The following is a 57,136-nucleotide window of genomic DNA, read 5'->3' on the forward strand; positions in this document are numbered from 1 at the left end:
ATGAGAGATTTTAGCTCGTTAAAGCGCTTTGTTCCCTCTTTGCCTAGATGCCATAAAATCAGCATTTTCCATTTTCCGCCAATGACAGCGAGTGTTAATTCCTTTTCACAGTTAAACGTCTTATTACAAAGATGACCCATTGATTCCCCTCCCTAATCATTCATCTCAAACTAAGGTATACTTTTCGACACTATGTAAAAATAAAGTGTGTACTTACACATAAATATTATAAACAGTATACTTAATTCTAACAAGAGGAAAAAACATAGGAGGGGAAGCGAGTGAATACTTCAATTATTCCAAATGATAAGGATACTCTTGACGTCATAAAGACGATGAAATTGGATTCTATGACCTTTGTTTTGTTTGGAGCAACAGGAGATTTGGCTAAAAGAAAAATCTTTCCTGCCTTATACAATTTGTTTATTGACGACAAGATGCCTGAATCATTTTCGGTTATAGGTTTAGGAAGAAGAGTATGGTCTGACTATTCATTTCAAACCCATGTTCAACGATCAGTAAAAACATTCTCTAGGCGCTCAATCAACGATACTTCCAAAATGGAAAAGTTCCTTGATGCTTTTCGATATTGCTCCTTGGACGTAACAAAGAATGAAGATTATAAAAATTTACTTGAAATTATTGAAAGACGCGAAGGACAATTACATATCCCTGAAAACCGCATGTTTTATTTATCGGTTGCCCCGGAGTTTGTGGATGTTATTACCTCAAATATTAACGAATGTGGGTTAAGCCCTAAAAAAGGGTGGAAACGCCTCATTATAGAAAAGCCATTTGGACATGATCTACATTCAGCTTTAGAACTAAATGAAAAATTAAGCCGGGCATTTAAAGAAGAGGAGATTTATCGCATAGACCATTATCTCGGAAAACCCATGATACAAAACCTTAAGGTATTAGAATATGCTAATCCTGTGCTTCAATCATTATGGAATAATCAGCACATTGCCAACGTGCAAATTACGGCGAGTGAGACAGTCGGGGTAGAAGATAGAGCCGATTATTATGACCAGACAGGGGCCATCCGAGATATGTTTCAAAACCATTTGCTACAGCTTCTGATGATGGTCTCAATGCATCTTCCTAACAAAATCAATGCCGAAAAGATTCGTAATGAGAAGAGAAAAATTATGGAGTTTCTTAGACCTTTAGGGAAGGAAAGTGTCCTGACAAATGTTATACGCGGTCAATATTCCTCAGGAGAAATTGATGGCAAAACGGTTGTTGGATATACAGAGGAGCCTGGAATTGGCGATTATTCTACAAATGATACGTTTATTGCTGCTCGTTTATGGATTGATGATCGTTTTTGGAGCGGAGTCCCATTCTATATCCGTACAGGAAAAAGGATGAAGGAAAAGTCAACACGCATCGTAATTGAATTCAAAAATTCATCTGAAAATTCTTCTGCGTCTCAACAAAATCCAATAGCTCCTAACCTTCTAATCATCCAAATTAGTCCACACGAATGCGTTTCACTGCAATTAAATATGAAAAACCCGTTAACGAATCAAATTGAGCCTGTCACTGTAAATTTTTCAGTTAATTCTAATGATATGCCAGAGGCCTATGAACTTTTGTTGCTCGATGCTTTCCGCGGTGATTCAAGGTTCTTTGCGCATTGGAAAGAAGTTGAACTATCGTGGGAATGGGTACAGCCTCTCCTCGAATCATTTGAGGAAAATCTCCTTCCGCTTCATCCCTACCGTTCAGGCTCAATGGGTCCTGAAGCTTCACATTATTTATTGCAGGAGGATGGTTTTATTTGGCGGGACTAAACGCTTGAATGGAAATGTCTGGATGTTAAGGGCCTAGAAAAGATGAATAACAAAAAAGCCAACCATCTTTTTATAAAATGACTTAAAGGAGACGACAATATGAAGGTCGGTTTAATCGGTTTAGGAAAAATGGGATTGAATCTAGGTAAGAATTTAATTGATCATAAACATGAAGTTACGGCTTTTGATCTAAATCAACGGGCTGTAAAAGAAATGGAAAAGTACGGAGCTAAAGGTACTTCTAGTTTGTTAGAGCTTGTTCAATCATTAGAGCAGCCAAGAGTTCTTTGGTTAATGGTTCCCCATAAAATTGTTGATTCTGTGATTAATGAACTTACGCCATTTTTAAATAATGGGGACATCGTCATTGAAGCTGGGAATTCTCACTACAAGGAATCTGTTAACCGGTACAATCTGTTAAAGCAATATGGGGTTAGCTTTATGGATGTTGGAACATCCGGCGGGATGGAAGGTGCTCGTAACGGAGCATGCTATATGGTTGGTGGCGATCCTGAATCCTGGAATGTTGTAGAAACGATTTTCCGTGACACTGCAATAGAAAACGGATATTTATATGCAGGGAAAGCAGGGAGCGGTCACTTTTTAAAAATGGTTCATAATGGGATTGAGTATGGGATGATGGCCGCTATTGGCGAAGGGTTTGATGTTTTAGAGAAAAGCGAATTTGATTACGACTACGAAAAAGTGGCAAGAGTATGGAACAATGGGTCAGTGATTCGTTCATGGCTCATGGAGTTGACAGAGCGCGCCTTTTCTAAAGATGCAAAATTAGAAGAAATAAAAGGGATTATGCATTCTTCAGGTGAAGGAAAATGGACGGTTGAAACAGCTCTCGATCTACAAACAGCCACACCGGTTATTGCCTTGTCCCTATTAATGCGTTACCGCTCTTTGGAAGTTGATACCTTTACAGGAAAAGTGGTAGCTGCCCTACGTAATGAATTCGGAGGGCATGCTGTAGAAAAAGTGAAAATACGATAAACGACTGAGACAATGTTTGCCAATTCGGCCGCTTCAGCTGTAAATGCATCCTCCTCGGGTATTCCCATTTTGCTTCTCACCTCATCAGCTTGCTTTCAATGCTCGGTGGAATCAGTTGGCTAGTATTGCTGGTCATATATTATGAAGTAAATGTAAAACACAGAGTTAATAGAAATAATAAGAGTGAAAATGAAAAATGTTCCGAAGCAAAACGGGCAAATTGTCCTTTCGGGACACAGGGATACGGTTTTTCGGCGAACAGGCGAGCTCGAAATAGGCGATAGACTGAATATTGAGCTTCCGTACGGCAGCTTTGATTACCGGATTACAAACATGAAAATCGTTGACAAAGAAGATACATCGATTATCACCCTGCAGCACGAAAAAGAAGAATTGCTGCTGACGACATGCTACCCGTTTTCTTACATCGGGGATGCGCCCAAGCGCTATATTATTTATGCGAAGCCGCTTCAATGATAAGCGCTATTTCTATATGATTCCAAACAATCGTTTTGCTTCTTGTTTTAAGTCGTCAGGCAGAGGTGCAGCGATGGTTAATCGTTCATTTGTGACCGGATGGGTCATCTTGATTTCCTTGGCGTGAAGCGCCTGTCTGCTGAAAAGAGCCGGCGAACCGCCGTATATCGTATCACCTGCCAAAGGATGGCCGAGGCTTGAAAGGTGGACGCGGATTTGATGGGTTCTGCCCGTTTCAAGCTGGAGCTCGCACAATGTAAGATTGGCTGCATTGTGATATCCTTTGACGGTATAATGAGTGACCGCCGCCTGTCCGGTCGGGGAGACTCTTCTTCTGACCGGATGGTACCTGTCTCTGCCGATCGGGCTTGAAATGGTCCCTTGCCTCTTTTTAATCCTTCCCTCGGCAATGGCGAGATATGTTCTTACCAATTCTTTTCTTTGCAGCTGTTCGTCTAAACGGGCGTGGGCGAGACGGTGTTTTGCAAAAACGACAGCACCGCTTGTATCCTTGTCCAGGCGGTGAACGTGCCGGATTTTTCGTTCGTCACCGCTTGCTTGAAAATAAAACGCGACAATATTGCTGAGCGTGCCGGTCTGTCCCTCTTCGTTCGGATGGGTTGCGATTCCGGGAGGCTTATTGACGATGAGCATGTGGTCATCCTCGAACAAAACGGAAAGCTCGCCGTATTCGGGGATGATGCCGCTTTCTTCCTGTTCATGAAGATCGATCATAATTCTGTCGCCGGTTTTCAGCCGGATGTTTTGAGACGTATCTTTCTGATTGACCTTTATTTTTTGCTGTGCGGCCCAATATTGCAAGACGGGCTTAGAAGCTTTTGTTTCCCGTTTTAAAAATGTAAATAAATGTTCATTGTCATCTTGCTTGGCGACGCGAAACGTCAAGCTGTTTTTTTGGTTCATTTTTACTGCTCCTTTCTATAAAAAGCGCTGAAGACATTAGGAAACACTTACCTTCACAGCCCCGTGTTTTTGTGTGCTATTCTGTTTGAAGAGACTTGAACAAGGGACTGATCAATGTGCGTATTGTAAAAGCTGCTACCGAAGAACAGGAAATCTTCATTGAGGAGCTTGCAAATGAGCTGTATCAAGTGTTTCCGATGTATTTCAGCGAACAAAAAATGAAAGACCTGAAAGAGCAGGGAACACTTGATTTTAAAGAATATGATTACAAAGGGACGCTGGATGATGCTTTTCAGATCATTACGAGCCTGCAGCTGATTCACACACTGCTCACGAAATCAAAAAGGCAATGGGTGCTCAAAGACCGTGATCTATTCGATAAAAACTGCAAAAAGCTGAATGACTGCGGTCTGTATTTTCCCCTCAGCTCATCCGACTTTAATATATTGAATACAGAAACTGACAAGCAGGGCATTCAAATCCTGATGTAAGAGCTCATCCTTTGGATAGCTCTTTTTTCATGAGATGACTATAAAGGAAAAAAGCGAAAAACACAATGTATGGTGTCAACTTCCTTTTTAGCATTTGGCTGATTGCACATACTATCTATCGAAAGGGGGCAAACTTTTGAGCACAATCAGCAATGCCATGTCAAGACAAGTAGCTACGATTTCATCCAATCAGTCGGTTCAGGAAGCAGCAGAGCTTATGAGCCGCCACAATGTTGGAGCGATCCCTGTCGTTGATCAAGGTGTATTAAAGGGAATGATCACAGACCGCGATATCACACTCAGAACGACGGCGGCAGGGCAAGATGGACAGACGCCGGTTTCAGCGGTCATGACATCAAACATTGTAACGGGAAATCCGAACATGAGCCTGCAGGAAGCGTCACAACTTATGGCTCAGAGCCAGATCCGCCGCCTGCCGGTTGTGGAAAACAATCATTTGGTCGGCATTGTCGCGCTTGGAGACCTGGCGGTAAACGAACTGTCAAACGAATCAGCCGGACAGGCGCTGACCAACATTTCCACTCCGACAAAAACACAATAATGATGGAAGAGCTTGCCTTATAGCAGCAGGCTCTTCTTCCTTTATACATACTAAAGTGAAGGCTTCGGGCTTTTCAAGGGCGTGCAGGAAGGATACAATGAGTGTGCAAACAGTCAAAAGGAGTTGGGGTAAAGCACGATGATTAAAGCAGTGATCTTTGATTTTGACGGTCTGATTTTAGATACAGAAACACATGATTATGAAGTGCTGCAAGAAATCTTTCAGGAGCACGGCTCTGACCTGCCCATGTCGGTTTGGGGCAAGGTGATTGGTACGGCTGCCGGATTTAAGCCATTTCATTATTTAGAGGAGCAGATCCAGAAAAAGCTTGACCATGAAGAACTGACAAAGATGAGACAAGAACGCTTTGTCAAAAGAATGGAAAATGAAAAAGCGCGGCCAGGCGTCGAAGCTTATTTGTCAGCGGCCAAAGAGCTCGGCTTAAAAGTCGGCCTTGCCTCAAGCTCAGATTATAAATGGGTATCACAGCATTTAAAACACCTCGGACTTTATGACGATTTCGAGTGCATCCGGACAGCCGATGATGTCGAGGAGGTCAAACCGAATCCGGAGCTTTATTTGCAGACTGCTGAATGTCTCGGCGTAAAGCCTGAAGAATGCATGGCTTTTGAAGATTCGGTCAATGGATCGACCGCGGCGAAACGAGCCGGAATGAAGTGTGTCATCGTTCCGAACCAAGTCACGAAAACCTTGTTGTTTGAACATTTCGACCATCGCCTTGAATCGATGGCGGAAATGGAGCTGGAACAGCTGATCGAGAAACTGTCTGAACAAGCATGAAGCAGTCAGAGGAGGAATTGAGGCGTGTCGGAAAAATTGGATCTTTCCCGTTTTGAAAAAAAGATTGTGATCCGAAATATTGAAGAAAAAGACATCGAGAGCATCATCGGACTTCAAGAGCTTTGTTTTCCGGGGATGATCCCATGGAAGCGCGAGCATTTGGAAAGCCATCTCGAGCATTTTCCCGAAGGGCAGTTTTGTGCGGAGCTTGAAGGTGAAGTCATCGGTTCCTGTTCCAGCCTTTTGGTCAATTTTGACGAATATGACGACAGACATACTTGGCAGGACATCACAGATGACGGCTATATCACCAATCACAACCCTGAAGGCTTGAACATGTACGGTATTGAAGTCATGGTTCATCCCGAATACAGAAGAATGAAAATCGGCCACCGCCTTTATGAAGCCCGGAAAGATTTGGCAAGGCGCCTGAATTTGAAAAGCATCATTATCGGCGGACGGATCCCGAATTATCATAAATATGCTGCGGAAATGACGCCGAGGGAATATGTCGAACAGGTCATCCACCATCAGATTTACGATCCGGTCCTTTCCTTTCAGCTCTTGAACGGATTTACGATGATGCGGATCAATCCAAACTATCTTCCGGATGACAAAGCATCGAGCAAATATGCGACATTGATGGAGTGGAACAATGTCGACTATCTCCCGCAAACAAAGCGCTATTACAAGTCGGCCTTTCCAGTTCGGATCTGTGTGATTCAATATGAAATGAAGCAGATTCATTCATTTGAAGAGTTTGCCAATCAAGTCGAGTACTATGCTGATGTCGCTTCAGACGCCGGAGCCGATTTTGCGGTCTATCCGGAAATCTTTACGACACAGCTGATGTCGTTTCTGGAAGAGCGTTCCCCGAGCCTTGCCGTGCAGCGGATTACCGAATATACGGAGGACTATATCAGCTTGTTCACAGATCTCGCCGTCAAATACAATGTGAACATTATCGGCGGTTCCCATTTTGTCGAAGAGGAAGGGAAAATCTACAATATCGCATATCTCTTCAGAAGAGACGGGACGATCGAAAAGCAGTATAAGCTCCATATCACACCGAATGAACGGAAATGGTGGGGGATCAGCAGGGGAGACGAAGTGCGCGTGTTTGACACGGACTGCGGAAAAATCGCGATTCAGATCTGCTATGATATTGAGTTCCCTGAGCTTGGCCGAATTGCGACGGAAAAAGGCGCCAAAATTATTTTTACGCCTTTCTGTACGGAAGACCGCCAAGGCTATTTGCGCGTCAGATACTGCGCTCAGGCGCGGGCGGTGGAAAACCAGGTATACACCGTTATTTCCGGAACGGTTGGAAACCTGCCGCAAACGGAGAACATGGATATTCAATATGCGCAATCGGCGATTTTCGCGCCTTCAGACTTTGAATTTGCAAGGGACGGAATCGTCGGAGAGTGCAACCCGAACATTGAAATGGTTGTCATCGGCGACGTCGATTTGGAGATTCTCAGAAGGCAACGCCAGGACGGAACGGTCCGCCAGCTTAAAGACAGACGCCATGATATATACCGGATTCATTATAAAAAATAACAGCCGGCCGCTTTTGGCCGGTTTTTTTGGAGTTGACGAACTGGTTTATTTTTCATATATTGTAATTATCGAAAAGGAGGTGGGAAAGATGAATCAAACTGGCAAGCGCATGACGGACACACAACTTTATTTGTATATTTGTCGTGCGATTTTTTCCGAAGAATGCGGACTACGGGATCAGTCTGCCCTTTTTGACATTCAAATAGGAAAAAATGCCAGTGAGAGACATCTGCCCACAATCGGATTTTAAATCATTAGACTTGCGGCAGGGGAAGCTCTGCCGTCTTTTTTATGCTGCGGTGTCTCTTCACGGAATATGGAGGAAGAGATCAATGATCATGTGCAGTATTCAGCATGTCACGCAAACCAGCGGAGGACATGCGATTTTCAATGGTATATCGTGCGAGATTAAACAAGGCGAACGGATCGGTCTGATCGGCCGAAACGGCTCAGGGAAAACAACTTTGTTAAAGCTTATGAGCGGCCGATTGCAGCCTGATGATGGCCTTGTGACCTGGAAAAAGGGAATAACGACAGGGCTGCTTGAGCAGCACCCTTCCATGGACGCCCATAAAACAGTGAGGGAGCTGCTTTATACTGCGTTTGCTCCGTTATGGAAGATACAGCAGAAGCTTTCCCGGATGGAACGGGAGCTTGCGGATGAAAAAGATATGAAAAGACTTGAACGGCTTTTGGAGCGGTATGGAACATTGCAGGATGAATTTCAGCAAAAAGGCGGATATGAGATCAGCGCGCAAGTTGAACGCGTGGCGGCCGGTTTGAACATCAGCCGCCTTTATGAAACCGAATGGCGGAGCTTGAGCGGGGGCGAACGGACGAAGGTCGGCCTGGCCCGGCTTTTGCTGAGAGCGCCTGACTTGCTTTTACTGGATGAACCGACAAACCATTTGGATTTGACTGCGATCGAATGGCTCACCTCATTTTTAAAGCAGTACAAAGGAACGGCGGTCATCGTTTCCCATGACCGGTATGTTTTGGATGAGGCCGTTACATCGATTTTGGACATCGATGAAGGCGGGTTTCACGTATATCAAGGCGGCTACTCAAACTATGCGGTTGAACGGGAGGAGCGCCTCCTGAATGAATTCCGGCACTATCAGGATCAGCAGAAAAAAATCAAAAAAATGAAGGAAACGATTAAGCGGCTGAAAGACTGGGCAAATCGGTCCAATCCCCCAAACGATGGTCTCCATCGGCGCGCGAAAAGCATGGAAAAGGCCTTGGAACGGATCGAGGTAGTGAAAAAACCGGTGCTCGAGCGAAAAAAAATCGACCTGTCCTTCAATATGAATGACAGAAGCGGAAAAGACGTTGTCAAGCTGGACGGTGTCAGCAAAAGATTCGGGGACCGGCTTCTTTTACGGGACGTGAACATGCACGTCCGCTTTCAGGATCGGGTCGCCATTGTCGGGGAGAACGGCAGCGGAAAAACGACGCTCTTGAAGCTGATCAGCGGAATGGCTGCCCCTGACAGCGGTGAAGTGCAGCTTGGAAGCCGGTTGTCGGCTGCACATCTGAGCCAGCATGTCGCTGAAATGAATGAAGAGCTGACGGTTTTGGACGAATTCAGGGAAAAAGTCAGGCTGGCAGAAGGCGAAGCCCGCATGATGCTCGCCAAGTTTTTATTCTATGGAAACGCCGTTTTTCAAAAAGTGAAAGAGTTAAGCGGGGGAGAGCGGATGAGGCTTCGCCTCGCACAGCTCGTTCACCAGCATCACAACGTCCTGATTCTCGATGAGCCGACAAATCATCTGGACATCGAGTCAAAGGAAGTGCTCGAAGAAGCGCTAAGCCAATTTCAGGGAACCATTATTGCTGTTTCCCATGACAGGTATTTTCTCGACCGGATTTTCAATGTGACGTATTGGCTGGAAGACGGGCGTTTGACTCGATATGAAGGACACTATACGTTTGCAAGAGAAAAGAAAAAGCGGCTGTACGGCGATTAAATAGAAAAAAAGACAGAGTCAGCCGGCTCTGTCTTTTTGATGCCCATTGAAAATAAACGGAATTTTCTATATGATTGAAATTAATGCTGAATCGGTTTATACATAAAAAGAAGGTGCATCATGGAGTTTTTGCTTGTTTTATTGCCTGTATTCGGAATTTTTGCGATCGGGTTTACCGGTCAGAAACTGCTTCATTTTGACATCCAAAACTTATCTAAAATGTCGCTTTATTTAATGTCTCCTTTTTTGGCGTTTGATACCTTTTATGAAAACAAATTGACAATGGATTACGTCTATATGTCTGTCTTTTGTCTCGGTCTTTGTATCATTTTGATTCTTTTTGTTTATGTCATTTCATATTTTCATAGGTATTCCAATCAAGAGCGGTGCGCGCTTGTGCTGTCGTCGGCGTTCATGAACAACGGAAACTACGGGACTCCGGTCGTATTGCTTGTTTATGGGGCGGCAGGGCTCGATATCGCAGTTGTGCTGATGGTCCTTCAGCAGCTCGTCATGAGCACGATCGGCGTCTATTACGCGGCGAAAGGAAGTCCTGAAGCGGGCGGATTTAAAACGGTCATGGCCAGAGTCACCCGGATGCCCGTCGCATACGGTGCTTTGCTTGGCATGTGTTTTCAGCTGACTCATATTTCGATTCCCGAACAGTTAATGACGGCAATTAAATTAGTAGGCGACGCTGCGATACCGACAATCATGATTATTCTAGGCATGCAGCTTGCCGTCATCTCCTTTAAACAAATCGAATATCGGAAGGTCTCTTACTCGCTCCTGCTGAAACTGTTCGTGTCTCCGCTGATTGCATGGGGGTTTACCATGATTCTGCCTGTCGATGACCTTGTCAAAAAAATCATGATCCTGGCCGCGGCTATGCCGACAGCGGCCAATACGACGTTGATGGCCGTACAGTTTCAAACAAAGCCGGAAATTGTCTCAAGCTCAACCTTCATCAGTACGATGCTCAGCATCGCCACCCTGCCGATCGTACTGTGGATGCTGTCTTTGTGGGGCTGACCTAAAATGACCTGGGCGGCCTTTTTGCGTGGTGAGAAGAAAAGAAGGAACGGCATCTCTTCCGGAGAAATAGTTTAAGAAATGATGGGGAAACTTCACCACCGGCAGCACACAGGCGGTCAAAAAAAGCGGCGGCAAGGAACCGCCGCAGGCGAGCCGTCTTAACCATCGATTGACAGAGCAATGTTTCCGAACTGTTCGCCGTCGGCGAGCCGCTTAAAGGCAGCAGCCCCTTCTGATAATGGGAAAACCTGATCGATGACCGGTTTCAGCAAATGGTGTTCCATAAAACTGAGCATTTCCTTGAATTCTTCAAGGCTGCCCATCGATGTTCCGATGATGCTGATCTGCGGAAAGAACAGCGAACGCAGGGGAATGGTGATGCTGTCTCCCGAACTGGCTCCAAAACTGACGATACGTCCATTCGGCTTGATCACATCAAAATAGTGATCAAATGTTGCCGGACCGATGCTGTCAAGTATGAGGTCAACAAGGCTTCCATTCAGGCTTTCTTTCCAATCACTGCGGCTGTCAAAGGCTTGGTCTGCTCCGTACTTGAGCGCTTCTTCCCTTTTTTCCCCGCTCCGGGAGGTCACGGTGACATGTGCTCCCGCAGCTTTTGCCATCAAGAGCGCATATGTTGCGACACCGCTTCCGATGCCGGGAATTAAAACATGCTGGCCTTTTTTCAAGCCTCCTCTCGTAAACAGGGCTCTAGAGGCTGTCAGAGCGGCCAATGGCAAGACGCCTGCTTCCTCCCATGAAAAGGTAAGCGGGCTTTTTCACAACGTGTTTGGCCGGAGCTATGACGTATTCCGCAAAGGTTCCGTCAGAAGGGCCCCCGAGAATGTCCGGCACATCTGGAACGGAATCCGTCGATTCCCAATCGATGCTCGGATTGATGATCACCTCTGTTCCGACGGAGAGATCGTGAACGCCCCCGCCGATTTCTTCTATCACACCCGCTCCGTCCGAACCCGGTATATACGGGGCATCGCTGATTGTTCTGGATTGAAACAGAAACAGATCCCGGCGGTTTAGCCCTGCCGCTTTCAGCTTGATTTTTACTTCACCGCTCCCCGGCGATTTTGCCGGTACGTCTTCGTATGTAAGACCTGCAAGTCCGGTCGTTCCGTCATGAATGATCGCTTTCATCAAGACTCCTCCTTTGATTATTTGAAATCAATTACATCTGTTTAGTCAGAAGGAATGTAAAAGATCTGTCTGGGAATGGTATACAGCCCGAAGAGGCCAAACTTTCTAAAGGGGATTGCAATGCGCAGGAAATTCCTTTAGTGTAAAACAGTAAAAAAGTGAAGGAGATGAAACATGAGTTTTCACGATCAGCAAATTTTACCGGCCGTCCGGAACATGAAACAATTTGATACTTTTTTGGACAGTCCTTTTTCATACGGCGTCCTTCTTGATATTCATCTGGGACAGCTTGGCGGCGTCATTAGCGCGGCGAGGTCCCGCGGAAAAAAGATGCTTGTCCATGTCGACTTAATCCAGGGAATCAAGCATGATGAATACGGAGCTGAATTCATCTGCCAGGAAATGAAGCCGGCGGGCATTCTGTCCACCCGGTCAAGCGTTATCGCCAAGGCGAAGCAAAAGAAAGTATATGCGATCCAGCGCATGTTTTTAATCGATACAAGCGCCATGAGCAAAAGCATTGAGCTTGTCAAAAAACACAGGCCTGACTATATAGAAGTGCTTCCGGGAATCTCGCCGGCATTAATTAAAGAAGTAAAGGAAAAAACCGGAATTCCGATATTCGCAGGCGGATTCATCCGTTCCGAAAACGATGTCAGACAGGCATTGGCAGCCGGAGCCGCCGCTGTCACCACCTCTAATACGGAACTGTGGAAAAAATATTGGGGCTGAAAAAATGAAAGTGTGAAATTTTATTGACACCGCTTACAAAATACGATACGATCTTACTAAGTTAATACATTGTGACGGAGACGCGGAGACCACAGCAATTCTTTACTATCACTATGTAAAGAAAGTTTGCTGTGTTTTTTTATGGTCTTTTAGGCACAGTGGATAAGGTGGACGATAACGTTCATCTGGAATACACGGACTTATCAATAGATTGTTTAGGAGGGATCATCATGACAGCATTTTGGGGGGAAGTTGTAGGAACGATGCTGCTCATCGTGTTTGGAGCAGGAGTATGTGCAGGAGTGAATTTGAAGAAATCGCTTTCACATCAATCGGGATGGATTGTGATCACATTTGGCTGGGGGCTTGGCGTAGCCATGGCCGTGTATGCCGTCGGGAATATCAGCGGTGCGCATTTAAACCCCGCTGTAACATTGGGGTTGGCGTTTGTCGGTGATTTCCCTTGGGAACAGGTACCTTCCTATATTTTAGGCCAGATGATCGGCGCGTTTTTAGGAGCTGTCCTCATTTATCTTCATTATTTGCCGCATTGGAAAGAAACCGAAGATCAGGGAGCGAAGCTCGGGGTGTTTTCAACAGGTCCGGCCATTCCCAATACATTTGCCAATCTGTTCAGTGAAACACTCGGGACATTTATTCTCGTACTCGGTATTTTAGCAATTGGTGCAAATAAATTCACAGATGGTCTAAATCCGCTTGTCGTCGGATTCCTGATCGTGGCCATCGGTCTCTCGCTTGGCGGAACGACCGGATATGCGATCAACCCGGCCCGCGATTTAGGCCCGAGAATTGCCCACTTTGTTCTGCCGATTGCAGGAAAAGGCGGCTCCAATTGGGGATATGCCTGGATTCCAGTTCTCGGACCGGTTCTCGGCGGCTCTTTTGCAGGCGTATTTTACAATGCTGTTTTTAAAGGACATCTGACAAACACCTTTTGGATTGTAAGCGTTGTACTCGCTGTGATATTGTTAGGTTTCTATATTCATATGAAAAAACAGGCTGTCGATAAATCAGTCACATTTTAAGAAAGCATCTGCTTGAACAGACACAATAAGGGGGATTTAAAATGGAAAAGTATATTTTATCTCTTGATCAAGGGACGACAAGCACAAGAGCGATTATCTTCAACAAAGACGGGGAAATCGTGCATGTTGCGCAAAAAGAATTCACTCAGTATTTCCCAAATCCGGGCTGGGTTGAGCACAATGCAAATGAAATCTGGGGCTCGGTTCTGGCGGTGATCGCGTCGGCTCTTTCCGAATCAGGAATTGAAGCAGGACAAATAGCGGGAATCGGTATCACGAACCAGAGGGAAACGACAGTCGTCTGGGATAAGCATACCGGCAAGCCGGTTTACAATGCGATTGTCTGGCAGTCGCGGCAAACGGCGGATATATGCCATGAATTAAAAGCTAAAGGCTATGAAAAGACGGTCAGAGAAAAAACAGGACTCTTGATCGATCCTTACTTTTCAGGAACAAAAGTAAAGTGGATTTTGGACAATGTCGAGGGGGCGAGGGAAAAAGCCAAAAACGGCGACCTCCTCTTCGGAACGATCGACACATGGCTGATCTGGAAAATGTCTGGCGGAAAAGCCCATGTGACGGATTATTCCAACGCTTCAAGAACATTGATGTTCAACATTTATGACTTGAAGTGGGATGAGGAGCTGCTCGACATTCTCGACGTTCCGAAATCCATGCTTCCGGAAGTCAAGCCATCTTCTCACGTGTACGCTGAAACGGTCGACTACCATTTCTTCGGACAGAGTATTCCGATTGCCGGAGCGGCCGGCGACCAGCAGGCGGCATTGTTCGGCCAAGCCTGCTTTGAAGAAGGAATGGTTAAAAACACGTATGGCACAGGCTGCTTCATGCTGATGAACACCGGGGAAAAAGCGATTAAATCAGAGCACGGCCTGTTGACGACGATCGCTTGGGGAATTGACGGAAAGGTCGAGTATGCTCTGGAAGGAAGCGTGTTTGTCGCCGGTTCGGCCATCCAGTGGCTGCGCGATGGGCTGAGAATGTTTAAAGATGCGAAGGAAAGTGAAAATTACGCTGTGAGGGTGGAATCCGCAGATGGTGTCTATGTGGTTCCAGCATTTGTCGGCTTAGGTACGCCATATTGGGACAGCGATGTCCGCGGCGCGGTATTCGGCCTGACCCGCGGAACGTCGAAAGAGCATTTTATCAGAGCAACGCTTGAGTCGCTTGCATATCAAACGAAAGATGTGCTTGATGCGATGACAGAGGATTCCGGAATTGAAGTGAAAACGCTGCGTGTGGACGGCGGAGCCGTGAAGAACAACTTCTTGATGTCGTTTCAGGGGGATCTTCTCGATGTTCCGGTTGAACGTCCGGAAATCAATGAAACGACCGCGCTTGGTTCAGCCTATTTAGCAGGCCTTGCAGTCGGCTTCTGGAACGACCGTTCAGAAATCAAAGACCAATGGCATCTGGATAAACGCTTTGAGCCGAAAATGGATGAAAAAGAACGCGAGAGCCTATACAGCGGATGGAAAAAGGCCGTTCAAGCAGCTATGGCTTTTAAATAATCAATCATTATGCTACAATGAACTTAAGTTAATAGAAACGGTTGGAGAAGAGGAGAGACCACAGGCACCAAAGCACAATATTTGCTTTGGATGTTTGTGGTCTCTTTTTCTGTTATTTGCCGTGACAACAAGGGAGGACTTTTATAATGGAATCATTATTTTCAAGCCGCAAACGCGACGATATTCTGCAGGCTATGACAAAACAGACGTATGATGTGTTTATTATCGGAGGGGGAATCACGGGAGCCGGAACGGCCTTGGATGCCGCTTCACGGGGGATGAAAACAGCTCTTTGCGAAATGCAGGACTTCGCCGCAGGGACATCAAGCCGTTCAACGAAGCTCGTCCATGGAGGGCTCCGCTATTTAAAGCAGTTTGAAGTCAAAATGGTCGCCGAAGTCGGCAAAGAGCGGGCGATTGTTTATGAAAACGGACCGCATGTGACAACACCCGAATGGATGCTTCTGCCGATGCATAAAGGAGGCACATTTGGCAAGTTCTCGACATCGATCGGCCTCAGGGTGTATGACTTTTTGGCGGGCGTCAAAAAATCCGAGCGGAGAAGCATGCTGAACGCGAACGAAACGCTCGACAAAGAGCCGCTTGTGAAAAAGGACGGCCTGAAAGGCGGCGGCTATTATGTCGAATACCGCACAGATGACGCCAGACTGACAATGGAAGTATTAAAAGAAGCGGTCAATTTTGGAGCCGATGCCGTAAACTATGCGAAAGTAAGCGAATTTCTCTATGAGAACGGCAAGGTCAGAGGCGTGGTCATTGAAGATGTCCTGACAAAGAAAACGTACCGCGTCTATGCGAAAAAAGTCGTCAATGCGACAGGCCCTTGGGTCGACCGCCTGAGAGAAAAAGACCGTTCAAAAGAAGGCAAACACCTTCAGCATACAAAGGGTGTACACCTTGTCTTCGACCAATCGGTATTCCCATTAAAACAAGCGGTTTATTTCGACACACCCGACGGCCGCATGGTCTTTGCCATACCGAGGGACGGCAAGGCATATGTCGGAACAACCGATACCGTCTACACCAAAGATCTTGAACATCCGCGAATGACGACTGAAGACAGGGATTATGTCATCAACGCGATCAATTATATGTTCCCTAGTCTAGGCATCAAAGCCGATGATGTGGAATCCAGCTGGGCCGGGCTCAGACCGCTGATTCATGAAGAAGGAAAAGATCCGTCCGAGATTTCCCGAAAAGACGAAATCTGGACATCGGACTCCGGTTTGATCACGATTGCCGGGGGAAAACTGACCGGCTACAGAAAAATGGCTGAACATATCGTCGATCTTGTCAGAACGCGCTTAAAAGAGGAAGGAGACAAAGACTTCGGACCTTGCAAAACGAAAACGATGCCGATTTCAGGCGGCCACATCGGCGGTTCCAAAAACCTGCAGGCTTTTATCGAGAAAAATGCCGCCGAAGGCGCTGCAGCAGGTTTGACAGAACAAACAGCCGCTCAGCTTGCTGCAAGATACGGATCAAATACAGACCGCCTGTTTGAACGGGTGAAAACGCTCAAAGAAGAAGCAGCTAAACGACGTATTCCGGTTCACGTGCTGGCGGAGATGGACTACGCCATCGATGAAGAAATGGCCGCTTCACTAGCAGACTTCTTTGTCCGCAGAACGGGTGCATTATTCTTTGACATTGATTGGGTCCGCACTTATAAAGAGGGACTTACGGAGTATATGAGTGATAAGCTGAACTGGGACGCTGAAACAAAGGCCGAACAGGTCAAAACATTGGAACAGCTTCTCCATGACGCCGTTGTCCCGCTTGCAAGCAAATAAGCGAATTGATTCTAAAGACCTGTGTCGATTTTGCTCATAATAGAGTCTATATGACTAAAATGGAGCTGCCCCCGCAAAGGGCAGCCTCATTTTTTGAGATGAGCCGTCTAACTTTGGACAAAGCAGGCGTTTATCCGATAATATAAAAAGAAAAGCCGCGATTACATAAGCGAAACAATGGAGGTCTGTCATGAGCTGGAGAAAAAGCTATGAACGCTGGAAGAACACGGATAACCTGGATCCTGAATTAAAATCTTTGCTTCTTGCAGCAGAAGGAAATGAAAAAGAACTGGAGGATTGCTTTTATAAAAAGCTTGAATTCGGAACGGCAGGTATGCGCGGAGAAATCGGACCAGGTCCAAACCGGATGAACGTCTATACGGTCCGCAAAGCATCGGCGGGGCTTGCTTCTTATATTGCCGCAAGCGGTGAAGAAGCCAAAAAGCGGGGCGTTGTCATCGCTTATGATTCCCGCCACAAGTCGCCTGAATTTGCGATGGAAGCGGCCAAAACACTTGGCGCAAACGGTGTGCAAACATACTTGTTTGACGAACTTCGCCCGACACCTGAGCTTTCATTTGCTGTAAGAGAACTGAACGCATACGCCGGAATCGTCATTACGGCAAGCCATAATCCGCCGGAATACAACGGCTACAAAGTATACGGCGATGACGGAGCACAGCTGACGCCAGAAGCTGCTGATAAGCTCATCGGCCATGTCAATGCGATAGAAAACGAACTGGAGATCACAGAAGGCGATCAGGATGCCTTAACAGAAAAAGGGCTGATTAACATCATCGGCGAAGATATTGATCAAGCATACCTTGAGAAGCTGACAACGATCTCCGTCAATCCGGATTTGTCCAAAGAAACAGATGTAAAGGTGATTTTCACACCGCTTCACGGCACGGCTAACAAATCTGTTAGACGAGGACTGAAAGCACTCGGCTATGAACAGGTAACCGTTGTCCCTGAACAGGAGCTTCCTGATCCCGATTTTTCAACCGTTTCTTCACCGAATCCTGAAGAACACGCCGCTTTTGAGTATGCGATCAAACTCGGAGAAGAAAAAGGAGCCGATATCCTGATCGGGACCGATCCCGATGCGGACCGCCTCGGCGTCGCCGTGAAAGATCACGACGGCCGCTACGTTGTATTGACGGGCAACCAGACAGGAGCGCTACTCCTTCATTACCTGCTTTCGCAAAAACAGGAAAAAGGAATCCTCCCGGAAAACGGAGTCGTTTTAAAAACGATTGTGACAAGTGAAATGGGGCGCGATATCGCCGCTTCATTCGGGCTCGATACAATCGATGTGCTGACAGGCTTTAAATTCATCGGCGAAAAAATTAAGCAGTACCATGTTTCAGGCGAATACACTTTCCAGTTCGGCTATGAAGAAAGCTACGGCTATTTAATCGGCGACTTTGCAAGGGATAAGGACGCCGTACAAGCTGCGCTCCTTGCCGTTGAAGTCTGCGCCTTCTACAAGAAGCAGGGAAAATCCCTGTACGACGGGCTGCAGGAGCTGTATAAAACATACGGTTATTATCGTGAAGGCTTGAAATCCCTTACCCTCAAAGGGAAAGAAGGAGCTGAACAGATCGCTGCCATTCTCAGCACTTTTAGAGAGCAGCCGCCACATGTAATCGCCGGAAAAGACGTGGTATCAGCCGAAGACTATCTCGCCGGCAAACGGACGCTTTTGAAGGAAAACAAGGAAGAAATGATCGACCTTCCAAAATCGAATGTGCTGAAATATTTCCTTGAAGACGGATCGTGGTTCTGCCTAAGGCCATCCGGCACGGAGCCGAAAGTGAAGTTTTATTTCGCGGTCAAAGGCGATACGGACGAAGACAGTGAAGCCCGTCTGAACACCTTATCAGATGAAGTGATGAAAAAAATAGACGAGATTGTAGAGGCAACCTCGAAATCGTAAGCCAAAAATCCGCCGGGCAGGCGGATTTTTTCGTTTGCATTGAAAAGTTATCCTGATTGATGTAATATATAATTTGCATTAAGTAATGTATATGTTGCATATAACGAGGGGGATTAAGCTGTCATGAAGTTCTTTAAATCAGGAGACGAATATGTTAACAAGAGCATGAACCAATTTTTCAGCGAAGCCGGTATGATGATCGCAGCCCTATTGTTTCTCGATTTTCTGATCAGAGGCTTAATTTTGCAGAGGCCATCATCCGAATATTTGGTCAGCGGGATCGCTTTTGCAGTATACGCGGGCTGGATCTTGCTCCGCTATCTTTTATCAGGCCTTGAGTATCCGGAGATTGCCAGCAAAACGGCTTACCGAAAAAAAAGAAAAGAAATGCTGGCCGTCAGCATTACTTCAGGTATCATTTTTTCTATTTTAACGCTTATTTTCACTGGCATTCCGGACGGCCCGGAGGAATGGCTGGACCTGATTGTCATGTTTGTGCTTTTTACCTTTCTCTACTTCATCACCAATTTTATTTCTTTACACAAATCTTTCAAAAAAAATCAAGATCTTTTGGATGATTAAATCGACATGGCGGGTGAGGAGATGGTTAACAGAGTGAAATTGGCCCGAATCGAAAAATCGTGGACTCAGGCGCAATTGGCCGAACGGGTTCATGTGACAAGGCAGACGATCGGGCTGATTGAAAAAAACAAATACAATCCGACATTGCAGCTTTGCATCGCCATTGCAAAAGCGCTGGACAAAACGTTGGACGAATTATTTTGGGATTGAAGCCGGACGATGAATTCTTCTTTTTGTTTGGCACAGGGGATTTGCGGAATACATAGCAAGTCAAGCCGATTAGGGAATATAAGAAAATCGACCATCACAACACCTCAAAGATGACACTTCGCGTCCTAAGCCAAAAGTCTTAGAACGATTCAGCACAAATGGTGAGCCATTTCAGAACCTATGGGGGAGCCGCTTTTTAAAAAACATTTGTATAATAAAATAAGCCGTCAGTTCGAACGAATTTAAAAGAAGGGCGGATGAAGCTGTTGGGAGAAAACACCCGGTTTGAAAAGTTAAAAACACTGAAAGAAATCGCGGAAACTTTAAATGAAGGGCACTATCTACAGGAAACCCTTGATGCCGTCTTAAAAAAGCTGCTTGATCTAACAGGACTCAGGACGGCATGGCTATTTTTAATTGATGAAAAAGGCGGGTTTGAGCTGGCAGCTTCCGCTTTTTTACCCGAGGCTCTGGCTTATGACAACAGTCGTTTACTGTGTGAAGGAGGATGCTACTGCATTCAGCAGTACAGGGATGAAAACATGGACAGGGCGACAAATATCATTCACTGTCAGCGCATTGAAGCGGCGATTAAAATGAAGAGGGGCGACCCGGAAGGCATTACACACCATGCAACAGTGCCCCTTAGAGACCAGAATAAACGCTTCGGTCTTTTGAATGTGGCCGCTCCCGGCAAGAGCCATTTTGATCGGGAAGAGCTGGCTCTTTTAGAGGCCGTCGCTCTCCAAATCGGCACAGCGATTAAGCGGATCAAGCTCGCCGAACATGAACGCAGGAATCTACTGTTGACCGAGCGGAACAGGCTCGCGCAAGATTTGCATGACTCCGTCAATCAAATGATTTTTTCTTTAAGCTTGACCGCCAAAGCCGCGGGCGAGCTGACAGATAACCCTGACGTCTGTGAAATGCTTGAGTTTATCCAGCATCTGTCACATGAAGCACTGCTTGAGATGAGGGCGTTGATTTGGCAGCTCAGGCCCCAGGGACTTGAGGAAGGACTGTCGGCGGCTGTTGAAAAGTATGCCGAAGTCCTCGGGCTTGATGTCAACATGACACAGAGCGGTGTGCTCCGCTTATCGCCGGAAGAGGAAGAGCTGTTTTGGCGCCTGAGCCAGGAAGCACTCAGCAACTGTAAAAAACATGCCGAAGCGAAACTCGTCCATGTAAACATCAGTGTGTCCCCGTCATCTGCCGTACTTGAAATTGAGGATGATGGTAAAGGATTTCTATACGATCCCGATTCAAATCTTCCAACGTTCGGCTTAAAAGGGATGAAAGAGCGGACGGAAAAAGCCGGCGGTCTCTTCCAGCTTGAAACGGACATCAACAAAGGGACGAAAATCCGGGTGTTACTGCCTTTAAGGGAGAAGGGGGAGGCAAAGTGGAGAAAATAAAAATCATCATTGCCGATGATCATCATATTGTCAGAAAAGGCCTGCTGTTTTTTTTCAAAACGCAAAGAGATCTCGAAGTCGCAGGGGAAGCATCGACTGGTGTGGAAGTGTTGGAAGCGTTGAAGCGGCACGCGGCCGACATCGTCCTGATGGATCTATCGATGCCCGAAATGGACGGAATTGAAGCGACAAAACAGATCAAAAAAGCCCATCCTCGAGTAAAAGTGATCGTCTTGACAAGCTATGCCGATGAAGCGCATGTGATTCCGGCGATCCAGGCCGGCGCTGAAGCCTATCAGCTCAAAGATGCCGAGCCGGATGAGCTTGTCGAAACGATCAGGGCTGTGCACGAAGGCAGGCATACGCTTGACCCGAAGATTATGTCCCACATCTTTCACCATATGTCACAGGCTCATGAGAAAGAAAGAATCCACCAATTGACAAATAGAGAAAAAGATGTTTTATTTGAAATTGCTCAAGGCAAAAGCAATAAGGAAATTGCAGCTTCATTATTTATCAGTGAAAAAACGGTCAAAACCCACGTATCCAATCTGCTGTCAAAGCTTGAACTGTCAGATCGGACACAGGCTGCATTGTTTGCCGTGAAACATGATATATATCCAAATACCAGGAGATGATCAAATGAAAATCACCGTTATCAGCGGAACCGCAAGAAAAAAAGGCAGAACGAGGATCGCCGCATCATATATCGCCAACACATACCACACCGACCTGATCGATTTAAGCGAATTCATTCTGCCGGTTTTTAACGGAGAGGAAGAACAGTTTGCCTTGGAAAATGTGCAAAACCTGAAAAAAGCCGTAAAAGAAGCGGATGCTGTCGTGTTATTATCCCCGGAATATCACAGCGGTATGAGCGGCGCTTTAAAAAATGCGCTCGACTTTTTAAGCAATGAGCAGTTTGCCGGAAAACCGGTGGCATTGTTTGCATGTGCCGGCGGCGGAAAAGGCGGGATGAACGCTCTGACCAACATGCGCATCGTAGCTCGCGGCCTGTATGCGAATGTGATCACAAAGCAGCTGATACTCGACCCGATCCATATTGATGAGGCAAACAGTACGGTCGCAGAAGAAGCGCAAGTGAGCATCAAACATGTGATGGAAGAACTTCTGTTGTTTGCCAAATTTCAAAAAGCCTGACGCTTGATAAAGCGCCAGGCTTTTTTTATGTGAAGACAAGCACGCCGTTTTCGTTTTCATGCCCGGTAAATGAAGCATGATCAATATATTGAAGCAGGTCATAAAGCCTTTTTTCGACTATGGTGTCGTCCCTTTCAAAATTATAGGCGTGCAAGAAATGTTCAATTCGTTTGGATAGCAAATCATCCTCGGTGCGCACCATTAAGATGAGCAGGTTATCCCATTGAGATCGGTGCGTGTAATACAAAGCTTTATCATAATCGGCATAGTTCACTTCGCGATTCTCCCTTCTTTCTTAAGGAGTCTTGATTATTTTATGTGACGGAGGCATTTTTTCTTCGGGCAAAACTTGGTCTCCCTGACGTGCAGAGCCTAGAAATATGAGGATGGTATAAGGAAAACGAAAAATTTTGCATGTCAGCCGTTTTTCTGGTCATGATAATCATATGTACAATGCAAACGGAGCGATCCAACAATGAAGAAATTCGCGGTCTTTTTCAGTGTGCTCGTGCTTTTCACATTCATGGAGAACCATATATCAGGGCTTGAACACGATTCGGCTGACAGGTGGGAAAGAATCGCCTGGAGCGCGCTTGAGGAAAAATACAAGGGCGCCAAATTAGAGGATTATGAATATGTAGGGCGGACCGAGGTCAATGATGAACAGGCAAAAGATGTATTCAGGGTGACCGTCATTCAGGAAGGCAAAGCCTTTTCAGCGCATGCGGAAGTCTATTTTCATCCGGTGACAAATGCGATTATCAGCGTACAGATATTTCCCCTGTAAAAAAAACGAAGGAGACGATTCCTTCGTTAACTCAACAATTTACGTATGTGGTCCTGATTAAAGATGATGTCCTGAAGAGTATATTGATCAAGCACTTCCAAATATGCGGAAAGCGCTTTGTTTAATACATGTTTTAACCCGCATGTAGGGGAAAGAATGCAGTTGTTTTTTTCTTTATTAAAGCATTCCACAAGATCAAAATCATCTTCAGTTTTTCGGATGACTTCACCGATATTAATCTGTTCAGGCGCTTTTCCGAGACGGATTCCGCCATTGCGGCCCCGAATCGTTTCCACGTAGCCAAGCTTGCCAAGCTCGTAAATCACCTTCATGAGGTGGTTTTTTGAAATGGAGTAGGTGTCGGCGATGTCCTTTATATTGACAAGCTCGTTTGAGTTTTTGGATGCTAGAAAAATCAGAACTCTTAATGAGTAGTCCGTATAATTTGTTAATTTCATCGCATTACCCTCAATCAAACAAGTTTACATTATCTTATCACATTTGCCTCCGCTTATGAGGGTGAAGCGGAAATTGTTACAAAAATATAAAACATTCGTTCATAATATTGCTTTAATGAACCGAAAGGACTACGATAAAGATGTAGATAAAATACATCTTTAACCTAAGAAATACTTTAAAAAAGACCGTTTTGCGCCTTTAAAGATGTATTTTAAATATATCTTTAAAGAAACTGGAGAGGAGCAAACAGTATGCTATCTGAAAAAACAATGCAAATCGTGAAATCGACTGCCCCTGTTTTAAAGGAAAAAGGAACGGAGATTACATCTTGTTTTTACAAAAGAATGTTCAACGCACATCCTGAGCTGAAGAACATTTTTAACATGTCACGTCAGCAGACCGGCGGCCAGCCTAAAGCGCTGGCTTACACGGTTTTGCAGGCGGCGGAGAATATCGACCGCCTCGAAGCGCTCCTGCCGGTTGTCAAACAGATCGGACATAAGCATAAAAGTCTGGATGTGAAGCCTGAGCACTATCCGATCGTCGGCCAGCACCTGTTGGAAGCGATTGAAATCGTGCTCGGCGACGCTGCGACAGAGGAGATTCTTCAGGCATGGGCAGAGGCGTATGAAGAGATCGCCCGCGTGTTTATTGAAATCGAAAAGCAAATGTATGATGAAGACAAAAAACTTCCTGAAAGCTGGGAAGGCTTTAAACCGTTTGTCGTCTTAGATAAGCGGCAGGAATCTGAGACGATCACTTCCTTTTATTTAAAACCGGCTGACGGAACAGACCTGCCGCCTTTCAGCCCGGGCCAATACGTGTCTGTGCGGATTAAAATTCCGGGAGAGGCATACTTTTTAACAAGACAGTACAGCTTGTCAGACGTCTGGAATATGGATTACTACCGGATTTCAGTCAAATTGGAAGCCGAAGAAGGCAAGCCGAAAGGAAGGGTATCAAGCTACCTGCATGAACAGATGGAGATTGGCGGCAGCTTGGAAGTGAGCGTCCCGGCGGGAGACTTCACACTGTCCGGACAGACGGATAAGCCGGTTTACTTTATCAGCGCCGGATCCGGCATCACTCCGGTGATGAGCATGGCGAAAACACTGGCCGCAAAAGCTGACCGGAACATCACGTTCGTACATGCAGCCAAGTCCCAAGAACAGCATGCATTTAAAGAAGAAACTGAAAAACTAATCAGCGTGAATCCGGAAAACCGCCTGCTGTTTGTTTACAGCCGCGCTGTTGAAACATCCGGCGAACATGTCATCAAAGGCCGGGTGGATGAGGAGCTTTTGAGAACGATCGTGCATGATAAAGACGGTGAATTTTATGTGTGCGGACCGCTTTCCTTCATGAAAAACGTCATCGATGGATTGCGGAATCTCGGTGTTCCCATGGAAAACATCCGTTATGAAAGCTTTGCATCTTCTCTCGAGATGGAGATTGCGAATTAAACAAAAGGCAGCTGTCAAATTGGCAGCTGCCTTAAAACATATTTCGCGTATTTCATCTTTTCGCAAACCGGCTCATACAATAAGATAAGTCCAACCGGGGGGGATTTGAGTATTGAGCGTACGGGAGCAAAAAGAACTGGAGCGGGCGATTGAGGAAATTACGGAAATCGCGAAAGGATTCGGCCTTGATTTTTACCCGATGAGATATGAAATATGTCCGGCTGAGATTATTTATACATTCGGCGCATACGGGATGCCGACGAGATACAGCCATTGGAGCTTCGGCAAGCAGTTTCATAAAATGAAGCTGCACTACGATTTTGGTCTGAGCAAGATATACGAGCTTGTCATCAACTCAGATCCTTGCTATGCGTTTTTGCTTGACAGCAATTCATTGATCCAGAACAAACTGATTGTCGCGCATGTCTTGGCACACTGCGACTTCTTTAAAAACAACTGCCGCTTTCAAAATACAAAACGCGATATGGTCGAAAGCATGGCGGCGACGGCGGAGCGGATTAAGCATTATGAGACGATCCATGGTTCAAAGGAAGTGGAAGCGTTTCTTGATGCGGTATTGGCGATTGAAGAACACATTGATCCTTCGTTGGTCAGGCCAAAACTATCCTGGAGCATCGATGATGAGGAGGAGGAAGCGGAAACGCCGGCAAGTCCTTATGATGATCTATGGGAGCTGGATCGGAAGGAGCCGAAACAGAAGAAGAAAAAAGCGAAGAAAAAGTTTCCGCCCAAATCGGAAAAGGACATCCTGCTTTTTATAGAAGAGCACTCCAGAGAACTGGAACATTGGCAGCGGGATATCCTCACAATGATGAGAGAGGAAATGCTGTACTTCTGGCCGCAGCTTGAAACCAAGATCATGAATGAAGGGTGGGCATCCTATTGGCATCAGCGGATCATCCGCGAGCTGGATCTGACCTCAAGTGAAGCGATCGAATTTGCCAAGCTGAATGCGGGTGTCGTCCAGCCATCTAAAACCGGCATCAATCCTTATTATCTCGGTTTGAAAATTTTTGAAGACATCGAAGAACGCTACAACAACCCGACCGAAGACATGAAGAAAATGGGGGTTGAGCCAAACTCCGGAAAAGAGAAAATCTTTGAAGTGAGGGAAATCGAATCAGACATTTCCTTTATCCGCAACTACTTGACAAAGGATCTTGTGATGAGAGAAGACCTCTATCTGTTTCAAAAGCAGGGAAGGGATTATAAAATTGTTGACAAGGAATGGGAAGCCGTTCGCGATCAGCTTGTCAGCATGAGGGTAAACGGAGGCTTTCCATACCTGACCGTCGAGGACGGAGATTATTTAAAAAATAACGAACTCTATATCAAACATTGGTATGAAGGAATTGAACTCGATTTAAAGTATCTTGAAAAAGTGCTGCCCTACCTCCATCAGCTGTGGGGAAGAAGCGTGCATGTCGAAACCGTGCTTGAGGATAAACCCGTCATGTTTTCATATGACGGAAAGGCTGTTCATCGCAGATATTTGTAGCCTGAAAAAGAGGGGATTCCCCTCTTTTTTTGCTGCACCGCCAATAACCGCTAAATCGCTCTTGAAAAGGGCCGACCGCTGCACCGGTGTGTCCGGTTTGTATTCAAACGGTTGTCTAAAGGATTGATCCGCCTATTAGAGTCATTCACTATAGTCGGGAAAGAAAGCATGTTTGTCCAGTTCTGCTTATTTATTAAAATGCTGTATAAGTATTGTAGAATAGTAAATGTTTTGACGGGGTGGTCTTTCTATAAATGCCGATATTTACCTATTGGAAACGTAATAATGTAGTATTTAGGTTACCTTTGCAATGTAAATGAAATGTTTTATACCCTTAAAAACTTTTTTTGAAAACGAATAAGTAAGAAATTTGATGTGGGAAGTCAAGACTATTTCTGATGGAATCGTCTCCTTATAATAGAAACAAAGGAAGGCGGTAGAAGCCGTTTTACTTTCTAACAATAAGAGATCACTTGTATTGAAAAACATAAAAAAATCTACTTTGGGAGGACAACATGAAGAAACAAGTATTAACGGCTGCATCAGCGATTGTTTTGGGGACAACTTTGTTTGCGGGAGCGGCGTCGGCACAAACGGTTAAGGTGAAAAAAGGCGACACATTATGGGGATTTTCCAAAAAGTACGGAACGACAGTCAGCAAGATTAAAAAAGAAAACAAGCTGAATTCCGATATCATTTACATAGGACAAACGCTTTCCATCAATGGAAGCAGTAAAACATCTTCAAGCACAAACACATCTTCTTCGACATACAAAGTCGTAAGAGGAGACACCCTCTGGAAAATTTCGCGGTCCTACAATATGACGGTGAATGAGCTGAAAAATCTGAACGGTTTAAAAACAGATTTAATCCGTATCGGGCAAGTGTTGAAGGTAAAGGGGAATGCAAAAGCGGCATCTTCAAATACAGCGGTCAAATCCAGCCAGACAAGCAAATCTCAAACGTCTTCTTCAAAGCTGAATACATCAAAGCTTGTCTCAGATGCACAAGCCCTGATCGGCACACCTTACAAATGGGGCGGCACATCGCCTTCAGGTTTTGACTGCAGCGGCTTTGTCTGGTATCTCTTAAATAAACAAACGAATGTCGCAAGAACGAATACAGTCGGCTACTGGAATTCCATGACCAGCATATCAAGCCCAGCTGTCGGCGACTTTGTTTTCTTTACCACATACCAGCCCGGACCGTCACATATGGGCGTGTATATTGGCAACAACAAGTTCATTCATGCCGGTTCAGACGGTGTGACAACAAGCGATATGACAAGCAGCTATTGGAAGCCGCGCTATCTTGGTGCAAAACGCTTCTAGTCATATGTAACCAAACCCGTTCATGCTTAGAAACGGGACAGGCTGTCGAAAAAATCGACAGCCTTTTTCTATTTCAATCCTGATGAGAGGGGGAATAAAGGTCGTCCAATAACCCGGGGTTTTTCTTTTCCATCATAAAAACACTCTCAATGTTTGAGAGTGAGGTCCATGTATTTACACCTTCGGAGCCGGGCCACTTGTTGGGCCAGCTTTGTGTACATTGCCCGACTGTGACCAGCAGTCAGGGCTTTTTTTATTTTATGCATTTCTTAAGAAGAAATGCACTTCATCATATTAGGAGCACTTGCTATCTAAAAGTAGTCACTGTCATACCTATATAGTATCACAGTGGAATAAAAAATAAACAGATATTGGTTTACTTTTTATCGGTACTTCCTCTTCCAGCCGCCTCTGAGTTTACTTCGAGGCCGGCAATTTGGGCAGAGGTCAAAGCTCACGCCAAACGATGTGAAGTACGGCAGCCGGAAGCTTGGTCATCAAGGACAGCCTGGAAGGCGAAATACGGCGTTTCTCCCTTATTCCCTCATTCAGCAGCAGTATGATAAACCTTGTGACCCAAAATCAGACGGCTCTTTTTCCTGCAATCGTGTTTTGAGCTTTCAATCTTACTCAAATCCACAAGCTGGACAGCCAGGTTGAGCAATTTTTTCCGTTTTTAAAATCGGAACTGGGATAAAAAGGTCAAAAAGTGCTCGACTTTTTCATTATCTTTTAAACTGATCGCATAACCTCCGACGACGGGAAGCTGCATAAATCCGCACGGAACCTCTATTAATCTTCCTTCCATCAGCTCGCGGCGCACGGTTGAAAGCGGCAAGAACGAAATGCCGAGCCCTTCTGAAATAAACCTTTTCGTAATATGCGTCTGGGAGACGAGCATCGTTCTCACAAACGGAAATTTAATTCTCAGCTGTCTGACCAAGTCATCCCAGTACTCCGGGTGGTTATGGGTCAGCAATAAATATTCTTCGAGCAGCTCTTTGACCTCGAGCGAAGGCGCGGTTTCCGAGTCGCGGCCGTCATGGGGGGCCACCAGAATGACGGGGTCGCTGTACATCGAATAACAGGTCAGATTTGATGATTGAACTTTTAAGCAGCTTAATCCGATATCTGCGTTCCCAGCTGAAATCAACGGGGCGATTTCAGCTGATTCGGCGATCTTCACTTTGATTTCCGAATTGGGGTGAAGCGATGTGTATTTTTTTAACACGAAAGGCAGTATCGTATCGGCGATAAGCGGCGAGACTGCGAGATTCAATGTTTGCGAATAGCCTTGCCTGATTCTGTGGAGCTCTTGCATGCTAGACTCATAGTCTTCCAGAAGACGCAGGGCAAAAGGCAGGTAGGCCCTCCCTTCTTTTGTCAAATGAATGCTTCTCCCTTTCCGGGTGAAGAGCTCGCAGCCGAGCTCTTCTTCAAGCAGCTTGATCTGCACGGTTACAGTCGGCTGGGAAATAAATAAGGTTTCTGCCGTCTTTCGGAAATTTTCATATTTTGCTGCGGTTACGAAGGTATGTAGCCATTTAAAATCCATTTGCGCTCCTCCTGATTAATATTTTTAATCGAAGACATCAATATAATTCAATATTTTTTAAATATTATATCAACTATAATGAAAGTAACAAAGGAAAAAGGAGGAATACATATGGTATATCATGGATTAAAAGGGGTTACTTGTGTTGAAACAGCGATCAGCCATATTGACGGTGAAAAGGGAAAACTGATCTACAGAGGATATCGTGCAGATGAACTGGCGCTTGCTTCGACATTTGAAGAAATTGCGTATTTAATACTGAATGGAACATTTCCAAAAGAGGAAGAACTTCGCTCATTCACCGAAACGCTTGCTTCATTCCGCATGCTGCCGGAAGCGGCTGAAAAGCTGATCGCCTGTCTTCCAAGAGAATTCGACGATATGGCGGTTCTCCGCACCGTTATCTCTTCATTCGGGGATAAAACGTATACGTTCCGCCCAACGATGGAGGAAGCCGTTCGGCTGATTGCTGCCGCACCGTCCATCATCGCTTTCAGAAAGCGCCTGATCGATGGAGAGGAACCTGTGCAGCCGCATGCTGAACTTGGCTTTGTGGAAAATTATTTTTATATGCTGAAAGGAAAGCGTCCGACCGAAGCGCAGAAAAAAGCGCTCGAAACATACATGATTCTCGCGATGGAACACGGCATGAACGCTTCAACCTTTTCGGCAAGGGTGACGGTATCTACCGAATCCGATCTTGTGTCAAGCATTACGTCCGCACTGGGGACCATGAAAGGACCTCTTCACGGCGGAGCACCGTCGGCGGTGACTGAAATGCTTGAGGATATCGGTGAAAAGGATCGTGCTGAAAGCTATCTGAGAGCGAAGCTGGAAAAAGGCGAGAGATTGATGGGATTTGGGCATCGGGTCTATAAAACGCATGATCCGAGAGCGAAGGCTTTGCGGATCAAAGCGGAGGAAATTGCCGGAGGCGACAAGGATATTGATCTGGCGCTTCATGTTGAGAATACGGCGATCCGCCTGTTGGAAGAATATAAACCGGGCCGGAAGCTGTACACCAATGTTGAGTTTTACGCAGCAGCCGTCATGAAAGCGATTAATTTTGACGCATCGCTGTTTACGCCGACATTTTCGGCTGCCAGAATGGTCGGCTGGTGTGCCCACGTTTTGGAGCAGGCCGAAAACAATACGATTTTCCGGCCGTCGGCCAAATATATCGGAGACACGGTCACCCAATAATGAGAACACACGCCTTCTGAACTTGAAGTGCGTGTTTTTTTGTTTATTAATTCCGAAAAATAAGAATTTATAAGATCACTTTAAAAAAAGCCTCTCGGTAAGAGATAATAGAAAAAGTAATAGAAAGGAAGTGTATGAATGAGCGATCGCACAATCACAGCAAGATGGGCATCGAAAATAGGATTTGTCCTCGCCGCCGCGGGATCTGCCATCGGTCTCGGAGCGATCTGGAAGTTTCCTTATGTGGCGGGAACGAGCGGAGGGGGCGCATTTTTCCTTGTGTTTGTCCTTTTTACAATCCTTTTAGGGTATCCCTTGCTTCTTGGGGAATTTATTTTAGGAAGAAAAAGCCAATCCGATGCCATCGGCACCTATCAAAAAATAGCACCGGGGACGCCTTGGGTGGTCACAGGCTGGATTGGAATCGCCGCTTGTTTTCTCGTGCTGTCCTTTTACAGTGTGATCGGCGGCTGGATCCTGCTGTATATCATGAAAGCTGTGTCCGGTTCATTGTCGGGTCTTTCACAAGCTGAATATGGGGCCCTTTTTGGCTCGATCATACAAGATCCATGGCAAACGCTGGCAGCGCAGCTTCTGTTTATCATCATGACGATCATTGTCGTTGCCAAAGGTGTACAAAAAGGAATCGAACGGGTCAGTACAATCATGATGCCGCTCTTATTTATTTTATTTATCGCCCTTGTTTTACGGGCTTTAACATTAGATCATGCGATGGACGGCGTTCGTTTCCTGCTTGTCCCGGACTTTGGCAGCCTGACGCCAAAGGCGGTCCTTTTTGCGCTTGGACAAGCTTTTTTCACATTGACACTCGGCGTGTCCGTGATGGTGACCTACAGCTCTTATTTGTCAAAAACGCAAAACCTGCCAAAATCGGCGCTGTCGATCGTCATCATGAATCTTGCCGTCACACTTTTGGCCGGTCTGGCGATTTTTCCGGCCGTCTTCTCATTCGGCCTTAAGCCTGATGAGGGTCCGACCTTATTGTTTGCGGTGCTGCCCGCAGTTTTTGGCCAGCTTCCGTTCGGCATGCTGTTCTTTATCGCTTTTTTGGTCGCCTTTTTATTTGCCGCGCTGACATCGGCTTTTTCGATGATCGAAATCATCGTCGCCGCTGTGACGAAAGGTGAGCAGGCCAAAAGGGCGACATGGACCTGGACAATCGGGCTTCTGATTTTTGCCGCGGGCATCCCTTCATGTCTGTCATTCGGTGTCCTTCATCAGCCGTTCATCTTTGACAAGACGTTCTTTGATGCGGCGGATTACATTGTCAGCAATGTGCTGATGCCGCTGGGAGCGCTGTTTATTTCCATTTTTGTGCCGCTGAAATTGTCAAAGCGCGATTTATTTGAAGAGATGAAAAGCGGATCAAAGGCGGGGAGAGGGTTCTTTCTCGTGTGGTTTTACCTGCTCCGCTTTCTTGTTCCGCTCGCGATCGTTCTTGTTTTCTTAAACTTAATCGGCGTATTTTCATTTTAAATTGATCAGGAGATGGGAGATTATGATGCAACACCTTCAAAAGATGTTTCCAAGCGAGGATGGCAATCATGAGGCGCGGTTTGAGCTGCTCGGACTGCTTGAAACCGTCCTGAGCGGAATCGATAAGCTGAAAGATCCGGGCCGGCTGGCGCTCGGCACTGCATCAGCCGTTGCGTCAGATTATTACGAGAAAGTGATCGATGAGGCCGTTTTGCCTGTGAAAGGGCTTGGAGCAAAAAAGAGTGTTGAAGAACTGCTGACATTGGCGGATGGCCATCGTTTTCTCAATCGGCATTATGTAGCGAATGCGACCCCGCTGCCGAACAATGCCAGCATTGCGGGCAATCTGCTCATGGTTCTTTTAAATGGAAATAATCTATGGGATGTCGATGGCACGGCAGCTGCCAAAGCAGAGGTGAAAATCACCAGCATGCTCTCGGACATCGTCGGGCTTGACAGGCAAACAAGCGCGGGTTTTACGACCTGGGGAGGACAGGGCGCCGTCTTTCAATCGCTCAGGATCGCGATCGCAAATGCGTGTCCGGAAGCGAATCAAAAAGGGACGCCGCACCATCTGTACGCATTTTGTTCCGAACTGTCGCATTTCAGCCTCTATAAATCGATGGAAGCCTCAGGGATAGGAACGGACCATTTGATCAAGGTCAAAACTGGTCGCGATCATGCGATGAGTCTGGTCGATCTGCGTGAGAAAATGGAGGCTGTCATTGCTGACGGCGGACTACCGGTTTATGTGATGGCAACGCTTGGTGCGACAGATACATTCGGAATCGATGATTTAGCGGGGATCAGGCAGGTGACGGAGGAGCTTGAAGGCAAATACGGCCTGCCCCATATCTACATCCATGCCGACACGGCGATGGGCGGAATGTACAGCTTTTTTAACGGGTATGATGTTGCGGAAAATCCGCTCCGGTTTGAGGAGGAAGTGCTTGAAACACTTGTCCGCTACAGATCGCATTTTCAGCACCTGCATCTTGCGGACAGCCTTGTCTTTGATTTTCATAAACTCGGGCAAACCCCATATACGACAAGTCTTTTTTTAATCAAAAACAGGAAGGCTTTAAAAGCGGTCGATCTTGACCCGGATGAGACGCCGTATGTCGGAAACAGAGGATTTGGCAGCTATCATACAAGCTATACGCTGGAATGCTCACGAATGGGGAGCAGCATTCCGATTTATGCGTCATTGCTTGCTTTCGGCATCCAAGGCTACCAAGAGATTTTAGCGAATTACATCAGGGTCAATCTCGCGTTTCGCAAAAAGCTGACAGAAGCTTTTTCAAATGCAGCTGTCACCAATGATGCTTCGCCGGTGACGACATTCCGGTTTTACCCCCGTGATGTCCGCTATCAAGATGAACTCACCGGAAACATTACAGAGGCGGAAGTGGAAAACATCAATAAGTATAATGAAAAAATTGCGGAAAGATTGGGGAGGTTCCGCAATCAGACGTATTTTGGCAGCACCAAAAAACAAAAATATGTCTATCCTGCTGACAGCCGGTCGCCTGTACCGCTCTACGTGCAGAAATTTTACAGTGTGTCTCCTTACACGACGGTTGAAGCGGTTGACGGGTATATTGATTTTTTAAAAGCGCATGTTGAATCGTCGGATGTCACAACCTGGTAAACGTCAAAAAGATATGGAAAAAGGGCCTTATTTTATTCCCTTCTCCCATATCTTTTTTCGTTCACGATGTGAAAAGCAGGCTTTGAAGACTCGGCTTTTATATGTGGGGATTCCGTCTGTCTACCGCTCAGTTCCTTTTTTGAACCGGTATCCATATTTCGCTTTTGAACGTCGGCGAGGCGATATCCTGGTGCTCGTTCCAAAGGATTTCCGGCCCTTCGATTTGTTCATAGTTTGCGGATGGAAACCATTCTGCATAAATCCGCCCCCACACACTTTGCAGTGTATCGGGAAACGGGCCTATCGCTTCGAATACGGCCCATGTTGAAGCTGGCACTTCAAGATGTGTAAAATGCTGCGAGGACTCTTTCGTTGTAGCGGCGCCGATATAATGATCGAGCTCACCTTGCTCCTCCATCCGCCCCTCAGAAAAATTGGCGGACGCTTGAATGATTCCGCCAGGCTCCACATTGGACAGTTCTTTCAGCTGCTTGATCATATCGCTGTTTAACGTTTTCCACATGGCGGCGATGTCCGGATGGATTCCGTCAAATATGACGGGCACCCTTTTCTTGATGCCGACGATGCGGAAGGCCGGCTTTTCTTCAATCCGGTAGTTCATTTCACTTCCTCCTTTGATGGTTAATTGGAAGGTCAGCGGCGGATATGCTTTCAGCATGTGAGAACCGTTTCTTGCTTCCGTCGGCGTGATCCCGTGCAGTTTTTGAAACGCCCTTGTGAAAGCGTCAGGGGACCTGTATCCGTACTTAACCGCAACATCAATCACTTTAGCTCCGCCGTCTTTCAGCTCAAACGCCGCTAGCGTCAGGCGTCTGCGGCGAATGTATTCTGACAGGGAGACACCGGCGAGAAAGGAAAACATCCGTTTAAAATGATATTCAGAGCATAAAGCGAGCTTTGCCGCTTTTTTAATGTCAATATCGTCCGCCAGATGTTTTTCGATGTACGACATGGCTTCATTCATGTTCTTCAGCAAATCCATAAGATAACCTCCTTTGTCTATACATTAACAGGAAGCGAATCAGGCCATCCGACTTTTCGTGCCCGGTTGTGCAGGGATTTATTTATTGACCAAACCACGCTTTTTGCAGCCTTTTGATGCCCAATGCAATCTCCTCTTCAGAAAGCCCTCCAAATCCGAGAAGTACAGCCGTATTCTGCGGCGGCGCCGCATATGAGACAGATGCGGGATAGACTTTGACGCCTTCTTCAAGCGCTTTTAAAATCAGCCGTTCTTCGCTTTGTTCGCCTTGTATTTCAAGAATGATGTGAAGACCCGCATTTTCTCCCTTGATGGCGGCATATCCTCCCAGCTCCCGTATAACGGCTTCAAGCAATGTTTTCCGTTTTTTTCTGTAAAGCGTCCTCATACGGTTGATATGTCTTTGATATTCGCCGTTTTCCATAAATTTCGCGATAGCCTGCTGCAAATGGCGGGAAACGGTATGTTTATACAATGAAGCAAGCTCATGTCCTTTTTCGGCCAAAGGAAGGGGCAGAACCATGTAGCTGACTCTTAAGGAGGGAATCAGCGACTTTGAAAAAGTCCCCATATAGATAACACGGTCGTTTTGGTCAAGTCCGTGGAGGGAGGGAATCGGCTGCCCCGCATAGCGGAACTCTCCGTCATAATCATCTTCAATTATATAAGCGCCCCGTGATGTCGCCCAATCAAGCAGCTTCATTCTGCGGCCGACCGGCATGATCATGCCGAGCGGAAATTGATGGGAGGGTGTAACATAAGCCAGTGCGGGCTGGTGTTGAGCAAGTTCATTGACGCAAATTCCGCTGTCATCAACGGCTGTCGGGATGACCTTGAGCCCGCCTGTCTGCAAGACCGATTTGGAGCGATGGAATCCCGGGTTTTCAAATCCGACGGCCGCGCCTCTTGGGAACAGCCGGCATAAAAACTGCAGTAAAATCGGTGTCCCGGCGCCGACGATGATTTGCTCCGGTGAACAAACGACGCCGCGCGATTCTCTGAGGTATACGGCAATCATCTTTCTTAACGACAGATCTCCGGCCGGCGGCCCGCTCTGAAAAAGTTCGGCACTTGAAATATCAATCGTTTTGGCGAGCGTTTTTTTCCATGCGGAGATCGGAAATGACGAGAGATCGACATGGCCGTGGTGAAAATCGATGACTTCCTCGGAGAGCGGTGCTTCTTCCTCCGCTGTTTCAAAAGGAGGAGGGGGCGAAAACGCTTGAAAAACACCATCTGCTTCAGCCGCATACCAGCCCTTCCGTGGCTTTGTGATCAGGTAGCCTTCGGCGGTAAGCTGATCATATGCATGCTCAACGGTTGTTTGGCTGACGTTTAAATGTCTGGAGAGCGCCCGTTTGGAGGGAAGTTTTGTCCCCGGCTGGATATGTCCGCTATGGATTTCATTTTTGAAAAACGTATACAGCTGCTGATAAAGCGGCTCGTCATGTTCACGGTTTAAAAAAGGTGTTATATCCATATGATCATACCTTTCAAGATAACTGGCATTCACTATTTTAGCAAAACTGACTATTTTAATCATGCCAGATGTCAGGTTAAAGTAAATCCATAACCAATAGAAAGGAATGATATTGTTGCTTTATTTCAAAGAAATTCAATCTGAAACAGAACGAAAGGAAGTATATCCGGTGATGAAACAGCTGCGGCCGCATCTCGATGAATCGGCGTTTCTAGAGCTCGTTGGAACATTGCAGAAAACCGAAAATTACAAGCTTTTGGCACTGTACAGCAATGACGTTCCCGTTTCTTTGGCGGGCTTCTCAAAGCGAGTAACATTAAATCAAGGAGCCCATGTTTGGGTGGAGGATCTGGTGACGTGTGAAAAACACCGGTCAAAAGGCTATGGAAAACAGCTGCTCTCGGCTGTCGAGGAATGGGCCAAGCAGCAGGGCTGTCGGTCTGTCGCACTGTCATCAGGGACACAGCGACGCGACGCCCACCGTTTTTATGAAGAAAAAATGAAATACAATAAGGCGAGTTATTTATACCGAAAGCCGCTTTAGCAGGGGAGCGGATGTAAAGGCATAAAAAACCGCCTCCTGCTGTGATGGTAAAACCAAAATGCGGAGGCGGTTTTTGATTCAAATGGGTATCTTTCCGGAAAGCGGGGCGGACATCGGCTTATGGCGCTGGTGTCCGCTCTCGACTTCCGCGTCTTTAGTTTTCAAAGCTCCATCATCAAAAACCAAGCTGCAGATTCGTATCAATTGACACAATCGTCCAGACGCAGATGAGGATGAAAATGTTGAGCACAACACCAAGGAGCCCTAATCCGGTCCGGCCTTTTTTGATGAATAGCTCGATGATGCCGAGCGGAATGGCGGCCATTGCAAAAGGAAGCATTTTAAAGGAATAAGCGAATGAATCGCTGATGATCGCCAAATTTAAAATGAGCAGGGAAAGAATCGCTGTCGCGACAGATACCCATCCAAATACATTATGCTCTTTAAAAATTCTTACCAGTTCCATAATGCCACCTCACCTACTTTAGCTGCTTTTACAGGACCTTTATCAATCAGCTTTTCAATTTCTTTTGAAGGACCGGTCACCACCGCGCCATACACATTCACACCGTTTTTCTCAACGTAGTCAAGCCGTTTTGCAAGCTTTAAGTCTTTTCTGCCTGATATCGTTTCAGCCCACTTATTGTGTTTGATCATATATGACAGGGCCGCTTTGAACTGCTCCGCATCGCTTTGATCGGAATTTTGATAGACGTAAATGCGGTCGGAATCCTTCCCTGGATAGCCGATCGGCTCAGCGTATGGATGCTCTTTTAAATCGGTTTCTGTTTCAATCGCATTCCAAAGGACGCGTACATCATATCTTTTTAACTTGTCGTACAGTTCCCTTGTCGGATAGGATCTTTCAAATGAAACGTAAGCTTCTGTCACCGTTCCGTCAGGCAATTGTTTCAAGATCGCTTTGGCTTTGGAAGTCGATTTTTCTTTGATGCCTCCCGGATAGACAAAATGCCTTTCTTCCTGTGTGAGCTCCTGGTTATATTGGTGAACCCGCGGGGCCTTCAGCTGGTCAAAGAACATCTCTACTTCCTCGTTTCCAACCACTTTTGTCACATTGCCGATCTGTTTCTTTAATGGAAACTGGGTCTTGATGCCAAAAAGCTGCACTTTGTTGACGAGTGCATCCGTATCCACCTGAATGTTCGGCTTTGTGACGGCCACCGTCATTGAAGCGGTCTGCACCAACGCATTTCCTTTGCTTTCATGTCCGCCCATGCCGTAGTATAAATAGCTTCCAAGCGTGCACAGCGGCAGAATGATGAGCGTGGAAAGGACAGCAAGAGCTGAAATCCGCATATATGATTTATTTTTCCCATATCTTAAAATCGCTTTTTGCTTTTCAGGACTGAGGGTGAGGTCCCAATTTTCGTCTTTCATTTCCTGATCCAGCATGTTCTGATACTCTTCGAGCTGTTCAAGCTCTTCTTCAACCTTGATCATTTCCGCTTCGGAAAGCTCGCCGTTTTTATACTGTTCCCAACGTTTTTTGAAATCTTCATTCATCGTTAACACCTCTGTTGTAAAGTGCTTTCAGACGCTGTCTGGCACGAAATAAAACACTTTTAAAATTAGCCTCTGAGATATTCATCAAGCTTGATGCTTCCTTGTAGTTCAGCTCTTTTAAATAATACAGCGTAAGCGCTTCCCGGTAGTTATCGGGGAGCTGGTTCATATATAGCGTCAACACTTCCTTAATCTCGACCTGGTGGGCAGGGCTTTGGACCGCGTTTTGAAACAAGCTTCCGATCATATCGTCAGAAATCGTTACTTCCTTTTTATGCTTTCTGACATAATCGATAAACGCATTCCGAGCCACTTGAAAAAGCCAGGGCTTCACCTTGCTGTGGTCGTAAGAGTGGATGTGTATGTAGGCTCTCATAAAGGTTTCCTGAAGCAAATCCTCTGCAAGATGTTTGTCTTTCGTCATGGAGAGCAGAAACCTGTAAACATCATTCATATACATTTGGTAAATTTCATCGATAGTCACTGCCTTTTCTCCCCTCTATGTTATAAACGCATAAGAAAGGTTTGAAGTTGCACTCAACATGTCCACGGCTGTTTTTTCCTCCAATTTCTTACCCTTAAAAATCATCTATCCTATATAATAACTGAACATGTTCAAAAAAACTAATGATGGATGAGAGGGAATTTTTGAAAGTTCCCCCAATCGCCGGGACAAACTCGTGTTAGATAACGACAGAAAATTAGAGATACCATAAAGCTTTGTTATTGGTCAAGGGTTAGCTGACGGAGTGCTTTTTATTTACTGAAGAACCGGACACAGACGGGTTCTTGAAAATCGATCTATAGACTGCGGTAAATTGAATAGACGGAATAGCACAAATCCAGTTGTCAAAAAATGCCTCCTTCCGCAAAATAATTACCATAAATCAAAAAAGATGTAAAAAATTTTCATTAGACTGAAAAATTTCAATTTGGGGAAAGGGATGAGGGGCCTTGAGTGTAAAAATGCCGTCTCAAAAAGTGGGAAACATGTTAAATCAATGGTATGGGATCATTAAGCTTCAGCAGGTTCATAAAGCAAAATTAATGAGAGATCAGATTGAACATGCTCTTAAAAACATGGAAGAAGACCAAGATGTCCTACTGTCTTTAATTTAATAGATTCAAGATATAAAATGCTGGTTGATCAATATAGCTTGTCAGGCAGTCTCTTGAAAAGAATGGAACATCAAGCTGAAGAAAAGAAGACGGACGACATGCTGCAATATTATTTTTATTTCTTCAGCGGTATGTATGAATTTTATATGAAGAATTTCACCGATGCCATTCATTTTTACAGGATAGCGGAATCTAAGCTTCAACAAATTCCGGATGAAATCGAGATAGCAGAATTTCATTATCAAGTGGCAATCGCCTATTACAAAATGAAGCAACACTTCTTTTCGCTAAATCACATTGAAAAAGCGTTAGATTCATTTAAGGCTTATGAAGAGTACAGCAATCGAGTGATTAACAGCGAAATGGTACTTGCCGCTAATCAAGTTGATTTATATCGTTTTGAAGAAGCCGCAAAGCTTTATAAACATGCTTTAAATAAGGCACGCGACAATAAAAACAGCCTTATTGAAAGCTTTGCATGTTTTAATTTAGGGGTGTGTTACGAAAGAAGAGATTTGTTGGACGAGTCAAAAACATACTTTGAACAAGCGGCAAACATTCAAGAACGCGAAAATTCGATTTTTGGAATACGCAGTACATATATGTTGAGCCGAGTGAATTATAAACAAAATTTATTGAATGAAGCTCGTCGTTGGTATCAACAAAGCTTTTCCTGGGCCGATGCAGAAGATGAATTTGAATATAAGGCAAAGCTTCAAATGATATACTCATTGTATGATCGGCACGATCCTGCAAAAATAGACGAAGCTTTGGGACAGCTGAGAGAAAAAAAGTTGTGGTCAGATGTTGCAGAATTAACAACCATAATTGCACTTCATTACAAAAAAGAAGGAAATATTTATCATTCAGCGAAATACTTTGAACAGGCATGTCATGCGAAGGATCAAATTCTTAAATTGACGCGTAGGTATTATCATGAAGCGTATGAAATCTATTATTGCAACTGCAGTTTTAGGCGGTCTTCTCGTTTTAGGTCTTTACAATATGACATCAAGCTCAATTGAAGCTAACGAAACCTTGCCGATAAAAATTGCTGAAGACGCAGTATTCGGTTAAAGTGAAACACCAGCCTTTCTCAAATTATGAGAAGGGCCTTTCTCGTTTTTGGGGCGAGGAAAACTCGTGTCTTTCAGGAGTATGTCAGCGAAGTCAGTGCACTTAAAACGCGAAATATCAGCTAAAACGAGCCCGTATATGAAGCCTCAATCCCCAGTTTTTAATGAAAAATCAATTTTTAGTACCAGGTAATAAAAAAAGTTGTTATAATAGAAAAGGAAAACCTAAAATCGACTACTACAATAAAGGAAGTGCCATATGTATCAGTTTATCGGTAATGCTGCAAAAGTGATTCTTTCTTTGCGCGGCGGAATTAAAGTATACAATAAGGAAAACCTTCCTAAAGATACGGGTTTCGTGCTGGCCTGCACACATTCCGGATGGGTGGATGTCGTCGCATTAGGAGTCGGCATTTTGCCTCATGAAATTCACTACATGGCGAAAAAAGAGCTTTTTGAAAATAAATTATCCGGTTCTTTCCTTTCAAGCATCAACGCTTTTCCGGTCGACAGGGAAAATCCGGGGCCGAGCAGCATCAAAACCCCGATTAAATTGCTGAAAGAAGGAAAGATCGTCGGCATTTTTCCGAGCGGGACGAGAACATCGGAAGACGTTCCTTTAAAAAGAGGGGCGGTCACGATCGCCCAAATGGGAAAAGCGCCGCTTGTGCCGGCGGCTTACAGCGGGCCGTCCAACGGAAAAGAGCTGTTCAAGAAAGGCAAAATGAAGCTGATCATCGGCGAGCCGCTCAATCAGGAAGACTTTGCTCAATATTCGTCAAAAGAAAAGCTGGCGAAAATGACAGAGGCTTTAAATGAAAGTATTAAAGGGCTTGAACAGCAGCTAAAGCAGATGTCATAAGAACATATTGCCAAGAAAGAACACTCCCTTAAATTGCGGGAGTGTTCTTTCTTGGGGAGTAACTTAACGTAAAGCCGTTTCTTCCAAAAACAAAAGCAATTCCCGCCAAAATGTCCGAGAGGCCTTGGCATCCGCCTCAGTGTTTCCCCCGTATACAACCTTTCGGCTCTGGCGCGCAGCGGTTGGAAAATAAGGGGGCCTGATATTGTGTCCGGCATTTTCAAAACTTAAGTGCAGAACAGAATGGGGGAAGCCTTTCTTGTTCAGCCGTTCGGCGACTTTTTTGCTCATGAGTGCCGATGGCCATACGGAATCATCTGTACTCGACGTGAGAAGGACGGGCCCATTGATATGTTCGGCTTTGATGATAGAGGGATGATCATCATTTACGTGACGCAATGCCTTTTGATAAAGGGAGAGAAAAGACTGCGGCCGCCCTGTTATTGTTTGTTTGATGAATGTCCACAGGGAAAGAATGCTGAAACACGGAAGAGATGCAAAGGTGAGCGGCGTTCTTCCAAAGCTCCAGGAAGATGTACGCCGGAGTTTTTTCAAGCCGACGCCTTGAAAGACGATCCCTCCCCCTACATGAGAAATCACAAAACGGATCTCGTGGAAGTGAGATGCGATCAAAAGCGCCAATTCTCCCCCTTTTGACCGTCCAAATATTCCGATTCGGTCATGATTGATGCCATCATGGCGAAGAAGCCATGCGATGGCTTTTTGGAAGTATTCAAGCGGGATTTCCATCAGTTGTCCGGGAAGCTCTTTGTATTGAAAATAAGGAATCGCAAGCGTCGCATATCCGTAATTTGACAACATGCCTGCCAATGTTTCATCAAGCCCTCCGTCAGAGCCGCCTAAAACGATGATAACGGGCGGCCGGACAGCGTTATGAGGACGGAAAAAGGTTCCGTACCATCCGTTTTCCTTCACTTCCTGTCTGTCGATCGTTTCAGAAAGAAGCACCCGTTTCACTTCTTTGCGCAAGATGACGCATCCCTTCCGTTTTACCTCGATGCGGAAAACAGCAGGATGAACCGTTTTTTTCTCGAATGAGCAGGAAGACCCGACAGGCTGCATCGACCAGAAAAGTCCCATTTGATCTTGCACTTGATATGTGCCTTTTAGTGGAGTAGCCGCACCAGGATCAACTTCCCCGAGTGGATCGGCTTGAAAAACGGCGTGCGATCTCCAGTTGACGCCGGATTCATCCTCCGCTTGAACCATGATATCAATCATCTCCATCGGTGTGAGCCCGGTGACTTTGATCTCGATTTTTTCATCCCAACGAGATTCGGAAGGGGCGTGTAATACAGGCTGGGGGCTCATCAAGACAGCACTTCCTTTTCAAGTCTTGCATGAAACAATTCGACGCACTCCTCAATATAGTCTTCTGGTTGATCGTAGAATGCTTCCTTGAATGCGGGCAGATGATGGAACATGATGTATTGATTGAGCAGCCCGAAAAACATGCTGCTGAGAATGCAGAACCTTTCTTTTGAAATGTTTTGGCGGTTGTGATGCTTTGCCAAATAAGACGCTAAAAAGCGATTTAAACGCCGAGGAATTTCCATGATCAATTCAGAAATCCCGCTATCTTGTGTTGATTCCCTGAAGTAAACCCAAAAGACGCTGTCTTTTTCCAAATTTTCTTCGAAATAGGTTTCTGCGATCAATGTTAAATCCGCGAGCAGATTTCCGGTCAGATGTTCTTCAAGACCGCGGATAAAATCGTCCGTAGTGACATGTTGAATCACGCTTTCCCGGAATAAATTTTTTTTATTGCCGAAATGTCTAAAAAGGGTTAAATGATTGACACCTGCTTTTTCGGCGATTTCTCTGGTTGAAGCGGCTGTAAAACCTTTTTCTTTAAAGAGATTCAGAGCCGCCTGAATAATGCGTTCTCTCGTTAATTGTTTTGTCATATGTCTCTCCTTGAAATGTAATCGGATGGTTACATTTTAAAGGGAATTCGTGATGTAATCAAGTGGTTACATTTTTGATCAGCGGCTGATAAACACTATTTACACAATGTATATGTTTTCTATCGTATTGGAGGAACTGATATGAAATGGTATTTCAAAGCGTTGAAGAATTATATAGGGTTTCAAGGGAGGGCGAGACGGAAGGAGTTTTGGACATTTGCCATTTTCTCTTACTTGGTTCTTGTCATCTACGGTGTGATTAAAGGATTGATGAATCTTCCGTTAACTGGCACCGATTCTTTTCTGGGCGGACTTTATTTGATCGCCGTTTTTCTGCCGGCTCTGGCCGTTACTATTCGCAGGCTGCATGATACCGGAAAAAACGGAGGATGGATCTTCATCGTCTTTATTCCTCTCATTGGCATGTTGACTTTATTGATACTGCTTTGTCTAGACGGAGAAAAGGGAGAAAATCAATACGGGCCGAATCCTAAATGACCAAAAAAAGATGGATGTTCAGAATGAACATCCATCTTTATATTGTTATTCCGCTTCTTCAAGCAGCGGTTCAGCCGCTTTTTGGACCTCTACATATGAGACGTGGTGGCCGTCGATTTCATTAATGGTAAACTCGTATCCCTGTTCTGCGATCATGTCGCCCTTTTGGACGTCGTATTTCTGCGTCAGGAACCACCCGCCGATCGTGTCAACTTCTTCATTGTCCAGCTGGATGCCGAGCAGATCGTTGACCTGGTTGACCAGCACTTTTCCGTCGAGGATGTAGTGATCTTCATCGATTTTGCGGATTTCATTGATTTCGTCTATATCAAATTCATCGCGGATTTCACCGACGATTTCTTCGATGATATCCTCAACCGTAACCAGTCCGGCCGTTCCGCCGTACTCATCGGACAGAATGGACATGTGGACGCGTTCCCTCTGCATTTTGAGGAGCAGATCGTGAATCGGAACGGTTTCGATCACATGAATGATCGGATTGATAAATTGCTCAATCGTGTCTTCTTTGGAGCATTCTCCGCTGATGCAGGCCGTCAGTATTTCTTTGACATTGACGACGCCGATGATGTTGTCCTTATCGCCGTCCTCGACGGGATAGCGCGTGTATCCTTCGGCTTTCGTAATGTCGATCATATCCTTGATTTTCATATCATGCGGAAAGCTGACGACTTCTGTTCTCGGAATCATGATTTCCTTGGCAAGACGGTCATCGAATTCAAAAATTTTGTTTACATATTTGAACTCGGACTGATTGATTTCGCCGCTTTTGTAGCTTTCTGACAGAATGATCCGCAGCTCTTCTTCCGAGTGCGCCATTTCGTTTTCCGAAACCGCTTCAAGGCCAAACGATTTCGTCAACAGCCTTGCTGATCCGTTCAGCGCCCAAATGAATGGAAACATGATGCGGTAAAACCAGATCAGGGGTTTTGCGAATGCAAAGGAGATCGCTTCCGCCTTTTGAATCGCCAGCGTTTTTGGTGCAAGCTCCCCGACGACAACGTGCAGGAACGTAATGAAGCTGAAGGCGATCACAACGGACACGATATGTGAAACAGAACTTGGAATGTTCCATTCGGTAAAAAGCGGTTCAAGCAGACGGGCGACCGTCGGCTCCCCGAGCCATCCAAGGCCGAGTGCCGTCAAAGTAATGCCGAGCTGGCAGGCCGATAAGTACTCGTCTAAATGCGTGATCACTTTCTTGACCGATACCGCTGTTTTGTTTCCTTCAGCAATCAGCTGGTCAACCCGCGAGCTTCTGATTCTGATAATCGCAAACTCAGACGCTACGAAAAATGCTGTCAAAGCAATTAAAACAGCAACAAAAATCAAATTAACTATTTCCAATTAGGACCTTCACTCTAGCGTGAGAATGAAGGTAACACCTCCTGTTTAGTAAAGATTAACTAAAGCAGCAGCAAAAATGACTGGATGACCGTCATTTTTTCAGGAGAAAGCCGGCTTTTGAGAATCTCCCGCTCATCGGGATTTAGCCGTTTCATTCTGTTTATAATCACGGAGATATTGTCATTGACATGATCAATTTCCGCCGTCAGGCTTCCAATTTCGTCATCATTCACTGTTGAAGAGGGAAACTGGTTTTCCAGCCGCATTTTGATGTCGGACAGGGCCAATCTCTGCTGCTTGCAGTCTGTAATAAATTTCAGCCGTTTGAGAGCAACTTCATCATAATAACGGTAGTTTGAACATGATCTGTCAGGCGTTAAAAGCCCGAGATTCGTGTAATAATCAACGGTCCGTTTTGTTACGCCTGCTGCAGCTGCTAATTCGCCAATACGATATTTCTCTGCCCCATCTGCATCCCTCCTCAACCATCACGTTATAGTTATAAAACATTTTAATATATTAGAAGCCGTTTATACAAGTTAATTGAATAAAAAAGGGCGAGAACATGATGCAGACCGCTTTATTTTTCTAAAAATTTGTGAAAATATTGTTAGATTTAAAGTTTAGACATTTGACTGACTCTTTTTTAATAAAGTAAGATAATAGTATATATTGGCTTGGAGGTGGTTTGATGGGGCCCTCTGCATAGTCATTCATACAGAACACACATCAGCCTTATTACGTGAATTTGATTTCATCAGGAGGTGACTCCTTATCCTTTTAGGGATAAGGTTAAATGGACGATATAGTTAGTCTGATTATCATCGGCGTTCTGATTGCTTTGACCGCTTTTTTTGTAGCATCAGAATTTGCGATTGTCAGAGTGAGGAGCTCAAAGATTGATCAGCTGATAGCGGAAGGAAATAAAAGGGCAGTTCGGGCAAAGCAAGTGGTGTCTGATTTGGATGAGTACTTGTCAGCCTGCCAGCTTGGAATTACGATCACTGCTTTAGGTTTGGGCTGGATGGGTGAGCCTACGGTCAGAAAGGTTTTGCATCCGCTCTTTGAAAGCCTGCATGTTTCAGATTCTGTTTCACATGCACTGTCGGTTGCCATCGCTTTTTGCCTGATTACATTCCTGAACGTCGTGGTTGGCGAACTCGCTCCGAAAACGATCGCGATCCAAAAAGCCGAACAAATCACATTGTGGCTGGCAGGACCGCTGCATTTTTTCAATGTTGTCATGTTCCCATTCATATGGGTGCTGAATGCGTCGGCCAGAGTGCTGACCGGATTATTCGGTTTGAAGCCCGCTTCGGAAAAGGATGAATCCCATACCGAAGAAGAGCTGAGAATCCTGTTATCAGAAAGCTACAAAAGTGGAGAAATTAATCCGTCTGAATATAAATACGTCAATAAAATTTTTGAGTTTGACAATCGGATCGCCAAAGAAATCATGGTGCCGCGCACAGAAATCGCTTCCGTCTCTGTGGATATGCCGATCGATGAGGCGCTGTCTGTGATGCTGAAAGAAAAATACACGCGTTGGCCCGTCTATAAAGGCGATAAGGACCATGTGATCGGCATGATCAACACGAAACAGCTGTTTACCGATATGCTGTTCATGTCGGACGCGGAGAAAAAGCGGCTGTCCCTTGAAGCCTACGTCCGTCCCGTCATTGAAGTGATTGACACCGTCCCTGTGCAAAAGCTGCTGATTAAAATGCAGCGGGAACGGATTCACATGGCGATTTTAACGGATGAATACGGGGGAACGTCAGGCCTTGTGACGACTGAGGATATTCTCGAAGAAATCGTCGGTGACATCAGAGACGAATTTGATGAAGACGAAACACCGCTCATTCAAAAGGTTTCCGAGCATGAGTACATCATGGACGGAAAGGTCAGAATCGATCAGGTCAATGAGCTGTTTGCCGATGAGATCGAGGAGGAGGAAGTCGAAACGGTCGGCGGACTCGTGTTGAAGGAAAATATAGATATAGCGGAAGGAGAGGCGGTTCATGTCGGCTCCTATACGATCACGGTGCTTGAGATGGAAGGCCGGCTGATCAAGCATGTGGAAATCAAACAGGAGCAGACGACAGAACACGTGGAGCTGGCACCGTCAAACCCGATTGTCGTAAACGAAATCACCTTGAGCGAAAAGTAGCTCAAGGTGATTTTTATGTTTGTAAGAAAAAAGACCCTGAGAGAAAAGGCATTTGAACAAGGGCATTCGTTCGTTTATAATGAGAACAAATGTTCTGTGTATAGGGGGGATGGTTGTGCTTTGGTATGAAAGCCTTTCCGAGAATGAAAAGAAAACGTATATGAAGCGAATCGAATTTCATTTGCGCAATTGGAAAAATTACAAAGCCGCCGTATTCAATTTGGAAAGGAGGATGGATAAGGAAGCGGAAAGCGGATTGATCAAAGAAGCGGATGTGAACGATCAAATCGCCTCGGAAAAAAGACTCTATCAATATTTGCTGGACGCCATGGAAACGGCTTTGGCCGAATTGGATGAGGTTGAGCGCACATTTATCGAATACCGCTATTTCCATAATTGGAGCATGGGCAAATGTGCAATGGAAATCGGCTGCAGTGAAAAAACGCTGTTTTTAATGAAAAAAGCGCTGTTGGACAAGCTGCTCGTCAGCTTGGTGGCGATTACGAATATTTAGGACGGGGCGGATTCGGGAATTCTTCAGTTTATTGACGGAATGTTGACGCGGCATGAGGGCTGCTTTCTTATATGATGATGAAAACAGGGGCAGGTGTATAGGAAAACCGGCCTTTGTTTCAACAAACTAAGGAGGAGAAAGAGCATGGATATTTCTGATATCGCACTCGTTCCGCTTGTCACAGGTTTGGTTCATACGGTAAAGATTTTGGGCGTTCAGAAACGATTTCTCCCCGTTTTTGCGATTATGTTCGGAATCTGGATTTCTTTGTTTTTGACATCGGGGAACTGGAAGGAAGACATGATGATCGGAACCTGGCTTGGATTGTCATCAGTCGGTTTTTATTCAGGCTCAAAAAACATTTTTAAGCCGTTGACAAAAGAGGAAATCGAACATGACGGCTGATTGGTCCCGGGAGGCATATGTGGAAGCAGCAAGCGGGGAAAGTATGACGATGATCGAATAAGGCTAAAGCCAAAAAAATCCATTTTGACGGAAAGCCAAAATGGATTTTTTTCGTCAGGCAGCGATCTTACTTGACATTCGTGGATTTTCCCCTGCCTTTAGGCGGGCGCAAATCGGAAACTCTATGCCGATCCTAAACAGCTGCTTCATTATATGACGCTCCCCGCCCAGAATCCCCCGATACATAAGCCAAGTGTGAGCAATATGTATGCTGCCGATGCCGAAAACCGTTTGGCGAGAATCAGCTCTACCGCTTCAACACTGAAGGTGGAAAATGTTGTGAATCCCCCGAAAAATCCCGTGCCGACGATGATCGAGACCGCGTGATTGTCAATGCCAAGACTGACAAAAATGCCGAGGGCAAAAGAGCCGAGAATATTGATCAGCATAATGCTGACGGGGATGCGCGGCTTCGGCACCCTCGACATGATGATATTGCCGAGCCAAAACCTTAATAGAGATCCGATTCCGCCTGCAATCATAAAACCAGCTGCGATCATGATCCAAAACGCTCCTTTTTGTTTTCCGCTGTGCCGCCGATTCGTTTTCCTAACATAATGCCGAGCAATGCGAAGCATACCCCGCCGGCGAGAGACGCCGCCAAGTACATGATTCCGATCTCAGGGGCGGAGGAATGCAGGATCAAGACGGTTTCTTTGGAAAACGCCGACATTGTCGTATATCCTCCGCAAAAGCCGGTTCCTAAGCAAAGCTGGACGAGCGGTTTTTTCGCCCGAAACGAAAAAAAGCCTGTCAGCAGGCCGAGAAGCAAGCTTCCCGAGCAATTTTCGATAAAAGTCGCCCAAGGAAAAAAACCGGCTCCTGCATTCAAGTTTACTATATAACGAAGAAGTGAACCGAGTGCCCCTCCGATAAAAACAGCGAGATATTTCATGCTTTTCCTTCTTTCTTAAAATAATCGGGATAATCGGTGATGATTCCGTCAATCTTCCAGCTCTCTAACCGGCGGCCGGTTTTTTGTCCGTTCACCGTCCAGGCTAAAGCCTTTAAATCATGGCTGTGAATCGCGTTGATCAAAAACGGGCTGAGCCTCGTATGTTTTACGCTGACATAATCGGCAAAAGATGCGATGTGCCGAAGCTGACCGCGCGGCACCATGCCGAATCTCGGTCTGATCAAAACAGCGGCCGGGATGGCAGGATACAGCTTGTGCATCGTTTTAATGGCACCGGCATCAAATGATTGCACGATCGTCTTCATGGAAAATCCGAAACTGCTGATCAGCTTGCCGATGACATTTTCAATTCCCGGTTGTGTTTTAGAAGACTTGATTTCGATCAGAAGCCCCGTTTTTTTGTGATACTTTTCGAGAACCTCGTCAAGGATGGGAATGTTTTCGTCTTTAAAAGCGGGGCTGAACCAGCTTCCCGCGTCAAGCTTTTCGAGCTCGCTCATAGTAAACTGCCGAACGAAGCCCGCGCCGTTTGTCGTTCTGTCGACCCTGTCATCATGAATGACAGCAAGCCTGCCGTCTTTTGTCAACTGTACATCAAGCTCTATGAAGTCAGCCCCCAGCTCGCATGCTTTTTCAAAAGCGGCAAACGTATTTTCCGGTGCATAACCTGAGGCTCCGCGATGGGCGATGATATGCAAACATGTCAGCTCCTCTTCATAAAGTTCTTTCCATATCAAGGATACCCGAACAGGTGATGCAAGTAAAATTAAAATGGCGCTGGCAGTGAGCCCGCTTTGCTTAAAACGACAAGCCTCGGCAAAATTAGTGCGAAAGTTTCATTCGTTTCATTTTCAGATAATTTATAATGAAAAAAAGGAGGCTTAGCTGATGGGTAAAGGGAGAATAAAAGTGGAAGAACGGATTAAGATCGAAACCGATGCTGAAATGTTTAAAGCGACTCTCCTTGATCAAACACAGTCTCAGAAGAAAAAATAGCCGTGTTGACCCGAATCATTTGTCTCTTGGAAACATCAAAATCGAACAGTCAAACTCCGGGTGATTTTTCCCGGAGTTTTTTTATGCGGGGTTTGGAGGAAGGCTGTCTGCCGGGATTGTTTTAAAAATACAAATGGGTTACACTTGGCATGATTCTCCCCTGTACAATAAAAAGAGAAATTTTTCGAAGCTTTTAGTATAATGAATGCTTGATGAATGTGAATAAGGAGAGACAGCAATGTTTACAAAGTATATGACGATGGATTTCGCTGCTGAAATCGGGATCAGCATCGGGATTTTGCTTTTATTTTTCTTGCTTAGAAAAATATTCACGAAATACTTGTTCAACTTGATATTGAAATTAACGCATAAACCGAAAACCGATTTTTTCAATCAGGTGGCGCTCGCGTTTGAGAAGCCTGCGAGATGGTTTTTTGCGATTCTCGGTATTTATTTAGCCATTATTTACTCGCCGTTTTTCGAAGAGCATATGGCGATTATTCATAGGCTGTACAGAGTGTCCGTTGTTGTGATTGTTGTCAGCGGCCTCTACAATTTAACGGCAGCATCATCTGTTTTGTTCAACAAAATCTCGAAGCGGCTCGAACTGGATATGGACGACATACTCGCTCCGTTCCTGTCGAAAATTCTCCGCTTTATTATCGTGGCGCTCGGTATCAGCGTGATCGCCGGGGAGTTCAATTATGATGTGAACGGGTTTGTCGCCGGACTCGGGCTCGGCGGATTTGCTTTTGCACTTGCGGCGAAAGATACGATCGGGAACTTTTTCGGAGGAATCGTCATCATTATGGAGAAGCCTTTCACAATTGGGGATTGGATTGAAACGACCATCGTCACCGGAACGGTCGAGGATATATCGTTTAGAAGCACGAAAATCCGCACCGCGGGAGAGTCGCTCGTCACCGTTCCCAATTCGGTTCTGGCCAATGAAGCGATCAGCAACTGGACGAAGATGAGAAAGCGCCAGGTCACATTCTCGCTTGATATTGATCCGTCAAACCCGCGGGAAAAAGTCGAAAGATGTGTGGAACGGTTTAAAGACATGCTGAGGAATCATGAAGGAGTCCATCCGGAAGTGATCATGGTCAATCTTGAGGTGCTGAAGGATACGCATATGAGCATTTTCTTCAACTACTATACAAAGACGACGGTTTGGGCCGAAAACTTGGACGTCAGACAGGATGTGAACTACCGGATCCTTGAGATCATGGAAGAAGAACAGGTGGATTTTGTATCACCCGGCCACAGTCTGTTTGAATTAAAGAAGATGAAGGATCAGCAAGATCAAGCGTGATCAGCGGTTCATGAAGGGGGAGCGGCACATGCGGAGAGAAGCCGAGACATTTTTGAAATTGATCGAAAGCGCCAGACGTATCACCGTGTTAACCGGGGCCGGAATGAGCACTGAGTCCGGAATCCCGGATTTCCGTTCAGCCGGGGGAATCTGGACGGAAGATATGTCCAGAATGGAAGCGATGAGCCTCGATTATTATGAGCGTTATCCAAAGCTTTTTTGGCCGAAATTTAAAGAGCTGTTTCAAATGAAAATGACCGGATCGTATCAGCCGAATGCCGGGCACCTGTATTTAGCCGATCTTGAGCGGCAGGGAAAAGAAGTCAAAGTGTTCACGCAAAATATTGACGGGCTCCATGTCAAGGCGGGCAGCCGCCATGTATACGAACTGCACGGTTCCATCCAAACGGCGGCATGTCCTAAATGCGGAACGCGCTACGGACTTGAATACATTTTGCAGGATGAGGTTCCGAGATGCAGCCGTGTGAATGAAAACGGCAGGGAATGCGGTTTGATTTTAAAGACGGATGTCGTATTGTTCGGCGATGCTGTTCAGCATTTCGATACTTTGTTTGCAAGCCTTGATCAATCCGATCTGCTTCTGGTGATCGGCACCTCGCTTGAAGTGGCGCCCGTCAGGTTTGTTCCTGAGGAGGCCCACGGCATACCGGGTCTGAAGAAAATCATGATCAATCTGGATGAAACGGATGATGATCATTTGTTTGACCTTGTCATCCATCGTAAAGTCGCAGAATTTGTCAAAGAAATAAACGGATAAAAAGGCGTTCCATAGGGGGAACGCCTTTTTAGCGCAATGCTTTTTCCATCAGAGCGGTTTTCACGAAAAAGCCATTCGGGTTGACCACATCCTCTTCTTTGATCACCGCAAAACTGATGTTTTTAGGCAGTGAGGTCCGCACCAAGCAGCAGCTTTTTGCTTTGCCTTAGGTTGCGGCATGACGTTCGAAATACGCCAGAATGAATGTTGCAATTCCTTGTTCCCTCGCTTTTGATGTGACAGAGAGCCGTGAAAAGACGAGAGAATCTACATTTGGCTGAACCGAGCGGAACTAAAACGGCTTGTTCTGGACCGTTTTGCACAGCTGTCTTTAAGGATTCCGCCGTTTCCGTCAACGCGCTGGAGGGAAACGGCAAGAAAGCGATATTCGATCAGTTTGTGAATGACGGGAGCGTCTTGTTCACTGGCTGTTTTCACTTTCCATGTCATCATCATGTTTCCCCTTTCGTTAAACATCTAAAATAAAAAACGGTGGCATCCAGTTTGCCGTCTGCTGATTCTGCGTATCCGGGAATTCGTCCGGCCTCGTGAAATCCGAGTGATGCGTAAAGCAGGTTTGAAGGGTCGCCTTCTCTCGTATCAAGAACAAGCAGGGATCGGCCTTCTTGCTTCACCCTTTCGATCGCTTTTTGCATGAGTGCGCGGGCGACGCCTTGCCGTCTGAAGGAGGGCGCTGTCATGAGCTTGCAGATTTCGGCTCTGTGGCGTCCGTTTTGTTTAGTGCAAAGGGCAACCTGGACACTCCCGGCAATTTCGCCGTTTTGTTTGGCAATCAACAAAATGACGTCCGGTGAGAGGACGGTTTTCCAGTAGCTTAAAGCCTGCTCATGATCAAGCGGCGGCAGAAAGCCGATTGATGCGTCGTCATTCACCACTTGAACGAGAAGGTTTGCCAATTGGTCCATATAGGGTGACATCGATGTTACTTCTTCGATTTGCATTTCACAACACCTCGCCCCTTACTATAGCCGAAAGCGTTTTTTCGGCAATCAATGTGTCAGATTTGATGACAAATAAAAAAATCCCCTGCTAAAGGGGATCGTCATGCTATTCATGGACAGGTGTCATTGATTCATCAAGCGTGTCAAATGAATAGCCCATCTCTTTTAAATTGTTGATCAACAGCGGCAATGACTGAACGGTTGAAGGGATATCATGCAGCAAAATCACAATCGGCTGTTTTGACTGCCGTTTTTCGATGATGCTGAGCTGGTTCATGACTTCCGGAACGAACTTTTGGCTTCTGTATTTCCAATCCAGGCTGTCGATATTCCAGTCCCAATAAGTAAACCCGTTTTTCTTCAGAACCTTCTTTTGAGCTTCGGTCAGGGACGGCTTGCTGCCGTAAGGCGTTCTGATCAAATGGGTTTCAACCCCGGTAATGGATTTCAGCGTTTTTTGCGCCTGTTTCATTTCCAGATTGGGAGAATTGGCGTCTTTATAAAACTTTTTCTGGTCATGTGTCACTCCGTGAAGCCCGAGTGAATGGCCCTGCTGCTTCATTTGGATTACGGCTTGTCTATGAACCTTCATGTTTGGTTCAAGCATGAAAAATGTCGCTTTGACATCATGTTCCGATAAGACTTGAAGCAGTCTTTGGCTGACCGCAGAAGGCCCGTCATCAAAAGTCAAATAAACCGTTTTCTGATTCTTTTTTTCTTCCGCCGCTTTTTTCTTTTCTTTTTCTTCTTTGCGTTTTGCTGCCTCCTGTTTCGTGCTCAGGTGATCCATAAGCTGACCTTGTGTCGCTTTTTTCAGCGGAATGCTGTCTCCTTCATGCCGCATCTGGCTGTTTTCGGACATTGTCAGCTCCTTTTTGCCGGGAGCTTCAGTTGACTGTGATAAATCCCAAACGTAAAGAAGGATCAGACACAAAATGACAAAACATGCTGTTTTCATCAACAGGTAGGTGACAGATGGGGAAGTTCTTTTGGAAACTTGGCGCATGTAACTCTCTCCGTATCATTTTTCGGCTCCATTATGTATATAGATTGCGAGTCTCATAAAATAATGGATCACAATGTTTAAGTATACAGGATTGGAAAGAAGTTGGATACCGGATTGGACGAAAAATATAGCAAATTTTTAGAGAACATGCTGAAATTTGCAGACTATGAGACTCGGAAAATTTTTGGAAATCTTGCACTATTTTGAACGGGGGCGACGTGTTAGAATGGAATGGAGAAAATCGAGAAACCAACAAAATAGCAAGGGGATGGAGAAATGAAGGTTCTTTTTAACGGCCGGCTCGTTGAACGGAGCGAATGTGCTGTTGATATCGAAGACAGAGGCTATCAGTTTGGAGACGGTGTTTATGAAGTGATCCGCATCTACAATGGAAGCTTTTATACGCTTGACGAACACATTGCCCGTTTTTACAAAAGCGCCTCTGAAATCGGTATCGTACTGCCGTTTTCAGAAACGGAGCTGAAAGGAAAGCTCAAAGAGCTTATTGAAGTCAACCAGGCTCAAGACGGAGGGCTCTACCTTCAGGTGACAAGAGGGAAGGCGCCGAGGAAGCACCAATATGAAGCAGGCCTTACCCCGCAGGTGACCGCCTATACATTCCCGATCAAAAAGCCTGAACAAGAACAGCAAAACGGCGTTTCCGCGATTACGGCAGATGATCTGCGCTGGCTGAGGTGCGATATTAAAAGTTTGAATCTGCTGTACAACGTGATGATCAAACAAAAGGCAAGCGAAGTGTCCTCATTTGAGGCGATATTGGTCCGCGACGGGTTCGTGACAGAAGGAACGTCTTCAAACGTATATGCCGTCAAACAAAACGTTATCTACACCCATCCTGCGACAAACCTGATTCTAAACGGGATTACGCGGATGAAGCTGTTGGAGCTGTTTGCGAAAAACGGCTGGAAGCACGAGGAAAAGGCCATCACAAAAGAAGAATTGCTGACCGCCGATGAGGTGTTTATTTCTTCAACAACATCTGAAGTGATCCCGGTCACTGTAATCGACGGACAGGAGATCGGCACGGGAACGCCCGGACCGCTTACAAAAGAAGTGCAAAAAGCAATGCAAAACAGTATTTTGGCAGAAACAGCAAAACCTGTGTAATAAAAAAAGCGCCGTCTCCATCTCTGGAAACGGCGCTTTTTTATGACTTGCGAAATCCGAACAGCACGGAAAAGAACGGTGATAAATACAGGAAGAACACAAACGGCAAATATTCAATGACAGGAACGCCGAGCGCGCTTGACATAAACGCGCCGCTGACGCCCCACGGAATCATTGGATTGATCAATGTTCCCCCGTCTTCAAGTGACCTTGATAAATGCTTCCGGTCAATCCCAAGCTGATCATACAGTTTTTTAAACGACTGGCCGGGAATCAAAATCGATAAATACTGCTCACCAGTCAACAAGTTCATGCCGATGCTTGAGGAAACGGTTGAGAAAACGAGGCGGCCTTTTGTACGGATGCCGCGGATCACGCCTTCAAGAAGGCTTGTAATCAATCCCGTTTTTTCCATCAAACCGCCGAGCGCAAAGGCGATGATTATCAGGGAAACGGAGCCCATCATCGATTGGAGGCCGCCGCGGTTTAAAATATTGGCAACAGCTTCAGTTTCCGCTGAAAAAACAGGTCCTTTTTGCATCGCTGATAAAAAGGAGGAAATGCCTGCATCAGGCTGAATAAGCGCGGCAAGAATGCCTGCCGACACGATTCCCGCCGCAAGGGACGGAATGACCGGCATACGTCTGACGGCAAGCACAATCACCAAAAGAGGTGATAACAGCGTCCACAGGCTGATATCGACCGTGTTTTCAATCCCGCTGACAATGGCTTGAATATTATCCGTAGAGGCCGCGCCGATGGTAAGCGTGCGCCCCATGAAAAAGAAGAGCAGAATGGTCACCAAAAGTGCCGGAATCGTCGTGCCCATCATATGTCTAATATGCTTGAAAATCGGAAGTCCGCCAATTCCAGCGGCAAAGTTTGTCGTATCAGACAAAGGGGACATTTTATCGCCGAAACAGGCGCCCGAAATCACGGCCCCTGCCACCCATGTCAATGGCACACCCGCCGCCTGGGCGACGCCGATCAAGGCGACGCCGATCGTGCTGACCGTCGTGAAGCTTGAACCGACCAGTGAACTGATGATCAGGCAGCTGAATAAAGCCGTCAGGAGCAGATAATGCGGTTCGACCAGGTTTAACGCGTAAACCGTTACCGTCGGAATCGCTCCGCTATATTCCCAAACTCCGATTAACATGCCGATTAAAGAAAGGACGATAATCGGCTGTACGCCATTTTGGATTCCAGAGACGATGCCGCTTTCGAGCTCCTTCCAGGAATAGCCCTTAAACATGCCCACGACCGCCAAAAAGCCGACGCAAATCAATAATGGCACATGCGGTTCGGCGTGAAAAACAAACAGGCATGTAAAAATGACCGCTAAGATGACAACAAATAATAAAGCCGATATGGAAAACGATAAGCGTTTTTCGTTTGACAAATCATACACCTCATTAGAAAAAATATCAGTCTTTAATCCTTTTATGCTTTTGTGCGTAAACGTATTATAACAGAAAAATAGAAGATATACTTAAATTAAAATATTTCAAAAACTTTTCGTGTGTGCGGGCGTATTTTTGAAAGCGCTGACTTCTTTAGATATAATAGGCTTATAGAAAGGTTTTTAGCGTATGCCTGTATTGAATAGATGAAAAATAGGGGGAAATGCGAGATGTCCTGCACTGCCAAAAAAAGCCGATTTTTAAATGAAGAAGCAATCTTGATGGAAAATGAATATTTGGAGGCTGTACTTGTGCCGGGATGGGGGAGCAATTTGATTTCCCTGAAGTGGAAGCCCGGCGGATTGAGCTTGCTGAAAACGCCTGAAACAAAGGAAGAGTATGATGCCAACCC

Annotated in this window: 61 protein-coding genes and 1 pseudogene (2 of these 62 cut by a window edge); 40 read left to right on the forward strand and 22 right to left on the reverse strand. The window is 45.7% G+C overall.

Annotation, left to right across the window (positions count from 1 at the left end; all coding sequences use genetic code 11):
- Positions 1–140, reverse strand: partial view of a winged helix-turn-helix transcriptional regulator gene (locus M654_RS06810; RefSeq protein WP_026586174.1) — the 5' end (the start) only. Its footprint begins 196 nt before the window's first position; 140 of the gene's 336 nt are visible here — the first part of the coding sequence; the start codon lies at positions 138–140; its stop codon lies beyond the left edge, outside the window.
- 201 nt (positions 141–341) lie between these two features.
- On the opposite strand from M654_RS06810, the gene zwf reads away from it, so the two are divergent.
- The 3 genes from zwf to M654_RS06825 all read left to right on the forward strand — a co-directional run bounded on the left by zwf (position 342) and on the right by M654_RS06825 (position 3,278).
- A complete protein-coding gene (gene zwf / locus M654_RS06815; RefSeq protein WP_026586175.1) occupies positions 342–1,799 on the forward strand; it encodes a glucose-6-phosphate dehydrogenase in 1,458 nt (485 codons plus the stop codon).
- Positions 1,800–1,898: 99 nt separating this feature from the next.
- Entirely contained in the window at positions 1,899–2,801 is a 903-nt protein-coding gene (gene gnd, locus M654_RS06820; protein WP_026586176.1) for a phosphogluconate dehydrogenase (NAD(+)-dependent, decarboxylating), read from the forward strand.
- A gap of 168 nt (positions 2,802–2,969) precedes the next feature.
- Complete coding sequence (locus M654_RS06825; RefSeq protein WP_268884454.1) at positions 2,970–3,278, forward strand: sortase; 309 nt, start codon at positions 2,970–2,972, stop codon at positions 3,276–3,278.
- A 12-nt stretch (positions 3,279–3,290) separates the two neighbouring features.
- Here the strand turns inward: M654_RS06825 and M654_RS06830 are convergent, their stop codons facing one another.
- The gene (locus tag M654_RS06830) at positions 3,291–4,202 is read right to left on the reverse strand and encodes an RluA family pseudouridine synthase (RefSeq protein WP_026586177.1); all 912 of its coding nucleotides are present in this window, start codon (positions 4,200–4,202) and stop codon (positions 3,291–3,293) included.
- Between the two features lie 107 nt (positions 4,203–4,309).
- On the opposite strand from M654_RS06830, the gene M654_RS06835 reads away from it, so the two are divergent.
- The 7 genes from M654_RS06835 to M654_RS06860 all read left to right on the forward strand — a co-directional run bounded on the left by M654_RS06835 (position 4,310) and on the right by M654_RS06860 (position 10,621).
- The gene (locus M654_RS06835) at positions 4,310–4,693 is read left to right on the forward strand and encodes a DUF5365 family protein (protein WP_051290400.1); all 384 of its coding nucleotides are present in this window, start codon (positions 4,310–4,312) and stop codon (positions 4,691–4,693) included.
- 157 nt (positions 4,694–4,850) lie between these two features.
- Positions 4,851–5,255 (forward strand): CBS domain-containing protein, encoded by a 405-nt coding sequence (locus M654_RS06840; RefSeq protein WP_372709771.1) that lies wholly within the window; start codon positions 4,851–4,853, stop codon positions 5,253–5,255.
- A 138-nt stretch (positions 5,256–5,393) separates the two neighbouring features.
- Positions 5,394–6,056, forward strand: coding sequence for an HAD family hydrolase (locus M654_RS06845; protein WP_026586180.1), 663 nt, complete (start codon positions 5,394–5,396; stop codon positions 6,054–6,056).
- Between the two features lie 24 nt (positions 6,057–6,080).
- Entirely contained in the window at positions 6,081–7,619 is a 1,539-nt protein-coding gene (locus tag M654_RS06850; RefSeq protein ID WP_026586181.1) for a bifunctional GNAT family N-acetyltransferase/carbon-nitrogen hydrolase family protein, read from the forward strand.
- A gap of 88 nt (positions 7,620–7,707) precedes the next feature.
- Complete coding sequence (locus M654_RS23500; protein WP_179115750.1) at positions 7,708–7,869, forward strand: hypothetical protein; 162 nt, start codon at positions 7,708–7,710, stop codon at positions 7,867–7,869.
- 82 nt (positions 7,870–7,951) lie between these two features.
- Positions 7,952–9,589: a ribosomal protection-like ABC-F family protein gene (gene abc-f, locus M654_RS06855; protein WP_026586182.1), complete on the forward strand. Its 1,638-nt coding sequence runs from the start codon at positions 7,952–7,954 to the stop codon at positions 9,587–9,589.
- Positions 9,590–9,709: 120 nt separating this feature from the next.
- On the forward strand, positions 9,710–10,621 hold the full coding sequence (locus M654_RS06860) for an AEC family transporter (protein WP_026586183.1): 912 nt from the start codon (positions 9,710–9,712) through the stop codon (positions 10,619–10,621).
- A 161-nt stretch (positions 10,622–10,782) separates the two neighbouring features.
- Here the strand turns inward: M654_RS06860 and M654_RS06865 are convergent.
- A pseudogene (locus tag M654_RS06865) lies at positions 10,783–11,776 on the reverse strand (quinone oxidoreductase family protein).
- 174 nt (positions 11,777–11,950) lie between these two features.
- Between M654_RS06865 and M654_RS06870 the strand changes: the two are divergent.
- The 10 genes from M654_RS06870 to M654_RS06915 all read left to right on the forward strand — a co-directional run bounded on the left by M654_RS06870 (position 11,951) and on the right by M654_RS06915 (position 22,207).
- Positions 11,951–12,508, forward strand: coding sequence for a glycerol-3-phosphate responsive antiterminator (locus tag M654_RS06870; RefSeq protein ID WP_026586184.1), 558 nt, complete (start codon positions 11,951–11,953; stop codon positions 12,506–12,508).
- 230 nt (positions 12,509–12,738) lie between these two features.
- Positions 12,739–13,554 carry an MIP/aquaporin family protein gene (locus M654_RS06875; RefSeq protein ID WP_026586185.1) on the forward strand — a complete coding sequence of 272 codons (816 nt, stop codon included), beginning with the start codon at positions 12,739–12,741 and terminating at the stop codon, positions 13,552–13,554.
- 41 nt (positions 13,555–13,595) lie between these two features.
- Entirely contained in the window at positions 13,596–15,086 is a 1,491-nt protein-coding gene (gene glpK / locus M654_RS06880; protein WP_026586186.1) for a glycerol kinase GlpK, read from the forward strand.
- A 143-nt stretch (positions 15,087–15,229) separates the two neighbouring features.
- Positions 15,230–16,900 carry a glycerol-3-phosphate dehydrogenase gene (glpD, locus tag M654_RS06885; protein WP_026586187.1) on the forward strand — a complete coding sequence of 557 codons (1,671 nt, stop codon included), beginning with the start codon at positions 15,230–15,232 and terminating at the stop codon, positions 16,898–16,900.
- 190 nt (positions 16,901–17,090) lie between these two features.
- Complete coding sequence (locus M654_RS06890; protein ID WP_026586188.1) at positions 17,091–18,839, forward strand: phospho-sugar mutase; 1,749 nt, start codon at positions 17,091–17,093, stop codon at positions 18,837–18,839.
- Between the two features lie 123 nt (positions 18,840–18,962).
- Positions 18,963–19,421: a DUF6773 family protein gene (locus M654_RS06895; RefSeq protein ID WP_026586189.1), complete on the forward strand. Its 459-nt coding sequence runs from the start codon at positions 18,963–18,965 to the stop codon at positions 19,419–19,421.
- Positions 19,422–19,442: 21 nt separating this feature from the next.
- Positions 19,443–19,631: a helix-turn-helix transcriptional regulator gene (locus M654_RS06900; protein WP_026586190.1), complete on the forward strand. Its 189-nt coding sequence runs from the start codon at positions 19,443–19,445 to the stop codon at positions 19,629–19,631.
- Between the two features lie 266 nt (positions 19,632–19,897).
- Positions 19,898–21,046 (forward strand): GAF domain-containing sensor histidine kinase, encoded by a 1,149-nt coding sequence (locus M654_RS06905; RefSeq protein ID WP_026586191.1) that lies wholly within the window; start codon positions 19,898–19,900, stop codon positions 21,044–21,046.
- Complete coding sequence (locus M654_RS06910) at positions 21,043–21,684, forward strand: response regulator (protein ID WP_026586192.1); 642 nt, start codon at positions 21,043–21,045, stop codon at positions 21,682–21,684. The genes M654_RS06905 and M654_RS06910 overlap by 4 nt, the downstream gene beginning before the upstream one ends.
- 4 nt (positions 21,685–21,688) lie before the next feature.
- Positions 21,689–22,207, forward strand: a complete 519-nt coding sequence (locus M654_RS06915) for an NADPH-dependent FMN reductase (protein ID WP_026586193.1) — start codon at positions 21,689–21,691, stop codon at positions 22,205–22,207.
- Between the two features lie 25 nt (positions 22,208–22,232).
- On the opposite strand, the gene M654_RS06920 is transcribed toward M654_RS06915, so the two are convergent.
- Positions 22,233–22,481 (reverse strand): YhdB family protein, encoded by a 249-nt coding sequence (locus tag M654_RS06920; RefSeq protein ID WP_026586194.1) that lies wholly within the window; start codon positions 22,479–22,481, stop codon positions 22,233–22,235.
- 249 nt (positions 22,482–22,730) lie between these two features.
- Between M654_RS06920 and M654_RS06925 the strand changes: the two genes are divergently transcribed.
- Complete coding sequence (locus tag M654_RS06925; RefSeq protein WP_372709768.1) at positions 22,731–22,994, forward strand: DUF3889 domain-containing protein; 264 nt, start codon at positions 22,731–22,733, stop codon at positions 22,992–22,994.
- 26 nt (positions 22,995–23,020) lie between these two features.
- Here M654_RS06925 and nsrR read toward each other — a convergent pair whose 3' ends face one another.
- Positions 23,021–23,452 (reverse strand): nitric oxide-sensing transcriptional repressor NsrR, encoded by a 432-nt coding sequence (gene nsrR, locus M654_RS06930; RefSeq protein WP_026586196.1) that lies wholly within the window; start codon positions 23,450–23,452, stop codon positions 23,021–23,023.
- A gap of 252 nt (positions 23,453–23,704) precedes the next feature.
- Here nsrR and hmpA point away from each other — a divergent pair, with 252 nt between their 5' ends.
- The 3 genes from hmpA (at position 23,705) to M654_RS06945 (ending at position 27,766) form a co-directional block, all read left to right on the forward strand.
- Positions 23,705–24,916, forward strand: a complete 1,212-nt coding sequence (gene hmpA, locus M654_RS06935; RefSeq protein WP_026586197.1) for an NO-inducible flavohemoprotein — start codon at positions 23,705–23,707, stop codon at positions 24,914–24,916.
- A 112-nt stretch (positions 24,917–25,028) separates the two neighbouring features.
- Positions 25,029–26,435, forward strand: a complete 1,407-nt coding sequence (locus tag M654_RS06940; protein ID WP_026586198.1) for a SpoVR family protein — start codon at positions 25,029–25,031, stop codon at positions 26,433–26,435.
- A gap of 515 nt (positions 26,436–26,950) precedes the next feature.
- Positions 26,951–27,766 (forward strand): C40 family peptidase, encoded by an 816-nt coding sequence (locus M654_RS06945; RefSeq protein WP_026586199.1) that lies wholly within the window; start codon positions 26,951–26,953, stop codon positions 27,764–27,766.
- Between the two features lie 676 nt (positions 27,767–28,442).
- On the opposite strand, the gene M654_RS06950 is transcribed toward M654_RS06945, so the two are convergent.
- Positions 28,443–29,321 carry a transcriptional regulator CitR gene (locus M654_RS06950; RefSeq protein WP_026586200.1) on the reverse strand — a complete coding sequence of 293 codons (879 nt, stop codon included), beginning with the start codon at positions 29,319–29,321 and terminating at the stop codon, positions 28,443–28,445.
- A 111-nt stretch (positions 29,322–29,432) separates the two neighbouring features.
- On the opposite strand from M654_RS06950, the gene M654_RS06955 reads away from it, so the two are divergent.
- The 3 genes from M654_RS06955 (at position 29,433) to M654_RS06965 (ending at position 33,672) form a co-directional block, all read left to right on the forward strand.
- Positions 29,433–30,524 carry a citrate synthase/methylcitrate synthase gene (locus M654_RS06955; protein ID WP_026586201.1) on the forward strand — a complete coding sequence of 364 codons (1,092 nt, stop codon included), beginning with the start codon at positions 29,433–29,435 and terminating at the stop codon, positions 30,522–30,524.
- Between the two features lie 138 nt (positions 30,525–30,662).
- Positions 30,663–32,021 (forward strand): sodium-dependent transporter, encoded by a 1,359-nt coding sequence (locus M654_RS06960; RefSeq protein ID WP_026586202.1) that lies wholly within the window; start codon positions 30,663–30,665, stop codon positions 32,019–32,021.
- 25 nt (positions 32,022–32,046) lie between these two features.
- Positions 32,047–33,672 carry a pyridoxal phosphate-dependent decarboxylase family protein gene (locus M654_RS06965; protein WP_035428267.1) on the forward strand — a complete coding sequence of 542 codons (1,626 nt, stop codon included), beginning with the start codon at positions 32,047–32,049 and terminating at the stop codon, positions 33,670–33,672.
- 127 nt (positions 33,673–33,799) lie between these two features.
- Here M654_RS06965 and M654_RS06970 read toward each other — a convergent pair whose 3' ends face one another.
- Together M654_RS06970 and pdxR are read right to left on the reverse strand one after the other, a co-directional pair.
- Complete coding sequence (locus M654_RS06970) at positions 33,800–34,675, reverse strand: AraC family transcriptional regulator (protein ID WP_026586204.1); 876 nt, start codon at positions 34,673–34,675, stop codon at positions 33,800–33,802.
- An 82-nt stretch (positions 34,676–34,757) separates the two neighbouring features.
- Positions 34,758–36,155, reverse strand: coding sequence for a MocR-like pyridoxine biosynthesis transcription factor PdxR (pdxR, locus tag M654_RS06975; RefSeq protein WP_026586205.1), 1,398 nt, complete (start codon positions 36,153–36,155; stop codon positions 34,758–34,760).
- Between the two features lie 172 nt (positions 36,156–36,327).
- On the opposite strand from pdxR, the gene M654_RS06980 reads away from it, so the two are divergent.
- Positions 36,328–36,699 carry a GNAT family N-acetyltransferase gene (locus M654_RS06980; protein WP_409445030.1) on the forward strand — a complete coding sequence of 124 codons (372 nt, stop codon included), beginning with the start codon at positions 36,328–36,330 and terminating at the stop codon, positions 36,697–36,699.
- Between the two features lie 175 nt (positions 36,700–36,874).
- On the opposite strand, the gene M654_RS06985 is transcribed toward M654_RS06980, so the two are convergent.
- From M654_RS06985 to sigM, 3 genes are read right to left on the reverse strand one after another with little or no spacing between them, the layout of a single operon-like run.
- Positions 36,875–37,165, reverse strand: a complete 291-nt coding sequence (locus M654_RS06985) for a hypothetical protein (RefSeq protein WP_026586207.1) — start codon at positions 37,163–37,165, stop codon at positions 36,875–36,877.
- Positions 37,153–38,223 (reverse strand): anti-sigma factor, encoded by a 1,071-nt coding sequence (locus M654_RS06990; protein WP_026586208.1) that lies wholly within the window; start codon positions 38,221–38,223, stop codon positions 37,153–37,155. The genes M654_RS06985 and M654_RS06990 overlap by 13 nt, the downstream gene beginning before the upstream one ends.
- On the reverse strand, positions 38,216–38,707 hold the full coding sequence (sigM, locus tag M654_RS06995) for an RNA polymerase sigma factor SigM (RefSeq protein ID WP_003180127.1): 492 nt from the start codon (positions 38,705–38,707) through the stop codon (positions 38,216–38,218). The genes M654_RS06990 and sigM overlap by 8 nt, the downstream gene beginning before the upstream one ends.
- 470 nt (positions 38,708–39,177) lie before the next feature.
- Between sigM and M654_RS23830 the strand changes: the two genes are divergently transcribed.
- From M654_RS23830 to M654_RS07005, 3 genes are all read left to right on the forward strand, one after another.
- Positions 39,178–39,342, forward strand: coding sequence for a response regulator aspartate phosphatase (locus M654_RS23830; RefSeq protein WP_236251210.1), 165 nt, complete (start codon positions 39,178–39,180; stop codon positions 39,340–39,342).
- A 62-nt stretch (positions 39,343–39,404) separates the two neighbouring features.
- On the forward strand, positions 39,405–40,367 hold the full coding sequence (locus M654_RS07000) for a tetratricopeptide repeat protein (protein ID WP_236251211.1): 963 nt from the start codon (positions 39,405–39,407) through the stop codon (positions 40,365–40,367).
- Between the two features lie 310 nt (positions 40,368–40,677).
- Positions 40,678–41,280, forward strand: a complete 603-nt coding sequence (locus tag M654_RS07005) for a lysophospholipid acyltransferase family protein (protein ID WP_026586209.1) — start codon at positions 40,678–40,680, stop codon at positions 41,278–41,280.
- 63 nt (positions 41,281–41,343) lie between these two features.
- Here M654_RS07005 and M654_RS07010 read toward each other — a convergent pair whose 3' ends face one another.
- Both M654_RS07010 and M654_RS07015 read right to left on the reverse strand, forming a co-directional pair.
- Complete coding sequence (locus tag M654_RS07010) at positions 41,344–42,612, reverse strand: acyl-CoA thioester hydrolase/BAAT C-terminal domain-containing protein (protein ID WP_236251212.1); 1,269 nt, start codon at positions 42,610–42,612, stop codon at positions 41,344–41,346.
- The gene (locus tag M654_RS07015) at positions 42,612–43,208 is read right to left on the reverse strand and encodes a TetR/AcrR family transcriptional regulator (protein WP_026586211.1); all 597 of its coding nucleotides are present in this window, start codon (positions 43,206–43,208) and stop codon (positions 42,612–42,614) included. Before M654_RS07015 ends, M654_RS07010 begins: the two co-directional genes overlap by 1 nt.
- 141 nt (positions 43,209–43,349) lie before the next feature.
- Between M654_RS07015 and M654_RS07020 the strand changes: the two genes are divergently transcribed.
- A complete protein-coding gene (locus M654_RS07020) occupies positions 43,350–43,706 on the forward strand; it encodes a DUF805 domain-containing protein (RefSeq protein WP_026586212.1) in 357 nt (118 codons plus the stop codon).
- A 45-nt stretch (positions 43,707–43,751) separates the two neighbouring features.
- Here M654_RS07020 and M654_RS07025 read toward each other — a convergent pair whose 3' ends face one another.
- Entirely contained in the window at positions 43,752–45,071 is a 1,320-nt protein-coding gene (locus tag M654_RS07025) for a hemolysin family protein (protein ID WP_026586213.1), read from the reverse strand.
- Between the two features lie 59 nt (positions 45,072–45,130).
- A complete protein-coding gene (locus M654_RS07030) occupies positions 45,131–45,556 on the reverse strand; it encodes a Cu(I)-responsive transcriptional regulator (protein ID WP_026586214.1) in 426 nt (141 codons plus the stop codon).
- Positions 45,557–45,867: 311 nt separating this feature from the next.
- On the opposite strand from M654_RS07030, the gene M654_RS07035 reads away from it, so the two are divergent.
- The 3 genes from M654_RS07035 (at position 45,868) to M654_RS07045 (ending at position 48,160) form a co-directional block, all read left to right on the forward strand.
- On the forward strand, positions 45,868–47,241 hold the full coding sequence (locus M654_RS07035; RefSeq protein WP_026586215.1) for a hemolysin family protein: 1,374 nt from the start codon (positions 45,868–45,870) through the stop codon (positions 47,239–47,241).
- Between the two features lie 115 nt (positions 47,242–47,356).
- Positions 47,357–47,755, forward strand: coding sequence for an RNA polymerase sigma factor (locus tag M654_RS07040; protein WP_026586216.1), 399 nt, complete (start codon positions 47,357–47,359; stop codon positions 47,753–47,755).
- Between the two features lie 144 nt (positions 47,756–47,899).
- A complete protein-coding gene (locus M654_RS07045) occupies positions 47,900–48,160 on the forward strand; it encodes a hypothetical protein (protein ID WP_026586217.1) in 261 nt (86 codons plus the stop codon).
- Positions 48,161–48,369: 209 nt separating this feature from the next.
- Here the strand turns inward: M654_RS07045 and crcB are convergent, their stop codons facing one another.
- The 3 genes from crcB to M654_RS07060 are packed head-to-tail and all read right to left on the reverse strand — an operon-like array spanning position 48,370 to position 49,834.
- Positions 48,370–48,720 (reverse strand): fluoride efflux transporter CrcB, encoded by a 351-nt coding sequence (gene crcB, locus M654_RS07050; RefSeq protein WP_026586218.1) that lies wholly within the window; start codon positions 48,718–48,720, stop codon positions 48,370–48,372.
- Positions 48,717–49,115: a fluoride efflux transporter FluC gene (locus M654_RS07055; RefSeq protein WP_026586219.1), complete on the reverse strand. Its 399-nt coding sequence runs from the start codon at positions 49,113–49,115 to the stop codon at positions 48,717–48,719. Before M654_RS07055 ends, crcB begins: the two co-directional genes overlap by 4 nt.
- Positions 49,112–49,834, reverse strand: coding sequence for a glycerophosphodiester phosphodiesterase (locus M654_RS07060; protein ID WP_026586220.1), 723 nt, complete (start codon positions 49,832–49,834; stop codon positions 49,112–49,114). Before M654_RS07060 ends, M654_RS07055 begins: the two co-directional genes overlap by 4 nt.
- Before the next feature lie 190 nt (positions 49,835–50,024).
- Here M654_RS07060 and M654_RS07065 point away from each other — a divergent pair, with 190 nt between their 5' ends.
- The 3 genes from M654_RS07065 to M654_RS07075 all read left to right on the forward strand — a co-directional run bounded on the left by M654_RS07065 (position 50,025) and on the right by M654_RS07075 (position 52,225).
- Positions 50,025–50,132: a YhdX family protein gene (locus M654_RS07065; RefSeq protein WP_003180159.1), complete on the forward strand. Its 108-nt coding sequence runs from the start codon at positions 50,025–50,027 to the stop codon at positions 50,130–50,132.
- Between the two features lie 238 nt (positions 50,133–50,370).
- The gene (locus M654_RS07070) at positions 50,371–51,447 is read left to right on the forward strand and encodes a mechanosensitive ion channel family protein (protein WP_026586221.1); all 1,077 of its coding nucleotides are present in this window, start codon (positions 50,371–50,373) and stop codon (positions 51,445–51,447) included.
- Between the two features lie 28 nt (positions 51,448–51,475).
- On the forward strand, positions 51,476–52,225 hold the full coding sequence (locus M654_RS07075; RefSeq protein WP_026586222.1) for an NAD-dependent protein deacylase: 750 nt from the start codon (positions 51,476–51,478) through the stop codon (positions 52,223–52,225).
- A 267-nt stretch (positions 52,226–52,492) separates the two neighbouring features.
- Here M654_RS07075 and M654_RS07080 read toward each other — a convergent pair whose 3' ends face one another.
- The 3 genes from M654_RS07080 to M654_RS07090 form a co-directional block, all read right to left on the reverse strand.
- On the reverse strand, positions 52,493–52,678 hold the full coding sequence (locus M654_RS07080) for a hypothetical protein (protein ID WP_026586223.1): 186 nt from the start codon (positions 52,676–52,678) through the stop codon (positions 52,493–52,495).
- Positions 52,678–53,187, reverse strand: coding sequence for a GNAT family N-acetyltransferase (locus tag M654_RS07085; RefSeq protein WP_026586224.1), 510 nt, complete (start codon positions 53,185–53,187; stop codon positions 52,678–52,680). The genes M654_RS07080 and M654_RS07085 overlap by 1 nt, the downstream gene beginning before the upstream one ends.
- A 106-nt stretch (positions 53,188–53,293) precedes the next feature.
- Complete coding sequence (locus M654_RS07090) at positions 53,294–54,193, reverse strand: polysaccharide deacetylase family protein (RefSeq protein WP_026586225.1); 900 nt, start codon at positions 54,191–54,193, stop codon at positions 53,294–53,296.
- Between the two features lie 276 nt (positions 54,194–54,469).
- Between M654_RS07090 and dat the strand changes: the two genes are divergently transcribed.
- Positions 54,470–55,321: a D-amino-acid transaminase gene (gene dat / locus M654_RS07095; RefSeq protein ID WP_026586226.1), complete on the forward strand. Its 852-nt coding sequence runs from the start codon at positions 54,470–54,472 to the stop codon at positions 55,319–55,321.
- A gap of 40 nt (positions 55,322–55,361) precedes the next feature.
- On the opposite strand, the gene nhaC is transcribed toward dat, so the two are convergent.
- Positions 55,362–56,723 carry a Na+/H+ antiporter NhaC gene (gene nhaC, locus M654_RS07100; protein WP_026586227.1) on the reverse strand — a complete coding sequence of 454 codons (1,362 nt, stop codon included), beginning with the start codon at positions 56,721–56,723 and terminating at the stop codon, positions 55,362–55,364.
- A 231-nt stretch (positions 56,724–56,954) separates the two neighbouring features.
- On the opposite strand from nhaC, the gene M654_RS07105 reads away from it, so the two are divergent.
- Positions 56,955–57,136, forward strand: partial view of an aldose 1-epimerase gene (locus M654_RS07105; RefSeq protein ID WP_026586228.1) — the beginning only. The gene runs 799 nt beyond the window's last position; 182 of the gene's 981 nt are visible here — the first part of the coding sequence; its start codon is at positions 56,955–56,957; the stop codon falls past the right edge of the window.

Source organism: Bacillus sp. NSP9.1 (assembly GCF_000465465.2).
Classification (GTDB): domain Bacteria; phylum Bacillota; class Bacilli; order Bacillales; family Bacillaceae; genus Bacillus; species Bacillus sonorensis_A.

Coding starts and splice junctions, on each gene's coding strand:
- gnd (WP_026586176.1), top strand. CDS start 1,899: ATGAAGGTCGGTTTAATCGGTTTAGGAAAAATGGGATTGAATCTAGGT.
- M654_RS06830 (WP_026586177.1), bottom strand. CDS start 4,202: ATGAACCAAAAAAACAGCTTGACGTTTCGCGTCGCCAAGCAAGATGAC.
- M654_RS06840 (WP_372709771.1), top strand. CDS start 4,851: ATGTCAAGACAAGTAGCTACGATTTCATCCAATCAGTCGGTTCAGGAA.
- M654_RS06845 (WP_026586180.1), top strand. CDS start 5,394: ATGATTAAAGCAGTGATCTTTGATTTTGACGGTCTGATTTTAGATACA.
- M654_RS23500 (WP_179115750.1), top strand. CDS start 7,708: ATGAATCAAACTGGCAAGCGCATGACGGACACACAACTTTATTTGTAT.
- abc-f (WP_026586182.1), top strand. CDS start 7,952: ATGATCATGTGCAGTATTCAGCATGTCACGCAAACCAGCGGAGGACAT.
- M654_RS06860 (WP_026586183.1), top strand. CDS start 9,710: ATGGAGTTTTTGCTTGTTTTATTGCCTGTATTCGGAATTTTTGCGATC.
- M654_RS06870 (WP_026586184.1), top strand. CDS start 11,951: ATGAGTTTTCACGATCAGCAAATTTTACCGGCCGTCCGGAACATGAAA.
- M654_RS06875 (WP_026586185.1), top strand. CDS start 12,739: ATGACAGCATTTTGGGGGGAAGTTGTAGGAACGATGCTGCTCATCGTG.
- glpK (WP_026586186.1), top strand. CDS start 13,596: ATGGAAAAGTATATTTTATCTCTTGATCAAGGGACGACAAGCACAAGA.
- M654_RS06890 (WP_026586188.1), top strand. CDS start 17,091: ATGAGCTGGAGAAAAAGCTATGAACGCTGGAAGAACACGGATAACCTG.
- M654_RS06895 (WP_026586189.1), top strand. CDS start 18,963: ATGAAGTTCTTTAAATCAGGAGACGAATATGTTAACAAGAGCATGAAC.
- M654_RS06900 (WP_026586190.1), top strand. CDS start 19,443: ATGGTTAACAGAGTGAAATTGGCCCGAATCGAAAAATCGTGGACTCAG.
- M654_RS06915 (WP_026586193.1), top strand. CDS start 21,689: ATGAAAATCACCGTTATCAGCGGAACCGCAAGAAAAAAAGGCAGAACG.
- M654_RS06925 (WP_372709768.1), top strand. CDS start 22,731: ATGGAGAACCATATATCAGGGCTTGAACACGATTCGGCTGACAGGTGG.
- nsrR (WP_026586196.1), bottom strand. CDS start 23,452: ATGAAATTAACAAATTATACGGACTACTCATTAAGAGTTCTGATTTTT.
- hmpA (WP_026586197.1), top strand. CDS start 23,705: ATGCTATCTGAAAAAACAATGCAAATCGTGAAATCGACTGCCCCTGTT.
- M654_RS06945 (WP_026586199.1), top strand. CDS start 26,951: ATGAAGAAACAAGTATTAACGGCTGCATCAGCGATTGTTTTGGGGACA.
- M654_RS06950 (WP_026586200.1), bottom strand. CDS start 29,321: ATGGATTTTAAATGGCTACATACCTTCGTAACCGCAGCAAAATATGAA.
- M654_RS06955 (WP_026586201.1), top strand. CDS start 29,433: ATGGTATATCATGGATTAAAAGGGGTTACTTGTGTTGAAACAGCGATC.
- M654_RS06960 (WP_026586202.1), top strand. CDS start 30,663: ATGAGCGATCGCACAATCACAGCAAGATGGGCATCGAAAATAGGATTT.
- M654_RS06965 (WP_035428267.1), top strand. CDS start 32,047: ATGCAACACCTTCAAAAGATGTTTCCAAGCGAGGATGGCAATCATGAG.
- M654_RS06970 (WP_026586204.1), bottom strand. CDS start 34,675: ATGGATTTGCTGAAGAACATGAATGAAGCCATGTCGTACATCGAAAAA.
- pdxR (WP_026586205.1), bottom strand. CDS start 36,155: ATGGATATAACACCTTTTTTAAACCGTGAACATGACGAGCCGCTTTAT.
- M654_RS06980 (WP_409445030.1), top strand. CDS start 36,328: ATGAAACAGCTGCGGCCGCATCTCGATGAATCGGCGTTTCTAGAGCTC.
- M654_RS06985 (WP_026586207.1), bottom strand. CDS start 37,165: ATGGAACTGGTAAGAATTTTTAAAGAGCATAATGTATTTGGATGGGTA.
- M654_RS06990 (WP_026586208.1), bottom strand. CDS start 38,223: ATGAATGAAGATTTCAAAAAACGTTGGGAACAGTATAAAAACGGCGAG.
- M654_RS07000 (WP_236251211.1), top strand. CDS start 39,405: ATGGAACATCAAGCTGAAGAAAAGAAGACGGACGACATGCTGCAATAT.
- M654_RS07005 (WP_026586209.1), top strand. CDS start 40,678: ATGTATCAGTTTATCGGTAATGCTGCAAAAGTGATTCTTTCTTTGCGC.
- M654_RS07010 (WP_236251212.1), bottom strand. CDS start 42,612: ATGAGCCCCCAGCCTGTATTACACGCCCCTTCCGAATCTCGTTGGGAT.
- M654_RS07015 (WP_026586211.1), bottom strand. CDS start 43,208: ATGACAAAACAATTAACGAGAGAACGCATTATTCAGGCGGCTCTGAAT.
- M654_RS07020 (WP_026586212.1), top strand. CDS start 43,350: ATGAAATGGTATTTCAAAGCGTTGAAGAATTATATAGGGTTTCAAGGG.
- M654_RS07035 (WP_026586215.1), top strand. CDS start 45,868: ATGGACGATATAGTTAGTCTGATTATCATCGGCGTTCTGATTGCTTTG.
- M654_RS07045 (WP_026586217.1), top strand. CDS start 47,900: ATGGATATTTCTGATATCGCACTCGTTCCGCTTGTCACAGGTTTGGTT.
- crcB (WP_026586218.1), bottom strand. CDS start 48,720: ATGATCGCAGCTGGTTTTATGATTGCAGGCGGAATCGGATCTCTATTA.
- M654_RS07055 (WP_026586219.1), bottom strand. CDS start 49,115: ATGAAATATCTCGCTGTTTTTATCGGAGGGGCACTCGGTTCACTTCTT.
- M654_RS07065 (WP_003180159.1), top strand. CDS start 50,025: ATGGGTAAAGGGAGAATAAAAGTGGAAGAACGGATTAAGATCGAAACC.
- M654_RS07070 (WP_026586221.1), top strand. CDS start 50,371: ATGTTTACAAAGTATATGACGATGGATTTCGCTGCTGAAATCGGGATC.
- M654_RS07075 (WP_026586222.1), top strand. CDS start 51,476: ATGCGGAGAGAAGCCGAGACATTTTTGAAATTGATCGAAAGCGCCAGA.
- M654_RS07080 (WP_026586223.1), bottom strand. CDS start 52,678: ATGATGACATGGAAAGTGAAAACAGCCAGTGAACAAGACGCTCCCGTC.
- M654_RS07085 (WP_026586224.1), bottom strand. CDS start 53,187: ATGCAAATCGAAGAAGTAACATCGATGTCACCCTATATGGACCAATTG.
- M654_RS07090 (WP_026586225.1), bottom strand. CDS start 54,193: ATGCGCCAAGTTTCCAAAAGAACTTCCCCATCTGTCACCTACCTGTTG.
- dat (WP_026586226.1), top strand. CDS start 54,470: ATGAAGGTTCTTTTTAACGGCCGGCTCGTTGAACGGAGCGAATGTGCT.